52 protein-coding genes and 2 tRNA genes (2 of these 54 cut by a window edge) are annotated in these 57,671 nt (G+C 30.4%); 39 read left to right on the forward strand and 15 right to left on the reverse strand.

The window, feature by feature from the left end:
* A protein-coding gene (gene pruA / locus Q0049_RS13505; protein WP_298120741.1) for an L-glutamate gamma-semialdehyde dehydrogenase crosses the window boundary here: on the forward strand, positions 1-153 show its end. It extends 1,476 nt beyond the left edge of the window; 153 of the gene's 1,629 nt are visible here — the last part of the coding sequence; its start codon lies off the left edge, out of view; it ends in the stop codon at positions 151-153.
* A 51-nt stretch (positions 154-204) separates the two neighbouring features.
* Here pruA and rsmG read toward each other — a convergent pair whose 3' ends face one another.
* On the reverse strand, positions 205-825 hold the full coding sequence (rsmG, locus tag Q0049_RS13510; protein ID WP_298120744.1) for a 16S rRNA (guanine(527)-N(7))-methyltransferase RsmG: 621 nt from the start codon (positions 823-825) through the stop codon (positions 205-207).
* 110 nt (positions 826-935) lie between these two features.
* Between rsmG and Q0049_RS13515 the strand changes: the two genes are divergently transcribed.
* Together Q0049_RS13515 and Q0049_RS13520 are read left to right on the forward strand one after the other, a co-directional pair.
* The gene (locus Q0049_RS13515) at positions 936-2,033 is read left to right on the forward strand and encodes an acyl-CoA desaturase (protein ID WP_298120926.1); all 1,098 of its coding nucleotides are present in this window, start codon (positions 936-938) and stop codon (positions 2,031-2,033) included.
* Between the two features lie 118 nt (positions 2,034-2,151).
* On the forward strand, positions 2,152-3,342 hold the full coding sequence (locus tag Q0049_RS13520; RefSeq protein WP_298120746.1) for a pyridoxal phosphate-dependent aminotransferase: 1,191 nt from the start codon (positions 2,152-2,154) through the stop codon (positions 3,340-3,342).
* A 53-nt stretch (positions 3,343-3,395) separates the two neighbouring features.
* Here Q0049_RS13520 and Q0049_RS13525 read toward each other — a convergent pair whose 3' ends face one another.
* Both Q0049_RS13525 and Q0049_RS13530 read right to left on the reverse strand, forming a co-directional pair.
* Complete coding sequence (locus Q0049_RS13525) at positions 3,396-3,953, reverse strand: sugar O-acetyltransferase (RefSeq protein WP_298120749.1); 558 nt, start codon at positions 3,951-3,953, stop codon at positions 3,396-3,398.
* A gap of 86 nt (positions 3,954-4,039) precedes the next feature.
* Positions 4,040-6,220 (reverse strand): LamG-like jellyroll fold domain-containing protein, encoded by a 2,181-nt coding sequence (locus Q0049_RS13530; protein WP_298120752.1) that lies wholly within the window; start codon positions 6,218-6,220, stop codon positions 4,040-4,042.
* Positions 6,221-6,361: 141 nt separating this feature from the next.
* Between Q0049_RS13530 and Q0049_RS13535 the strand changes: the two genes are divergently transcribed.
* The 21 genes from Q0049_RS13535 to Q0049_RS13635 all read left to right on the forward strand — a co-directional run bounded on the left by Q0049_RS13535 (position 6,362) and on the right by Q0049_RS13635 (position 27,156).
* On the forward strand, positions 6,362-8,344 hold the full coding sequence (locus Q0049_RS13535) for a sensor histidine kinase (RefSeq protein ID WP_298120754.1): 1,983 nt from the start codon (positions 6,362-6,364) through the stop codon (positions 8,342-8,344).
* Position 8,345: 1 nt separating this feature from the next.
* Positions 8,346-8,966, forward strand: a complete 621-nt coding sequence (locus Q0049_RS13540) for a response regulator transcription factor (protein ID WP_298120757.1) — start codon at positions 8,346-8,348, stop codon at positions 8,964-8,966.
* 16 nt (positions 8,967-8,982) lie between these two features.
* Positions 8,983-9,558 (forward strand): Crp/Fnr family transcriptional regulator, encoded by a 576-nt coding sequence (locus Q0049_RS13545; RefSeq protein ID WP_298120760.1) that lies wholly within the window; start codon positions 8,983-8,985, stop codon positions 9,556-9,558.
* A gap of 268 nt (positions 9,559-9,826) precedes the next feature.
* Positions 9,827-11,008 carry a leucine-rich repeat domain-containing protein gene (locus Q0049_RS13550; protein ID WP_298120763.1) on the forward strand — a complete coding sequence of 394 codons (1,182 nt, stop codon included), beginning with the start codon at positions 9,827-9,829 and terminating at the stop codon, positions 11,006-11,008.
* Between the two features lie 770 nt (positions 11,009-11,778).
* On the forward strand, positions 11,779-12,783 hold the full coding sequence (locus tag Q0049_RS13555) for a hypothetical protein (protein ID WP_298120766.1): 1,005 nt from the start codon (positions 11,779-11,781) through the stop codon (positions 12,781-12,783).
* A 136-nt stretch (positions 12,784-12,919) separates the two neighbouring features.
* Positions 12,920-14,482: a type I restriction-modification system subunit M gene (locus Q0049_RS13560; RefSeq protein ID WP_298120769.1), complete on the forward strand. Its 1,563-nt coding sequence runs from the start codon at positions 12,920-12,922 to the stop codon at positions 14,480-14,482.
* A 1-nt stretch (position 14,483) separates the two neighbouring features.
* Positions 14,484-15,626, forward strand: coding sequence for a restriction endonuclease subunit S (locus Q0049_RS13565; RefSeq protein WP_298120772.1), 1,143 nt, complete (start codon positions 14,484-14,486; stop codon positions 15,624-15,626).
* Between the two features lie 11 nt (positions 15,627-15,637).
* The gene (locus tag Q0049_RS13570; RefSeq protein ID WP_298120775.1) at positions 15,638-16,882 is read left to right on the forward strand and encodes a pentapeptide repeat-containing protein; all 1,245 of its coding nucleotides are present in this window, start codon (positions 15,638-15,640) and stop codon (positions 16,880-16,882) included.
* A 150-nt stretch (positions 16,883-17,032) separates the two neighbouring features.
* Positions 17,033-17,839 carry a trypsin-like serine protease gene (locus Q0049_RS13575; RefSeq protein ID WP_298120777.1) on the forward strand — a complete coding sequence of 269 codons (807 nt, stop codon included), beginning with the start codon at positions 17,033-17,035 and terminating at the stop codon, positions 17,837-17,839.
* A 15-nt stretch (positions 17,840-17,854) separates the two neighbouring features.
* Positions 17,855-19,369 (forward strand): hypothetical protein, encoded by a 1,515-nt coding sequence (locus tag Q0049_RS13580; RefSeq protein ID WP_298120779.1) that lies wholly within the window; start codon positions 17,855-17,857, stop codon positions 19,367-19,369.
* A gap of 5 nt (positions 19,370-19,374) precedes the next feature.
* Positions 19,375-22,203 carry a type I restriction endonuclease subunit R gene (locus Q0049_RS13585; protein ID WP_298120782.1) on the forward strand — a complete coding sequence of 943 codons (2,829 nt, stop codon included), beginning with the start codon at positions 19,375-19,377 and terminating at the stop codon, positions 22,201-22,203.
* Positions 22,204-22,285: 82 nt separating this feature from the next.
* Complete coding sequence (locus tag Q0049_RS13590) at positions 22,286-23,002, forward strand: pirin family protein (protein WP_298120785.1); 717 nt, start codon at positions 22,286-22,288, stop codon at positions 23,000-23,002.
* Between the two features lie 105 nt (positions 23,003-23,107).
* A complete protein-coding gene (locus Q0049_RS13595) occupies positions 23,108-23,389 on the forward strand; it encodes a GNAT family N-acetyltransferase (protein ID WP_298120788.1) in 282 nt (93 codons plus the stop codon).
* 2 nt (positions 23,390-23,391) lie between these two features.
* Positions 23,392-23,799: an OsmC family protein gene (locus tag Q0049_RS13600; protein WP_298120790.1), complete on the forward strand. Its 408-nt coding sequence runs from the start codon at positions 23,392-23,394 to the stop codon at positions 23,797-23,799.
* Between the two features lie 2 nt (positions 23,800-23,801).
* A complete protein-coding gene (locus tag Q0049_RS13605; RefSeq protein ID WP_298120793.1) occupies positions 23,802-24,038 on the forward strand; it encodes a (4Fe-4S)-binding protein in 237 nt (78 codons plus the stop codon).
* Positions 24,022-24,234: a hypothetical protein gene (locus tag Q0049_RS13610; protein WP_298120796.1), complete on the forward strand. Its 213-nt coding sequence runs from the start codon at positions 24,022-24,024 to the stop codon at positions 24,232-24,234. The genes Q0049_RS13605 and Q0049_RS13610 overlap by 17 nt, the downstream gene beginning before the upstream one ends.
* A 6-nt stretch (positions 24,235-24,240) precedes the next feature.
* Positions 24,241-24,768, forward strand: coding sequence for an NADPH-dependent FMN reductase (locus Q0049_RS13615; protein ID WP_298120799.1), 528 nt, complete (start codon positions 24,241-24,243; stop codon positions 24,766-24,768).
* A gap of 211 nt (positions 24,769-24,979) precedes the next feature.
* Complete coding sequence (gene fabD, locus Q0049_RS13620) at positions 24,980-25,852, forward strand: ACP S-malonyltransferase (RefSeq protein WP_298120803.1); 873 nt, start codon at positions 24,980-24,982, stop codon at positions 25,850-25,852.
* A gap of 6 nt (positions 25,853-25,858) precedes the next feature.
* The gene (locus Q0049_RS13625; RefSeq protein WP_298120805.1) at positions 25,859-26,539 is read left to right on the forward strand and encodes a peptidoglycan DD-metalloendopeptidase family protein; all 681 of its coding nucleotides are present in this window, start codon (positions 25,859-25,861) and stop codon (positions 26,537-26,539) included.
* A 2-nt stretch (positions 26,540-26,541) separates the two neighbouring features.
* On the forward strand, positions 26,542-26,796 hold the full coding sequence (locus tag Q0049_RS13630; protein WP_298120807.1) for a hypothetical protein: 255 nt from the start codon (positions 26,542-26,544) through the stop codon (positions 26,794-26,796).
* A gap of 72 nt (positions 26,797-26,868) precedes the next feature.
* On the forward strand, positions 26,869-27,156 hold the full coding sequence (locus tag Q0049_RS13635) for a hypothetical protein (RefSeq protein ID WP_298120810.1): 288 nt from the start codon (positions 26,869-26,871) through the stop codon (positions 27,154-27,156).
* A gap of 70 nt (positions 27,157-27,226) precedes the next feature.
* On the opposite strand, the gene Q0049_RS13640 is transcribed toward Q0049_RS13635, so the two are convergent.
* From Q0049_RS13640 to Q0049_RS13650, 3 genes are all read right to left on the reverse strand, one after another.
* Entirely contained in the window at positions 27,227-28,120 is an 894-nt protein-coding gene (locus Q0049_RS13640; RefSeq protein WP_298120813.1) for an EamA family transporter, read from the reverse strand.
* Between the two features lie 75 nt (positions 28,121-28,195).
* Positions 28,196-29,209: a UDP-glucose 4-epimerase GalE gene (galE, locus tag Q0049_RS13645; RefSeq protein WP_298120816.1), complete on the reverse strand. Its 1,014-nt coding sequence runs from the start codon at positions 29,207-29,209 to the stop codon at positions 28,196-28,198.
* Between the two features lie 76 nt (positions 29,210-29,285).
* Complete coding sequence (locus Q0049_RS13650) at positions 29,286-30,416, reverse strand: DegT/DnrJ/EryC1/StrS aminotransferase family protein (protein WP_298120819.1); 1,131 nt, start codon at positions 30,414-30,416, stop codon at positions 29,286-29,288.
* Between the two features lie 270 nt (positions 30,417-30,686).
* Here Q0049_RS13650 and Q0049_RS13655 point away from each other — a divergent pair, with 270 nt between their 5' ends.
* From Q0049_RS13655 to Q0049_RS13670, 4 genes are all read left to right on the forward strand, one after another.
* Complete coding sequence (locus Q0049_RS13655) at positions 30,687-31,919, forward strand: glycosyltransferase N-terminal domain-containing protein (protein WP_298120822.1); 1,233 nt, start codon at positions 30,687-30,689, stop codon at positions 31,917-31,919.
* A gap of 406 nt (positions 31,920-32,325) precedes the next feature.
* A complete protein-coding gene (locus Q0049_RS13660; protein WP_298120824.1) occupies positions 32,326-32,772 on the forward strand; it encodes an N-acetyltransferase in 447 nt (148 codons plus the stop codon).
* 3 nt (positions 32,773-32,775) lie between these two features.
* On the forward strand, positions 32,776-34,923 hold the full coding sequence (locus Q0049_RS13665) for a S46 family peptidase (RefSeq protein WP_298120826.1): 2,148 nt from the start codon (positions 32,776-32,778) through the stop codon (positions 34,921-34,923).
* Between the two features lie 155 nt (positions 34,924-35,078).
* Positions 35,079-35,318: a hypothetical protein gene (locus Q0049_RS13670; RefSeq protein WP_298120828.1), complete on the forward strand. Its 240-nt coding sequence runs from the start codon at positions 35,079-35,081 to the stop codon at positions 35,316-35,318.
* Positions 35,319-35,372: 54 nt separating this feature from the next.
* Here Q0049_RS13670 and Q0049_RS13675 read toward each other — a convergent pair whose 3' ends face one another.
* From Q0049_RS13675 to mutS, 4 genes are all read right to left on the reverse strand, one after another.
* Positions 35,373-35,741, reverse strand: a complete 369-nt coding sequence (locus Q0049_RS13675) for a DUF1508 domain-containing protein (protein ID WP_298120829.1) — start codon at positions 35,739-35,741, stop codon at positions 35,373-35,375.
* A gap of 87 nt (positions 35,742-35,828) precedes the next feature.
* Positions 35,829-35,912 (reverse strand) — tRNA-Leu (locus tag Q0049_RS13680).
* A gap of 37 nt (positions 35,913-35,949) precedes the next feature.
* Positions 35,950-36,022 (reverse strand) — tRNA-Gly (locus Q0049_RS13685).
* A gap of 132 nt (positions 36,023-36,154) precedes the next feature.
* A complete protein-coding gene (gene mutS / locus Q0049_RS13690) occupies positions 36,155-38,761 on the reverse strand; it encodes a DNA mismatch repair protein MutS (RefSeq protein WP_298120830.1) in 2,607 nt (868 codons plus the stop codon).
* Between the two features lie 153 nt (positions 38,762-38,914).
* On the opposite strand from mutS, the gene Q0049_RS13695 reads away from it, so the two are divergent.
* The 3 genes from Q0049_RS13695 to Q0049_RS13705 all read left to right on the forward strand — a co-directional run bounded on the left by Q0049_RS13695 (position 38,915) and on the right by Q0049_RS13705 (position 42,041).
* Entirely contained in the window at positions 38,915-39,382 is a 468-nt protein-coding gene (locus Q0049_RS13695) for a DUF1573 domain-containing protein (RefSeq protein ID WP_298120832.1), read from the forward strand.
* 77 nt (positions 39,383-39,459) lie between these two features.
* Complete coding sequence (locus tag Q0049_RS13700; protein ID WP_298120834.1) at positions 39,460-39,993, forward strand: RNA methyltransferase; 534 nt, start codon at positions 39,460-39,462, stop codon at positions 39,991-39,993.
* On the forward strand, positions 39,993-42,041 hold the full coding sequence (locus Q0049_RS13705) for a T9SS type B sorting domain-containing protein (RefSeq protein WP_298120836.1): 2,049 nt from the start codon (positions 39,993-39,995) through the stop codon (positions 42,039-42,041). The genes Q0049_RS13700 and Q0049_RS13705 overlap by 1 nt, the downstream gene beginning before the upstream one ends.
* On the opposite strand, the gene folK is transcribed toward Q0049_RS13705, so the two are convergent.
* On the reverse strand, positions 42,038-43,171 hold the full coding sequence (gene folK, locus Q0049_RS13710) for a 2-amino-4-hydroxy-6-hydroxymethyldihydropteridine diphosphokinase (protein WP_298120838.1): 1,134 nt from the start codon (positions 43,169-43,171) through the stop codon (positions 42,038-42,040). The genes Q0049_RS13705 and folK overlap by 4 nt on opposite strands.
* A gap of 140 nt (positions 43,172-43,311) precedes the next feature.
* Between folK and sppA the strand changes: the two genes are divergently transcribed.
* The 4 genes from sppA (at position 43,312) to Q0049_RS13730 (ending at position 49,498) form a co-directional block, all read left to right on the forward strand.
* Positions 43,312-45,078, forward strand: a complete 1,767-nt coding sequence (sppA, locus tag Q0049_RS13715; RefSeq protein ID WP_298120840.1) for a signal peptide peptidase SppA — start codon at positions 43,312-43,314, stop codon at positions 45,076-45,078.
* 23 nt (positions 45,079-45,101) lie between these two features.
* The gene (locus tag Q0049_RS13720) at positions 45,102-45,470 is read left to right on the forward strand and encodes a hypothetical protein (RefSeq protein WP_298120844.1); all 369 of its coding nucleotides are present in this window, start codon (positions 45,102-45,104) and stop codon (positions 45,468-45,470) included.
* A 190-nt stretch (positions 45,471-45,660) separates the two neighbouring features.
* Positions 45,661-48,312: an AsmA-like C-terminal region-containing protein gene (locus Q0049_RS13725; RefSeq protein WP_298120847.1), complete on the forward strand. Its 2,652-nt coding sequence runs from the start codon at positions 45,661-45,663 to the stop codon at positions 48,310-48,312.
* Between the two features lie 154 nt (positions 48,313-48,466).
* Positions 48,467-49,498 (forward strand): hypothetical protein, encoded by a 1,032-nt coding sequence (locus Q0049_RS13730; protein ID WP_298120848.1) that lies wholly within the window; start codon positions 48,467-48,469, stop codon positions 49,496-49,498.
* A 73-nt stretch (positions 49,499-49,571) separates the two neighbouring features.
* On the opposite strand, the gene Q0049_RS13735 is transcribed toward Q0049_RS13730, so the two are convergent.
* Positions 49,572-50,366: a DUF2797 domain-containing protein gene (locus Q0049_RS13735; protein WP_298120850.1), complete on the reverse strand. Its 795-nt coding sequence runs from the start codon at positions 50,364-50,366 to the stop codon at positions 49,572-49,574.
* 91 nt (positions 50,367-50,457) lie between these two features.
* Here Q0049_RS13735 and Q0049_RS13740 point away from each other — a divergent pair, with 91 nt between their 5' ends.
* From Q0049_RS13740 to Q0049_RS13755, 4 genes are all read left to right on the forward strand, one after another.
* Positions 50,458-50,871 (forward strand): hypothetical protein, encoded by a 414-nt coding sequence (locus tag Q0049_RS13740; protein WP_298120852.1) that lies wholly within the window; start codon positions 50,458-50,460, stop codon positions 50,869-50,871.
* An 87-nt stretch (positions 50,872-50,958) separates the two neighbouring features.
* Positions 50,959-52,488 carry a GH3 auxin-responsive promoter family protein gene (locus Q0049_RS13745; protein WP_298120854.1) on the forward strand — a complete coding sequence of 510 codons (1,530 nt, stop codon included), beginning with the start codon at positions 50,959-50,961 and terminating at the stop codon, positions 52,486-52,488.
* A gap of 11 nt (positions 52,489-52,499) precedes the next feature.
* The gene (locus Q0049_RS13750; RefSeq protein WP_298120856.1) at positions 52,500-52,640 is read left to right on the forward strand and encodes a hypothetical protein; all 141 of its coding nucleotides are present in this window, start codon (positions 52,500-52,502) and stop codon (positions 52,638-52,640) included.
* A gap of 85 nt (positions 52,641-52,725) precedes the next feature.
* Positions 52,726-54,915 carry an outer membrane beta-barrel family protein gene (locus Q0049_RS13755; RefSeq protein WP_298120859.1) on the forward strand — a complete coding sequence of 730 codons (2,190 nt, stop codon included), beginning with the start codon at positions 52,726-52,728 and terminating at the stop codon, positions 54,913-54,915.
* Positions 54,916-54,980: 65 nt separating this feature from the next.
* Here the strand turns inward: Q0049_RS13755 and clpX are convergent, their stop codons facing one another.
* The 3 genes from clpX to tig form a co-directional block, all read right to left on the reverse strand.
* Positions 54,981-56,213 (reverse strand): ATP-dependent Clp protease ATP-binding subunit ClpX, encoded by a 1,233-nt coding sequence (clpX, locus tag Q0049_RS13760; protein WP_298120862.1) that lies wholly within the window; start codon positions 56,211-56,213, stop codon positions 54,981-54,983.
* Between the two features lie 79 nt (positions 56,214-56,292).
* Positions 56,293-56,949: an ATP-dependent Clp endopeptidase proteolytic subunit ClpP gene (gene clpP / locus Q0049_RS13765; protein WP_298120865.1), complete on the reverse strand. Its 657-nt coding sequence runs from the start codon at positions 56,947-56,949 to the stop codon at positions 56,293-56,295.
* A 149-nt stretch (positions 56,950-57,098) separates the two neighbouring features.
* Positions 57,099-57,671, reverse strand: the end of a protein-coding gene (gene tig / locus Q0049_RS13770; protein ID WP_298120868.1) for a trigger factor. It continues 762 nt past the right edge of the window; the window shows 573 of its 1,335 coding nt (coding positions 763-1,335); its start codon lies beyond the right edge, outside the window; it ends in the stop codon at positions 57,099-57,101.

Genomic DNA, 57,671 nt, shown 5'->3' on the forward strand with positions numbered 1-57,671 from the left:
GTAGGAATGCAACCTTTTGGTGGTGCAAGAGCTTCTGGAACAAATGATAAAGCTGGTTCGGCTCAAAATTTATTACGTTGGGTTTCACCAAGAACTATAAAAGAAACTTTTGTAACTCCAGAAGATTATAGATATCCATTTTTAGGAGAATAATTTCAAATAAAAGTAAAACCTTAAAAGCTCATTCAGTAATGTATGAGCTTTTTATTTTAGTGGCAAATGAACTACTTTCTTGGTTTCAAAAAATTCATCAGAAAAATAATCGGATAAATTATACTCTTTAGCTTTAGGAAAATCTTTCAACTCTTCCGATAAATCGCCACCTTTTAAATATAAAATACCATTTTCTAAGTCGTGTTTCGATTTGGTTTTTAATTTTCCTTTAACCCAACTCACAAAATCAGGCATATTTGTAACAGCACGACTAACTATAAAATCAAAATCATGTGTTACAATTTCTGCTCTTTTTTGTTCTGCTTTAATATTTTTTAATCCTAAAGCTTTAATAACTTCATTAACTACTTTAATTTTTTTAGCGATAATATCAATGGCATAAAAATTACATTCGGGAAATAAAATAGCTAATGGAATAGCAGGAAAACCTCCACCAGTACCAACATCCATAATTTTAGAACCCGATTTGAACTCTAAAACTTTAGCAATTCCTAACGAATGTAAAACGTGTCGTGTGTACAATTCATCAATATCTTTTCTTGAAATTACATTGATTTTAGCATTCCAATCTTCATATAAAAATTGTAATTTTTCAAATTGTTGTATCTGATTATCAGTAAGATTTGGAAATTGTTTCAGAATTTCTTGCATAAATTGATTTTTCAACAAAAATAGTGTTTTTGGTTAATAATTATGATTTGTTTTTACTTCTAAAAAAAATATAATATTTACCTTTGAACAAATTATTAGAATTCCAAATTATGAATACCACAACTCCCATCTTTTCTAAAAACGATAATTTAAAATTTTTTAGAACACTTAATAAAAGAGTAAACGATTATTTTAAAGAAAACAATATTGATAAAACAGGAAATTGGAAATTACATTTAAAAACTATTGTAATGTTTACCATTTTCTTAACGCCTTATTTCTTTTTACTAGCTATGAAAATGCCTTTTTGGGCTTATCTTTTACTTAACGTAGTAATTGGAGTTGGAATGGCTGGAGTTGGAATGAACGTCATGCACGACGGAAATCACGGAGCATATTCTAACAAATCTTGGTTAAACAAATTAATGGGCGGAAGCATCTACATTCTTGCTGGTAATGTTTACAATTGGCAAGTGCAACATAATGTTTTACACCATACTTATACTAATATTCTTGGCCATGATGAAGACTTAGAAGCTGGTAGAATATTACGTTTTACAAAAGAAGCAAAATGGTATAGCCATCACAAATTTCAACATTATTATTCCTTCATTCTTTATGGATTGTTGACTTTTAATTGGGCTATTACAACAGATTTTCAACAAATGAGACGCTATTTAAAAAGAAACTTGTCTTATGGAGAATTTAAAAAACCTGTAATTCGTTGGACTACATTAGTGATAACGAAAGTGATTTATTTTTCAATGTGGATTGTAATTCCTATTCTTGTTGGGCACGTTAGTTGGTGGCAAGTTTTAATCGGATTTTTTATCATGCATTATACAGCAGGAGTTATTTTGAGTGTCGTATTTCAATTAGCTCACGTGGTTCATGAAACAGATAATCCAATTCCAAATGAAGAAGGTGAAATAGAAAATACTTGGGCAATTCACCAATTATATACTACTGCTAATTTTGCACCAAAAAATTGGTTAATAAACTATTACACTGGTGGATTAAACCATCAAATTGAGCATCACATTTTCCCAAATATCAGTCATATTCATTATAATAAAATTGCTGAATTTGTTAGAGAAACTGCAAAAGAATGTAATCTTCCTTACTATGAATTCAAAACAACAAGAGCTGCAATTTATTCGCACTTTACCCATTTGAGAGATTTAGGAAGACAACCACAATTATCGTAAAAAATTTGGAATGAAGATTTTTAAACCATTAAGGCATTATGTACATTAAGCTAAACTTAATTTTCTTAATCTCTTGATGGTTTAAATTTATATAAATGTTTTAATCAACAACACAACAATGAGTAATCCATTATCAGATAGAATTAATCAACTATCTACATCACAAACTCTTGCCATGGCAGCATTGGCTAGAGAATTAAAAGCACAAGGAAAAGACATTATCAGTTTAAGTTTGGGTGAACCCGATTTCAACACACCCAATTTTATAAAAGAAGCTGCTAAAAAAGCCATCGATGAAAACTACTCAACTTATTCGCCAGTTGATGGTTATATGGAACTGAAAGAAGCCATTTGTAGAAAATTTAAACGCGATAATAATTTAGAGTATAAACCTGCCAATATTGTCGTTTCTACAGGAGCAAAACAATCTTTATATAACATTGCTCAATGTATGATTAATGATGGTGATGAAGTAATTCTTCCTGCTCCATATTGGGTTTCTTACTTTGAAATTATCAAAATGGCTGGTGGAATTCCAGTTGAAGTTCCAACTTCGGTAGAAAGTGATTTCAAAATTACACCAGAACAATTAGAAAAAGCGATAACACCAAAAACCAAAATGATTTGGTACAGTTCGCCATGTAATCCAAGTGGTTCTGTTTATAGTCGTGAGGAATTGACAGCTTTATCAAAAGTAATCCTGAATCAACCAAACGATATTTATGTAGTTTCAGATGAAATCTACGAACACATTAATTTTTCTGGAACTTTTTGCAGCATAGCGACTATTGACGGAATGTTTGACAAAACTATTACCGTAAATGGTGTTGCTAAAGCATTTGCCATGACTGGATGGAGAATTGGATACATTGGTGCGCCAGAAGTTATTGCAAAAGCTTGTACTAAAATGCAAGGTCAAGTTACCTCTGGAGCAAATTCTATTGCGCAAAGAGCTACAATTACTGCTGTTGATGCTGATCCAAGCGTATTGAACGAAATGGTTACTGCATTTAAAAACCGTAGAGATTTAGTAGTTGGATTGGTAAAAGATATTCCAGGATTTAAACTAAATGTTCCTGAAGGTGCATTTTACGTTTTCCCTGATGTTTCTTACTATTTCGGAAAAACTTTACGTGGAAAATTAATCAATAACGCTGATGATTTTTCTATGTATTTGTTGGCAGAAGCTAATGTTGCCACTGTAACTGGTGATGCTTTTGGTAATCCAAATTGTATTCGCTTTTCGTACGCAACAAGTGAAGAGTTATTAGCTGAGGCAATGAAACGTATTAAAGAAGCATTGGTATAAAATCCAAATTACAAATAAATAACAAACCTCAAAATTCAAACTTTGAGGTTTTTTTATTGATTTAATTTTCTAATCACTTTAGCAGGATTTCCAACGGCTAGAGAATTGTCTGGAATATCTTTAGTTACTACAGAACCTGCACCAATTGTGCAACCATTTCCTATTTTTACACCTGGACAAATTACGGAGTTTCCTCCTATCCAACAATCGTCACCAATTGAAACAGGTTTTGAAAACTCAACCGTTCGTCTTTCAACGGCGTCGAGTGGATGCGTTGCTGTGTATATATGAACATTTGGGCCAAAGAAAACATTGTTACCAATTTCGATTTTCATCGTATCAAGAACCACACAATTCACATTAAAATACACATTTTCACCTGAATGAATGTTATAACCATAATCACAATGAAATGGTGGCTCGATGTATAATCTTTTGTGAGCATTGGGCATCAATTCACGTAGAATATTTCTTGAATTTCCATTCATTACATATTCAGTGACATTCAATCTATGAAGTAACTTTTTTGCTCGTAATCGCTCAGCCATTAAAATTTTATCGTTAGCAAAATAAATTTCGCCATCAAGCATTTTTTCTTTTTCGGTTTTCATATAATATTAATATCATCAAATATACTATTTTATATAAAACAAAAACCGCCTAAAAGACGGTCTTCGCTAACTAAAAAAAACTATACTTATCTTATTACTTTCATGGTTTTTATCGCTCCTTCTGAAATCACTTTTACTAAATAAGTTGCTTTAGAAAAATTGGATAAATCTATTTGAACTTCTAAATCATTCGTCTTTTTATTTATTATTGTCTGACCTAACATATTTAAAACAACTACTTCTGATATAGGTTTTGAAGAGGAAATAGTTACAATTCCAGAAGTTGGATTTGGATATAAATTCAAATTTGAATCATCAAATGAAGCTACATTCAGAAAAGGAGAACAATTAACTCCACTAGCAACTGATCCAATATTAGACCAATTAGAAATTGCTCCGTCTAAAGTAAAACCATTTAAACTTCCAAGATAATTATTACCACTACTGTCCATCAGTGATGTAACAGATGTATTAGTAGCATTCCCAATTCCTTGATTGAACTTATAATAAGCTAATAATCCCGTTTGAGTAGCTCCTAATTCACAATTCAAATTATTCATTATTTCTTCAGCAGATAATGCTCTTGTCCAAAGTCTTACTTCATCAATATTACCTACAAATTTTTCGTTTGACAAATTTTTACCTAATTGAATTGGGTTGTTTAATTGAGATTTAAAACTTGCTCCAGTAACTCCTGTTGTTGTATTTGCCAAAACGCCATTAATATAAATCTTTAAATCTGATCCATTCCAAACGCCAGCAACATGTTGCCATTGATTTAACACCACTGCATTTGATGCCGTTACGGCTTTAAAATTAGTTGTCCCACTATCATTTACCCAAAATTGATAAGCTGTTCCTTCTTTTCTCAACATAAATTGCATGTCAACTACTAACGTATTGTAATTTCCAATAATCACTCCTACATTGTTTCCAAAATCGTTATCCATTGCTGTTGGATATACCCATGATTCCACAGTGAAAGTATTTATTGGATCAATTGCACTATTTAAAGCCAAACTCAAATTCACTTTATCAGTTGAACCATTAAAATTTAATGATCCTCCATTAATAATTACATTTACCGGAACTCTTGTACTTTCACACCCATTATTCGTTTGCGAAACATAATAAGTTCCTGATGTTAAAATAGTTGTAGGATTCAATTCTTCTCCGCCAGAAGCTTGTGAAAACCATTTTAAATTTGAACCTGTAGCAACTAAACTTGCAACAGTTGCATTAGCTTCAAAAGTTTGATTTGATGCTGTTGGTGCTGAAGTACTATTTACCTCAACGCTAACTTCAATTCGGTTTGACTCACAAATTCCTGTTGTTTGTGAAACATAATAGTTGCCAGTTGTTAAATTTTGTGTAGCATCTAAAGGAGTTCCACCTGTGGCAACATTATACCAATTAATTATTCCTGAGCCAGTTGCTACTAGATTTGATACTTGAGCCGCATTACAAAAAATTTGTGTTGTATTTACAACTAATGAGTTGTATAAAGTTCCTACAACTCCATTTACTGAACTTCCTGGAGCAATAAAATTAGAAGTTGTACCATTTAATTGAAAATTTATTATTGCACCATCAAACCCATTAGCTGTAGCATCTAATAAATCAATTTCACTACCATTATCTTGATTTGCATTTCCTTGATTGCATTTATAATAAGCTAATAAACCCGTTTGTCCTGAGGCTAATTCTGTATCTTTATTGTATTGTATTTCACAAGCTGTTAGAACTCTATTCCAAATTCTTACTTCATCCATTCTTCCGTTGAACACATTTACGCCATCATCAAAAGAACCTAATCGAATTATATTGCCATTTGAAACTTGTGGTACGTTCGTATTAGTAGCAACCAAATTACCATTTTTGTACAATTTTAGTGTTGTAGTTGTTGCATCATAAGTTACAGCAACATGATACCAAGTATTTGCTAACAATGGTTCAGAATCTTGAACATCAAACCACGAGCCATTGTGACCTGCAGACAGTTTACTTGAATTAGTATTTGGAACCCAAAAAGCATGTTGACCATCAGAAATTCCTCCTGAAATTATATTATTTTGTAAACTTAAATTTTCAATATAAATCCAAGCTTCTTTAGTATATGAAGAAGGTAAAAAACTTCCGCACATAACATAATCGTTAGATCCATCAAAATGAAGTGCTTGTCCTTGCTGAGAATAGCCAAATTGAATTATAAAAAAATAACTTAAAAGTGTTGCTGTTTTTAATTTTGATAGTAATTGTTTTTTCATTTGAATACCTTTTTGATTTAGGTTACAAAGTTGTGGCAATCCTATGAATTTTTATGTAAGGGTTAACCCTCGAAATGAAGTAGTTTCTTTTATTCTTTAAAGAAATAAATACATTTGTAAAAAAAACAATTCACGTTTCTAATGAAAAAAAGCATAATACTGTTAGCTCTTATCCTATTATATAGTGCTTGTCAACATAAAAAAGAGAACTTTTATTTTGAAAAAGTTACTCCTCCTAAAGAAGATTCAACAAAAGTTTGGTTGAGACAAAATGATAACTATAAAGCGGATAAGGAATATTATTTAAAAGTATTTTTCAAATATTATAATACAAAATTAGCCAATAAAGAATATCTCAATGCGTCAAAAATATTAGATGTAATTACAACCAAATTTGTTTATTTTTATGATTTTGACCCAAGATTAACAAAAACTGTTGATGAATTTAATTTAAAATACAGAAACAAATTACCCGCTTTAAAAACTACTCATGTAGACAATTATTATGCAAATTTAGAATTTGACAAAGACAACGTAAAGAAAGCAAAAGATTACTTTTTAAAGATTACAGCATTAGAACCTGACGATTACAAGAGTTGTTATAAAATAGCGCGTGCCTACTATGATTTATCTTATGCTTATTTTATACTCGGAGACATTGAACTTAGCATTGAAGCCAATGAAAAATCCAGAATTTATTCTGAAAGAATTAGAGATAAAGAAAGTATTGTTTCTGTACATTTAAATTACATTAACATTTACAAATCAATTGGTTCTTTTGAAAAAGCTATTAATAGTGCTAATGAAGCTATAAAAGTATTCAAAGAAGAAGGAAATACTTATGATTATTTCATGGCTAAATATAATAAATGCTCTGTTTATGGTTTTTTTAGCAAAACTCAGTTAAAGAACAATTACATTCATACCACTTATAATGAGTATTTAAAGAGCAAGTTTGACAGTGATGTGTTATTGCTTTGTCTATCAGATTATGAAATTGAAGCTTTATTAAATGAAAACAAAATAAAGGAAGCAAAAATTGTTTTAGATAGAATTAAACCCATTGCTGCAAGAAACACTTCACAGAATTGGCAAAATGATTATCAAGCAGCTTTAGCATTATTTGAAATAAAAAATGATGTGAAAAATTGTAATACAAGCTACATTGAAAAAGCGCTACCAAATCTTCTTGCTAACGAAAACTACGAACGTGCCAATCTATTTTATAATGTTTTACTCGAAAAATCATTACAAAATAAAGAATTCGAAAAAGCTGTTTTATACACACAAGAAGCCTATAGAACCAAAGATAGCTTATCAAACATCCAAAACAAATTAGAAAATTTAGCCCTTGCTGCTAAATATGAAACAAAAGAAAAAGAACAAGAAATACAACTTCAGCATGAAATCATATCAAAGAAAAACACAACTATTTTTGCTTTAGCACTAGTTTTCATAGCCTCATTATTAAGTGTTTTTATTTACTATTTAAAACAAAAACAAATGAAATTATTTAAAGAAAAAGAACAATCGCAACAATTTACTAAAAATTTATTAGACAAAACAGAAGAAGAACGCAAACGAATTGCTTCTGATTTGCATGATAGCGTTAGTCATGAATTACTTACTTTAAAAAACTCATTTGAAGCCAATCATTTACAGTTAAATGAAAAAGTAGATACGATTATCAATGACATTCGAGCTATTAGTAGAAATTTACATCCCGTTATGTTTGAAAAAATTGGATTAGTAAATAGTTTAGAACAATTTATCGAGCGCATTGAAAACACTCATCAGTTCATGATTTCTTCTGAATTTAATTATCAAAATAATTTAACTTCTGAAAAAGAGTTACAAGTTTACCGTATTGTTCAAGAAGCTGTAACAAACATCATAAAATATGCTGATGCCATTGCTGCAAAAATAACAATCACAGAAACATCTGAAAAAATTACTGTTGAAATTATTGATAACGGTATTGGTTTTAATGTTGAAGAAACCTTGCAATCAAAAGATGCCTTTGGCTTACACAACATTATAGAACGAAGCAAGGCAATTGGTGGTATTGCTACTATATCGTCTTCTGAAAAAGGAACAAAAATCGTAATCGAAATTAAAAAATAACATGAAAATTTTAATAGCCGACGATCATCCTTTAACCTTACAAGGTACCGTTTCTTATGTTGAAAAAATGGGACATAAAGTGGTTTGCTCTTGCTCTAATGGCAAAGCAGCATTAAATTACATTCAACTCCACACACCAGATTTAGCCATTTTAGATTTAAATATGCCTGGAATTGACGGTATAGAAGTAGCCCAAAAAATATTTGAAAATAAAAGTCAAACTAAAATTGTTTTGCTTACTATGCACAATGAAATGAGTATTTTGAATAAGGCAAAAGAATATAATATTTATGGCTATATTTTAAAAGACAAAGCTTTTCCCGATTTAGAAAATTGTTTGAAAGAAATTGAAAATGGGAAAAAATATTTTTCTACAGCTATGCATAACGATTTTAAATTACATACAAACAACTCAAATGATTTACTATCCGTCTTAACCTTATCTGAAAGAAAAATTATTGAGTTAATTGCTACTCAAAAAACAAGTAAACAAATTGCCGAATTGTTATTTCTATCTGAAAAAACTGTTGAAGGTCATCGAACAAAAATCATTGAAAAATTAGGAATTCCGAAAGAAAAAAATGCATTGTTAATTTGGGCAATTCAAAATATTAAAAAATAAATCCTATTTTTGAAGTATGTCAAAATTACTTCAAAACATTTCCATACATGTTTCTTTAACTCCTGAAGAAGAAATTTTATTGTTATCAAAAATAGAAACCAAACAATTTAAAGCCAAAACCATTTTATTGAGTTCAGGTGAAATTGCTAACAGTACCTACTTTGTAAATTCTGGTATCTTGAGAAGTTTCAATATTAATGATAACATTATCGAACACGTTTTGCATTTTGCTTGCGAAGGTTGGTGGATTGGTGATATGTACAGTTACATTTCCGAAAAACCTGGTAATCTTTTTATTGAAGTATTGGAAGATGCTGAAGTAGTCGTAATTTCAAAAGAAAATCATCAAGAACTTTATAAAGAAATTCCAAAACTTGAACGCTTTTTCAGAATTCTAGCCGAAAATTCTCTTGTAGCACATCAAGAACGTTTGATGGATAATTTGAGTTTATCTGCTGAAGAACGATTTGAAAAAATGTGCAAAAAATACCCAACTTTAATTCAGAAAGTAGCTCAAAAACACTTGGCGTCTTATATTGGTGTTACACCTGAATTTTTTAGTAAGATGAAAAGTAAGTTATTGAGAAAATGATTTTCAACTTGTTTGGCGTATTACTTCACACCTTCTAATATCCTGTAAATCAAATTTATACTTTGTTATATTCTCATTTTAAGATTCCTGATTTGAAATTATAGAAAATCAACTTTCCACATACTCAAAAATCATCATTTAGTCGACTTTTTTTATTCTTTCATCTATTTTTTTGAAAAAATTGAAAAATTTAAGAATGTTCTGATTCTGATTCTTTTTATATTTATATACGAAAATACCCGAACTCACTAACTTAAAATTTAATGTCATGAAAAAAAGATTCAAAAAGAATCAATTTGGCATTTACAAATTGTTTCAATTCAAATTATTTGTTTTATGTATGATGGCTTTTTTGTCATTTCAAAGTGCAAAAGCTCAATACACAATGATCTCTGATTCTAATTTTGAAGGTTTCCTTATTGCTAATGGCTCCGATAATATTATTGATGGTCAAGTGCTTACAAGCAATATCAGCGGAATCACTTCTCTAATCATTAACGCAAGTGGTATTAACAGTCTTGAAGGCATTCAAGATTTTACAAGTTTGACTTATCTGAAAATAGTAAATAATAATTTAATAAGCTTGAATGTCAATAGTTTAACAAATTTAACTTACTTAGATTGCTCCTATAATCAAATACAAAATTTGTCCATTAACGGTTTATCCAATCTTTCCTATGTTAACTGTTCATCCAATCAATTAACAAGTTTACAACTAACAAACCTCAATTCTATCAATGAGCTTTATTGTTCGACAAATCTTTTAACAACGCTTAATCTTACTGGTTTAACAAGTCTTACAGTTTTGAATTGTGATTCTAACAGTTTAACTGATTTAAATGTTGTTGGTTTGAATAACTTAGCGAGTTTATTCTGTAGTAATAACAATATAATTAGCCTAAATATTAGCTCCTTGACAAGTCTCTACGTTTTAGCATGCAGTTACAATCCATTGACCAATTTAAACATTGACGGTTTAACTAATTTACACGATTTATATTTTACAAATTGTAACTTGAGTGTCTTGGATATCCGAAATACTCCTGCTATTTCTAATATTTATAGTTTTGGCAACCCAAACTTAACTTGCATTTTAGTAAATGATGTTTTTATAGCACAAACCACAATTGGAATTGTAAAAGATTCTTTCACTAACTTTTCTACAGATTGTGCGCTCTTGAGTGTACCTATTCAAAATTATACTAATTTTCAATTACTTGCTTATCCAAATCCATTTGAGGAAAATTTCAAGTTACTTTTAAATTCCTCTTCTACTGAAAAGGTTGAATTAGATATTTATGATATCATGGGAAAATTGATAGAAAAAAGAATATTGGATACAAATGCTTTGAATATTGTAGAAATAGGATCAAATTATGCATCAGGATTCTATAATCTTAAAGTATCGCAAGGAGAAAATACCAAAACATTACGTTTACTAAAAAAATAAAACCCTAGTTCAAAAAAGCCTTTTCAAGTTTTTGAAAGGGCTTTTTTTTTGCAATTATTCTATATTTATAAAAATGCTCAAAACTATTGTATTATAAAATTGTAAGAATCACTTGTATTTTATAATTTTTAAATCATTAGCACACAAAAGAATTTGATTACTACAAGGTAATAAATCCAGTATATAAGTAATAGCACTTTTATTAAATAAAATCATCTTTTTTCACTAATATATTTATTTCATCGATAAAATAGATTGTTTCAGCGATTTTTTTTGGCTCAATAAAAATTTTAATACGATTTAAAATGATAAATAGCCGGTTTTATTGACGTACAAGAGCATTTAAGACATAAAAAATGCAGTTCATCGAGTTTTAACCTATTTCGTAGAAAAAAAATTGACAAGAAAAAAATCTTTTGCATATTTGTAATGGGGTTTTGCATTTTGTGATTTATCGGTTAACATTTATATAAATGTTTAATTTTAAAACCCTTAAACCGATGAAATCAAATAAAAAAAGAGGTAATAAAAAAGCAACTAAACCTCAAATCTCTACATTTGAAATTATATCTTACATCATTGATATAATAACCTTTATTATTCTTATTGCATCAATTTTTGGCTGGATAAAAATTCCTAATTAATTACATGTCAATTTCATAGATAAAACACAAATAGTATTTATACTTTAAAAAAGGGTTGTTTTCCCTTTCCATTTTGGTCTAAATACTTCTATATTCGATATAATTTTAATTTATTAAATTTAAAATATGAAAGAAAAAAAATTCAAGAAAGAAGCTATTGAAAAAATAAAAGGATTAGATCTAAAAATAGACTCTTCCATTCAAGATATTTGTAATACTTCTAATGCAACTTCTTCCAACACTAGAAGTGTCATGTACTCTATCATGATAATAATTATACTTGCATGGATAGCTATTTTTAATACGCACAAAGATAATTGGACGGAACAAAGAATAAAAGATTCAACCGAAAAAATTATAAATCTTGAGAAAGAAATGATTAAATGCAAAAAGCATAATAAAAATTCACCCAAAAGAGATACACTAAATACCAAAGTATCTCTTGAATTAGAAAAGAAAAAATGTGAAAAATTAATTGAAAATAAAATCAGTAATATCCAAACAATGAATATTCCTTTATTTGGTTATTCATTCGATATTAATAACTTAGGCTCAATTTTGGGGATTGCCTTTATTTTTTTACTTGGAATTCTAAGGTTCACAATTAAAAGAGAAATTTCAAATTTGATTATTTCTATGAATGCTATAACCGATAGATATACAAATGAAGGAAACACAATCGATTTTAAGTATTATCTCGATAATGTCAATGAATCTGAAAGAATAGAAGCTATATCCTCCATTAACTATATTAGAAGAAAATACCATTATAATCATTTATCGATGAATGAAATTTTCAATTTACCACCTCTTAAAATTGCAGGTGTCGAACTGGAAAATTCAAAAAATGAAGAACGATTTGCAAAATGGATTTTTTGGTTTCCTGCTGTTAGTTATTTTTTGATAGTAGTTAATGATGGCATCACACTTTTCGAAGGATTTGAGGTAAGTGAAACACATACTTTCATTACTTATGGGATAACTTTATTTAGTATGTTTTGCATTTTTATTTTATGTAGAATTTGTCACAGACAAAAGAAAAGATTAATGACCATTTTTAAAGAATTTAAAGAAAACAATTATATGTTAAGAAAAGAATATGTAGAAGAATTAGAAGAATTAAATGAATAGTAATAGAAAGTTAAAATTCAATTTTTGATTCTTAAATCAATTTTATGTTTTACTTAAAATTAAACTTGTTAAAATGTAATAGTTTTGTTAGGTTTGAATAGACAATAAAACGCCAATAAATAAATCAAACAACATAATGTCAGAAGAACAAAAGAAACTACTAGAACAACAACTTTGGAATATTGCCAACGAATTACGTGGCAAAATGGATGCCGATGAGTTTCGGGATTATATTTTAGGGTTTATCTTCTATAAATACTTATCTGAAAAACAATCTATTTTTGCCAATAACCTTTTAGAAACCGAAACCATCAAAGATTATCTAAAAGTGACCGATGTTGATGATTTACAAGCCATAAAAGAAGAATCGTTACTAAAATTAGGCTACTTCCTGAAACCTAATGAATTATTCAGTTCTATTGCAAAAAAAGGAAATGCCAATACCGAAAACGAAAGCAATTTCATCTTAGAAGATTTGCAGAGTATTTTAGTAAGTATTGAACAAAGTACAATGGGAACCGAAAGTGAAGACGATTTCAATAAATTGTTTGAAGACTTAGACCTAAGCAGTACCAAATTAGGAAGAACTACCGAAGCCCGAAATAGTCTTATTGCTAAAGTATTGTTTCATTTAGATAAAATTGATTTTGCACTACAAGATACTGATGCCGATGTTTTAGGCGATGCTTACGAATATTTAATTGCTCAGTTTGCAAGTGGCGCAGGCAAAAAAGCTGGTGAATTTTACACACCTCAACAAGTGTCTAAAATCTTGGCAAAGATTGTAACAACTGGAAAAAAACGACTTAAAAACGTGTACGATCCAACATGCGGTTCAGGATCGTTGTTGTTGCGTGTAAAACGGGAAGTTGAAGTAGATGAGTTTTTTGGGCAAGAGCTAAACCGCACCACATACAACTTAGCACGAATGAACATGATTTTGCACGATGTACATTATCGTAACTTTGACATTAAACAAGAAGATACCTTAGAAAACCCACAACATATTGACCAACGTTTTGAGGCTATTGTGGCAAATCCGCCTTTTTCTGCTAACTGGAAAGGCAAAGAAAACCCATTGAATGAGAACGATGAACGCTTTAGTCAATATGGCAAATTAGCACCAAGCAGTAAAGCCGATTTTGCTTTTGTGCAACACATGTTGTATCAATTAGCCGATAACGGAACCATGGCGTGCGTGTTACCTCACGGTGTTTTGTTTAGAGGTTCAGCAGAAGCTACCATTAGAGAATATTTAATAAAAGAATTGAATTGCTTGGATGCCGTTATTGGATTGCCTGCAAATATTTTTTATGGAACAGGAATACCAACTTGTATTTTGGTATTGAGCAAGTGCCGAAAAAACGACGACAATGTTTTGTTTATTGATGCCTCGCAAGGTTTTGATAAAGACGGTAACAAAAACAAACTCACTGATGAACACGTAGAAACTATTGTAAAAACCTACACAGAGCGTACCAATAAGGATAAGTACAGCAAAGTAGTACCATTAGCCGATATAGAAAAAAACGACTACAACCTCAACATACCACGTTATGTAGATACATTTGAAGAAGTAGCAAGTATAGATATTGATGCCATTGCTACAGAATTGCATGATTTAGATTTAGCGATTGCCAACACTAACGCTACTATTGCCGATTTTTGCAAACAATTAAACATTAAAACGCCTTTTTAAGATGGAAACACTACAACCAAAATTGCGGTTTCCTGAGTTTAATGGGGAATATAAAATAATTTCTTTGAAAGAGATTACAACAAAAATAGGTGATGGTTTACATTCAACACCAAAATATGATGAAAATGGAGACTACTATTTTATTAATGGAAATAATTTAGTTGATGGTACTATAAAGTTTTTTGAAACTACTAAAAAAGTTGGTGAAATTGAATTTAAAAAAAACAAAAAACCATTATCAAATAAAACAATATTATTATCAATTAATGGTACTATTGGTAGTTTAGCAAATTATAATAATGAAAATATTATTTTAGGCAAAAGTGCTTGTTATATTAATGTAAATAACGAAAACGATAAAAGTTATGTTTATTACATATTACAATCAAATAAAGTAATCAACCATTTTAATTCGGAACTTACTGGAACAACAATTAAAAATTTATCATTAGGAACAATTAATAAACTTAACATTGAAATACCATCATTACAAGAACAAACCAAAATCGCCAATTTCCTTTCAGCAGTTGACACCAAACTCAACCAATTAACCAAAAAGAAAAATCTTTTGGAACAGTATAAAAGAGGAATAATGCAAAAAATCTTTACTCAGGAAATTCGATTTAAAGATGATAACGGAAATGATTTTGCGGATTGGGAAGAGAAATTAATAGGGCAAATTCTAAATATTGGAAGCGGGAAGGATTATAAACATTTACAGTCTGGAGATATTCCAGTTTATGGAACAGGAGGTTTAATGTGCTATGTTGATAATTATTTATATGATGGAGAAACAGTTTGCATTGGAAGAAAAGGAACGATAGACAAACCAATGTATTTTAATGAAAAAATTTGGACAGTTGATACATTATTTTACACTTATAATTTTATTAATGCGATTCCAAAATTTGTATATTATACATTTCAAACCATTAATTGGAGGTTATATAGTGAAGCCTCAGGAGTTCCAAGTCTGTCAAAAAATACAATAGAAAAGATTGAAATATGTATTCCACAAATCGAAGAACAAACCAAAATCGCAAATTTTCTTTCGGCGATTGATGAGAAAATAAATCATATTGGTAAGCAATTAGAGCAGACTAATCAGTATAAAAAAGGGTTGTTGCAGCAGCTGTTTGTTTAAAATCAAAAGTTATGGAAGTAATAATTAACAATGAAAGAGAATTTTCGGATTATCTGGTAAAAGATTATAATTCTGATTTGGATTACAAAGTTTATACAAAAATTAGCGTTGGAAATAATAATGACAAAATAATTTTTAATTATAAAATAAGCTTCCCATTAAGTGCATTTTTTTTTAGAAATATATCAAAAAAATATATTACTCTAAATGATGCTTTCAATTTTGAATTTAAGAAATGTTCTTTCAATGAAGAAGTGAAAATTTCAGAGATTGAAGCTAATATAACCTTTGATAATTGTGATTTTAATGATAATTTGGTTTTACATAGTTTCAAAGGAATTCAAACTTATGTAGACTGTACTTTTATTGAAGGCAAACAAATTAATGCTGAAGACTCCGTTTTTGATGGAAAAATGCGTTTTCGAACTTGTCATTTTAAAGGAAACGTAAATTTCAGAAATACAACTTTCAGTAATTTAGCAGACTTTTGGAGGTGTGTTTTTTACAATAAAACTATATTCTACAAAACTGACTTTATGAATATTGTAGTTTTATCAGCCGTAACTTTTAAAGAAGATGTTTTGTTTACTTATTCATTAATTGACAAACTCTTACTTTTAAGAGGTGCAAAAGTTGAAAAAGGTTTTGATTTGTCTTTGGCAATAATTACGGGTAAATTAGGATTGTTTGATTTTATTTTGAATGACTATGAAACTATTATTACTAAAACAGAGAAAGACTATGAAACAGCAGTTTCTGAAACAGCTTTTATACCGCTAAAAAATAAAAGAGAGACTTTTAGAATACTAAAAAGTAATTTAGAATCTCAAATGAATCTTGCCGAATCTTTAAAGTTTAAAGCTATTGAAAAAGATGCTCTTTTAGAAGAATTGAAACTTGAAAACGGTTTTTCTAATTTTTTTGAAAGAGCTAATTTATTCTTAAATCGGGTATCAAACAATCATGGAACATCTTACATAAGTGCTTTTGTTTTTATTATTGTAGTTGGTTGGTTTTTCTTTTATTGTTCTTTATTAACAACTGATAAGTATATTTTTAATTGGCATATTTCTCAATGGGAATTTAGTGAAGGATTCAAATTGTTTATTGAGTTTTTAAACCCAATTCATAAATTTGATTATATAGAAAATACAACATTATCTAGTGCGTGGTTTTATGTATTTGATTTTTTAGGAAAAACATTTGTTGGATACGGAATATATCAATTTATACAAGCCTTTAGAAAATATAAATAATGAACTTACAAACACAATTGTAAAAAGGATTGTCGCTACAACTGTTTTTGTAAAAATAGAGTTTTACCCTAGTTTGCATAGGGTTAAACCTAATAATAAATAGTAAATAAAATATAGTTTTGATAGTGTTTAATTTTAAAATTTTAAGGTATGAAAACAAGTAAACAATTTTTATTAGGGTTTATTATAATTTTATTTTTTCTATTTTCAAATAGAAATTATTCTCAATGCACTAATGTAACTGAAGGTAGAAATGTATTAATTAATGCAGCATCAATGAACGCTCCATTGAGTTACATTGCACATATTTTTCCAAAAAGAGGCAAAACGTATTCAGGCACCGCTTTTTTTATTCACCCACAAGTAATGCTTACAGCTGGACATAATGTTAGAAAAAGAAAAGGATTTATTTTTACAAGAGTAAAAGAAATTGACTTAAACATTGGCGCCACAGATTGTACTACTCAATTGACCAAAGATTTTGTTGTTACTAAACAAAACGATAATATCATTAGTGGTAATGACGAGAAAAAATATACTGTTCAAGACGATTGGGGTTTTATTATTTTAAACAACAACACAGCTAATCAAGTGGTTGGCGGAGTATTTGCATTTGAAGTGTATAACCCAAATAAAGATTATGGTATTATTTATAAATGTGGTTATCCATCAGAAAATCCAAAATGCGTACCGAGATATGACCAAACAATTAATTATAATTATGATGCAAATTGTAATTGTTTACGCTATGATTTTGAAACTGAACATGGCGACAGTGGCGCTCCAATTTGGTATCTAAATAATGGTGTTCCAACAGTCATTGCAATCCATACCAATGGTGATAGCAAACCCGATAAAAATGGTAAATATGATTGTGCAAAAGGAACATTAATTACAAAAGAAGTTTATCAGCAACTACAAGCTTTTTGTAGCAATAAAGGCATAACTATACCGTAAATCAAATAGAAAATCATGAAAAAAACAATTATTATTTTGACGATTTTAGCTGGAATATTTTCTGTTTCTGCTCAACAAAATGAAGTAAAGTATCAAGGTAAAACATTAAAAATTATACCAAAAGATAAAGACGAATTAAAGAATACCGCTTTAATTTATAAATATCATATTGATTCATTAAGTATTTATGCTAGGCGTTTTTTTAGTGGGGAAATTTTTGTGAGAAACAAAGCGCAAACTTTTTTGGATGCCATAGTTAATCCTGTTCCAGATTTTAATTCAATTTACAATTTAAGAAACAGTTTGGAATCACAAAAGCTTTTTAATAATAAGATGTTGAATATTTTGTTTGCAGATGAAGTAGCAACTTATTTTAATGGTGGAAGCGATTTGTCATTAGAAAAATATTATACCACATTAGATGCAGACGATTCATCATTATCCTTTGGAGTTAATTTTGACATTAGAGGCGAATCTAAACTAAATCGAATGAAATGGTTGTTCAGTGTAGGTTTTAAAGCTAAAGCTGGCGATAAATTTGCAACAGTTGTAAAAAATGGTAAATTAGACAACACAGATCTTGGAATAACAGGAAAAGTAACATTAATTGGAAAAGGAATAATAAATTTTAGCGATAAACTAAATTGTGAGAAAAAAGTTTCGGTTAATAGAAAAGAAATTATAAAAAAATACCGCAAAAATTTATTAGAGGAATATGATACTAAAATAAAAAAATACGTTAGCAATGATATTGACGATGAATTAAAAAAAATAAAAACTATATATGACGCTCCAAATAACAACGAAGGAAAACTAAAAGAAAAGCAAGAAGAATTTATAAAAGAGAAATACCATTCTTATTATGAAGAAATTGCCAATGCAGAAATAAAATTTGTTAAAGAAAATAAGTTATATAAATATTTATGGGATCATTGGGGAAATATTGATTTTTTTGCGCCAATTGGTCAAAAAAAGTACACTATTTCACCATCTGAAAATACCACAACTAAACCAAGGTCAACAGAGTTTTATCCTTTAAAAATTACAGGAACGTATACTAATTTAGTTAAATGGTCAGCTGGACAGTCTTTATATTTAACTGCGCAATTGAGTGCCTTTAATAATAATAACATTTTAGTTGATGAAACAGAAACGATGCCTTTTCAAACCATTACACAACAATCTATATCTGGAACAGGAACGCCTACTGATCCTTATATAATCAATCAGGCTGTAACAGAAAGCACAGATGTGTATGTTTTGCCAAATGGTTTTGATAGGTTTATAACAGGTGTTGCGCGTTTTGAAACCGTTTTTTTTGCAAGACCGTGGATTGGTATAAGTCCAGCAATTGAGAAAAATTTTGGACAATATTATTCTAAAACCAATTGGAAATTGGGTATACCGTTCAGTTTAAAAGACAAAGACGGAAAATCATCCATCAATTTTGAAGTGCAATGGAAAGAAGTTAATGATAATCATTTAGTTGGTATTAGTGCCAGTTTCTTATTTGGTAAATTCCTTAAATAACCCTTATGACCAAACAACCTGAGTATTTGCTAGAAGAAAATTTAGTCCAACAACTAAGCGATTTGGGCTATAAAAAAGTAGTGATAAAAGACGAACGCGATCTTATTCAAAACCTGCAAGAGCAATTGGAAAAACACAACAATTGCACGTATTCTTTCAATGAGTTCAAGCAAATACTCAACGATTTATCTAAAGGTAATATCTATGAAAAAGCCAAACAACTCAGGGACAAAATAGACTACATCAAAGATGATGGCACAACAGGTTATGTAGAGTTGATCAACCAGATACATTGGTGTAAAAATCAATACCAAGTAGCTCATCAAATCACCATGATGGGTAACTATGAGAATCGTTACGATGTTACCTTATTAATTAACGGTTTGCCATTAGTACAAATTGAATTAAAACGTAGAGGTTTAGAACTCAAAGAAGCGTTTAACCAAACCAATCGTTACGAAAGACATTCTTACAGCTCAGGAAATGGGTTGTTTCAATATATTCAATTGTTTGTTATCAGCAATGGCGTAAACACTAAATACTATGCTAATAATCCAGTAAAAGCAAGGTCGTTCAAACAAACCTTTTATTGGGCAGATGTTGAAAATAAAATCATTACCCAATTGAGCGAATTTACTAATTTGTTTTTAGAGCCATGTCATTTATCTAAAATGATAACCAAGTATGTGGTATTAAATACTTCTAATACTTTGATGGCATTGCGTCCTTATCAATATTACGCAACTGAGGCAATAGTAGAACGAGTAAAAACTACCAATAAAAACGGATATATTTGGCACACAACAGGTTCGGGGAAAACCTTAACATCGTTCAAAACCAGCCAGATATTAACAAATTTGGAAGGCGTTTACAAAGTGGTTTTTGTGGTAGATAGAAAAGATTTGGATTACCAAACCATTAAAGAGTTTAACAGCTTTTGCGATGGCAGTATTGATGCCACTAATGACACCAGTACTTTAGTGCGCCAATTTACCGATGATACCAAATTGATTGTAACCACGATTCAAAAACTAAATACCGCTATTTATAAACAAAAGTATTTGAACAAAATGGACAATTTGAAAGATAAGAAAATTGTTTTCATTTTTGACGAGTGTCACCGAAGCCAATTTGGAGATACACACAACCGAATTAAAAGTTATTTCAACAATGCTCAGATGTTTGGTTTTACAGGAACACCTATTTTTAAAGATAATTCTGTTATTAATGCTCACGGAAAACGAACTACCAAAGATTTATTTGAAGAATGTTTGCACAAATATGTTATTACTGATGCTATTAGAGATCGTAATGTTTTAAAATTCTCTATTGAATACATTAGTACTTTTAAAAGTAAAGATGGTATCAAAGACATCAAAGTAGATGATATTGATAAAGTTGAGGTTATGGAAGCACCACAACGATTAAATAATATCACCGATTACATTATTGAAAACCACAATCGCAAAACCCACGATAAAAAATTTACAGCAATTTTTTGCGTTCCAAATGTGAAAACCTTAATTAAATATTACGAACTATTTAAGGTCAAACAAACCAATACAGATGACACTTTGAAAGTAGCAACAATCTATTCGTATCAGGCAAATCAATTGGATGAGGACGCTAAAGGGTTTATTCCTGATGAAGATTTTGAAGATTTTGTTGCTGAACCAAGAGAAGAATACAACTCTCAACATACAAGAGACAAACTCGAGGAATTTATTGCGGATTACAACGGTATGTTTAAAACAAATTATTCCACCAATGAGTTCTATGCCTATTACAAAGACATTGGCAAACGAGTAAAAAATAAACAAGTTGATGTTTTACTAGTGGTAAATATGTTTTTGACAGGTTTTGATAGCAAATTGTTAAATACGATTTATGTAGATAAAACACTTAAATATCACGGATTAATACAAGCATATTCTCGAACCAACAGAATATTAGACGAGGTAAAATCTCAAGGTAATGTAGTTTGTTTCAGAAATTTAAAAGAAGCTACAGACGAAGCAATTACGTTATTCTCAAACAAAGAAGCGATTGAAGAAATTATTGTTCAACCGTATGAAGATTATGTAGCTAACTTTGAGAAAGCTTATAAAAAATTAATTGCTTTAGTACCAACGGTAGACAGCGTTAACGAGTTACCCTCAGAAAATGAAGAACTCGAATTTGTAAAAACCTTTAGAGAATTAATACGAATCAAAAATGTATTAGGCACTTTTACCGAATTTAGTTTTGAATCTTTACCAATTGAAGAACAAGATTTTGAGGATTACAAAGCGAAATATTTAGATATTAGGGATAGAGTAAAAAACACCAAAGAAGTAGTTTCAATTCTGAATGATATTGATTTTGAAATAGAGTTAATCCGCAGAGACGAAATTAATGTTGCTTATATATTGGGATTATTGGCAAAATTGCAAGAATCGAAAAGCAAAGACCAAGAGCAACAGCGAAAAGTCATTACCGACATGATGGCATCGCAAACCCAGTTAAGAAGTAAAAAAGAATTGATTGAAAAATTTATGCTTGAAAACTTGCCATTAATAACTGATGTTGATGCCGTGCAAGAATCATTTGATACTTTTTGGGATATAGAAAAACAAAAAGCTATCGAAACATTAAGCCATCAAGAAAATTTAGACAATACTAAATTACAAGATATTATAGGTAAATATCTTTTTACACAAAAACAACCATTACGTGATGAGGTAATTGGATTGATGAATAAAAGACCAAGCTTAAAAGAAAGAGCCACAGCATCGGAAAGAATACTAAACAAAATTGTTGCTTTTGTAGAAACGTTTATTGATGGTATGGGTTAAAAATTTCTTAATCTACATTAAGTGCTTCTCGAATCTTATCGTTGTAAATTTGTATCATAATAATTACTAAATTTATAACGATATGAAAAATATAGTTTTACACAAAGCAGATTCAAGAGGTCACGCTAATCACGGTTGGTTGAATGCTTACCATAGTTTTAGTTTTGCAAGTTGGTACAATCCAGATAGAGTTCAGTTTGGAATGTTGCGCGTTTTAAACGACGACACCGTTGCTGCTGGAATGGGTTTTGGGACACATCCACACGATAATATGGAAATTATAACTATTCCATTAGAAGGCGATTTAGCACATAAAGACAGCATGGGAAATGCTGCAACAATCAAAACTGGTGATGTGCAAGTTATGAGTGCTGGAACCGGAATTCAACACAGTGAGTTCAATCCAAATGCAGACCAACACACTAAATTATTTCAAATTTGGTTGTTTCCAAAATTCAGAAATGTAGAACCTCGCTACCAACAAATTACTTTGGATGTTACAAAACAAAAGAATAGTTTTGCACAAATCCTTTCACCAAACGCAGACGATGATGGCGTTTGGATTTATCAAGATGCTTGGTTTTATTTGAGTGATTTTGACAAAGATTTTTCTAAAAAATTATCCCTTAAAAAAGAAGGAAACGGATTTTACATCATGAATATCGAAGGCGAAATTGAAGTAAATGGTTCAACATTAGAAAAAAGAGACGCTATTGGAATTTGGGAAACTTCTGAAATTGAAATTAAAGCAAATACAGAATCCAAATTTTTAATAATGGAAATCCCAATGGAACAATAAATACCCGATTTCAACATTCAAAATTCGTTTTTGAATATTCGAAGTCAAAAATATTGAATATTCAATTTTGAGTAACGAATGTTGAAGTTTTTAAACTTATAAATTATGAATGAAGTACAATTAAAAATCAATGATAAAAACGGTGTTTTTTATATTGATGTAGATGGAAAACACGAAGCAATGATGACTTTCGTTTTTGCTGGCGAAGACAAAATTATTATTGATCACACCGAAGTAAACCCAGGAAATAACGGAAAAGGATTTGGCAAAAAAATGGTAACAAAAGCAGTGGAATTTGCTAGAGAAAAAGGAATTAAAATCATTCCGCTTTGTCCATTTGCCAAAAGTGTATTTGATAAAACACCAGAGTTTAGAGACGTTTTGTAATTATGGCTAATCTTTTAGAACAAGATATAACAGGAAAAATTGGTACCCAAAAATATTTGTGTACCATTTCTTGGCGTAATGGCAAATTAGTAATGGATGAACCCAAAAGTATTGGCGGAAAAGATTTAGGTCCTGATCCTTATTCTACTCTTTTAGCTTCTCTAGCTGGATGCACTCTGTCAACTTTACGAATGTACATTGATAGAAAAGGATGGGATATTCCTGAAATTAATATTTCATTAAATTTTTCGCAAAAGCAAAATGACGAACTAGAAACTACAATTTCAAGAGCTATTTCATTTTCTAACGAAATTACTACGGAACAAAAAGAACGTTTACTATTAATTGCAGAAAAATGTCCAATTTCAAAACTATTAAAAAACAAAATAACCATTAACACCCAACTTTAATTATGGATGCAAACGACTTAACCAAAGAATATACCAATGGAGAAGTTACCATTGTATGGAAAAATAGCTTGTGCAAACATGCTGCCGAATGTGTAAAAAACAATCCTGATGTTTTCAAACCAAGAGAAAAACCATGGATTCATGCAGAAAATTCAACAACAGAAAAAATTATTGAAACTATAAAGAAATGTCCTTCTGGTGCATTAACTTATTATTTAAACAATGAAACAACCGCCTAAATGGAAATTTGCTGTAATGGTTTGGATAGCAATTTATCCAACAATTACATTAGTATCTTTATTAATAGGAGATTATATCAAGAATTTACCCTTACCTTTAAAAACATTAATCATGACTGGAATGTTAGTTCCATTAATGGTTTTTGTGTTACTTCCTTTTTTGAGAAAAATATTAGGTAATTGGTTAAACAAATAAAAAAACATGAAAAAAATTATCGCTTTTGGAGCTTCATCTAGCAAGACTTCAATCAACAAACAATTAGCAACTTTTGCTGCTAATCAATTTCAAAATGCATCTGTAGAAATTTTAGATTTAAATAATTTTGAAATGCCTATTTTTTCAACAGATAGAGAAACCGAATCAGGAATTCCACAATTAGCTCAAGATTTCTATACTAAGCTTGGAACAGCAGATTTAATCGTGATTTCATTTGCTGAACATAATGGCGCTTATTCTGCTGCTTTCAAAAATATTTTTGATTGGACTTCGAGAATAAACGCTAAAACATTTCAAGAAAAACCAGTTCTTTTACTTTCAACTTCTCCTGGACCACGTGGTGGAAGTTCTGTTTTAGAAATTGCTAAAAATCGCTTTCCATTTCAAGGTGCAGTTGTTAAAGGAAGTTTTTCTTTGCCAAGTTTCAACGATAACTTTAATACTGAAAAAGGAATAACAAATGAAGATTTAAAAAATCAGTTATTGGAAATCGTTAATTCAATTGAGTTGTAAGAAATTTTGTTTAGAATCCGAAAAAAACTATTTAGCCCTGATTGCAAGGAAAGCTTGTGAGGCACGAACAACTTGAAGAAAAAGCAGGAAAATGATCCCGAAGTTTCGGGACTAAAAATACCCAAACTATTCGCTTCTAAAAATTTATTATTTTTGCATTAGTTTAAAGTAATTTTTAAACTCACAAACATTAAACTTTTAAACCAAAAACATGAAAGCATACGTATTTCCAGGTCAAGGTGCACAATTTACAGGAATGGGCAAAGAATTATATGAAAATTCTACATTGGCAAAAGAATTATTCGAAAGAGCAAACGAAATATTAGGTTTTAGAATCACAGATATTATGTTCGAAGGAACTGCTGAAGAATTGAAAGAAACAAAAGTTACGCAACCTGCAGTTTTTTTACATTCGGTAATTTTAGCTAAAACATTAGAAAACTTTAAACCAGAAATGGTTGCTGGTCATTCATTAGGTGAATTCTCTGCCTTAGTTGCCAATGGTGCTTTATCGTTTGAAGACGGACTAAAACTAGTTTCACAAAGAGCACTTGCTATGCAAAAAGCTTGCGAAATTACTCCATCAACAATGGCAGCCGTTTTAAATTTAGAAGATAAAATTGTAGAAGATATTTGTGCATCGATTGATGGTGTTGTCGTAGCTGCAAATTACAACTGTCCAGGACAATTAGTTATTTCGGGTGAATATAAAGCAGTTGAATTAGCTTGCGAAAAAATGAAAGAAGCTGGAGCAAAACGTGCATTAATTTTACCTGTTGGAGGAGCTTTTCACTCACCAATGATGGAACCAGCAAGAGAAGAATTAGCAGCAGCAATTGAATCAACCACTTTTTCAACTCCAATTTGTCCAGTATATCAAAATGTAACAGCTAGTGCAGTTTCTGATGCGGACGAGATTAAGAAAAACTTAATAATCCAATTAACTGCGCCTGTAAAATGGACGCAATCTGTTCAACAAATGATAAAAGATGGTGCAACTAGTTTTACTGAAGTTGGTCCAGGAAAAGTTTTAGTTGGATTGGTAAATAAAATTGATAGAGAAGTGGAGACTATTTCGGCTTAAAATCTTATGATACAAAATTTAAAAGAATTATTATTAAATATCAATGGAGCAAAAGTCATTGAACCTAGCATTGACTACAGTGAATATATGCCATTAGATTTATCAGTATTTAATAAAAATTTAAAAAACTATAAATTAGAAAATGCATCAGATTATGAACTTTTTATTCAATCTCAACTTGATGAAAAGAAAGCTAAAATAGCTTTTGGTGGTTATCTAGAGAAAAGAAATTTATATAAAAGAAGTTCTGTTTTTAGTAGCGAAAACTCTGAAGAACGAGACATTCACATTGGCTTAGATTTATGGATTAATAAGGAAGCTACAGTTCATGCTGTTTTAGATGGTGTGATTCATAGTTTTCAAAACAATACAGATTTAGGTGATTATGGTCCAACAATTATTCTTGAACATCAATATAAAGATTTCATTTTTTACTCCTTGTATGGTCATTTAAGTGAAGAAAGTTTACACAATAAAGAAGTAGGACAAAAAGTAGTAAAAGGTGAGCAAATTGCAAATCTAGGTTTACCACCAATAAATGGCGATTATGCGCCACATTTACATTTTCAAATCATTTTAGATATTGAAGACAAAACAGGTGATTATCCCGGAGTTAGTTCAGAAAACAATATAAACTTTTATAAAAATAATTGTCCTAACCCAAATGACTTATTAAAAATATATTAATCATGAAAAAAATAATTTTATCCTTAGTATTTGCATCATTACTAATTTCATGTAAAGAAGAAACTAAAGAAAAAGTAAAAGAAGCATCAAAGGCTGTTGGCGCTGATTTAAAGCAAGCTGCAGATTCTGCGAAAGTAAAAGCTAAAAAAGTTTTGGATTCCTCTAAAGTAGGAGAAAAAGCAAAAGTTTTAATTGCAAAAGGCGCAGAAAAAGTTGAAGAAGGTGCAAAAAAAATAAAAGAATCTGCGAAGAAATAAAATTTGGCATCTAAATTGTAAAGTATTAATGGAAATTGAAAACAATTATTAATTCAAAAACAATTTAACCCAATGAAAAAAGTATTTTTAAGTTTAGCTTTAGTTGCATCATTATTAGTAATTTCATGCAAAGAAACTACTCAAGACAAAGTAGAAGTCGCTACAGAAGCTGTAGGTACAGAAGTTGAAACTGCCGCTGAAAAAACTGCAGATGCAATTGATTCAACTGCTACTGAAACTGGAGAAGCTGTAAAAGAGGTTGCTGCTGATGTGAAAGAAGGAGCAAAAGAAGCTGCTGCAGTTGCTGCTGAAAAAGTAGAAAAAGGCGCTAAAGCTGTAAAAGAAGAAGTTAAAAAATAATTTTTTATTTCTTAAAAAAATTAAACCCAACCTTATCAGGTTGGGTTTTTATATTTAAAATAAATCAACTTTATCGCTTCTTATAATTGATTATAAAAACACCTAAAATAATCAATGCAGTTGCTATAATGAAGTCAATTGTAATAATTTCGTCAAGTATAAGCCATCCTAAAAAAACTGCTATTACAATATTTATATAATTCAAAATTGAAACCTGAAGAACAGTAACTCTTTTTAATGCATAATAATAACAGAAAAAAGCTAAAACTGATCCAAAAATAGCTAGATATAAAACTGCAGAAACACTTCTTAAACTCCAAGTACTAATATCTGTATCTGAAGAAAAAATGAATGCTAAAGCAAATTGAATAATAGAAGAAATTGAGAATTGATAAAATAAATTCAGTGCGATATTGCTAGATTTATGCGTATGTTTTTTAGAATAAACTGTTCCTGCTGACCAACTTAAAATGGCAATACTTAAAAACAACATTCCTGTTTTGTAGTTTGGATCTAATATATCCTCTAATCCATTTCTAAAAATAAAAACTACTCCAAGAAAACCCAATAAAACTCCGATAAATCCTTTTAATCTGGGCTTTTCAATTCCAAAAAGAATTCCTCCAATAAAAATAATCACTGGAGAAAGTGCGCTCATTATTGAAGTTAAACCGCTAGGTAATGTTTGCTCTGCAATAGTTGTAAAACCGTTAGCAATGACAATCATTAATAAAGAAGGAATCAATTGGAACTTTAAATTGCTCCAACCAATCCATGACAATTGTTTTTTATAAAGTAAAATTCCTAAAACAAGCAACGCGGCAATTCCTTGACGAATAGAAGTTATAAACCATGGTGGAATACTTTCAACAGCAACACGAATACCTAAATAGGTCGTTCCCCAAACTAAACCGACAATTACTAAGGAAAAAATTAATTTTAAATCGGGTTTTGGGTTGGTCATTTTAATTATAACTATTTATGAAATTCCTTCGGAATGACAAACTATAAGTGAATGATTAGTCACAAATACTGAAAACTAACCTCTAATCTTCTGTTCCCATTTCCAAGCACTTGCCAAACTATCTTCTAAAGTTGATTGTGCTTTCCATCCTAAAATATTGTTTGCTTTATCGGTATTGGCATAAGCAGAAATTACATCACCTTCTCTTCTGCTCACAATTTGATAGTTTAATTTTTGTTCCGAAACTTTTTCAAAGGCTTGAATCACTTCTAAAACCGAACTTCCTGTTCCTGTTCCTAGATTGAAAGTCTCAACTTTTTCTACATTTTGTTTATTCAACAAACGTTGCATCGCTATAACATGCGCTTTTGCCAAATCAACTACATGGATATAATCACGAATCGCAGTTCCATCAGGAGTTGGATAATCATTTCCATAAACAGAAAGTTTCTCACGCATTCCAATGGCTGTTTGCGTAATAAATGGCACTAAATTTTGAGGAACACCAAGTGGCAATTCACCTATTTCAGATGTTGGATGCGCGCCAATTGGATTAAAATATCGTAGTAAAATTGAATTAATATTGGTAACTTTAGCAACGTCATTTATGATTTCTTCACCTATTTGTTTCGTGTTTCCATAAGGAGACATCGCTGGTTGCACAGAAGCATCTTCAGTAATCGGCATTTTTTCGGCTTGACCGTAAACAGTACAAGAAGAACTAAAAATAAAATTCGGGTTAGATAACTCTTTTAGTTCTTGAAGTACATAAACCAAAGCGTTGATATTATTTTCGTAGTACAATAAAGGATTTTCAACACTTTCTCCAACCGCTTTTGAAGCAGCAAAATGAATTACTCCTTCAACGTCATTATGCTTCTTAAAGAACTCTTGAACCGACGCTTTATCACGCAAATCCATTTTCTCGAAAATTGGTTTTTTACCTGTAATTCTCTCAATTCCATCCAAAACACTTTCTGATGAATTTGATAAATTATCAATGGCTACCACTTCAAAACCCTCGTTTTGCAATTCAACAACGGTATGTGAACCTATAAAACCTAAACCTCCTGTTACTACTATTTTCATTTTTTTGAGATAATAGAGAAAAGAATCAAGAGAAAAGACAATAATCTCTTGCCTCTTTTCTCTTGTTTCTATTTTCTTATTTTAAATATTCTAAAACTGTATCCGTTATAAATTTAATTTGCTCGTCATCCAATTCGGTGTGCATTGGTAATGCAATAACTTCTTTGCATAATTGATTGGTTACCGGAAAATCTTCTTCTTTGTAACGTGAATCTGCGTACGCTTTTTGACTATGTAACGGAATTGGATAGTAAATTGCGCAAGGAATTCCTTTCTCTTGCAAATGCGCTAATAATCCATCACGTTTTCCATTCATAATTCTGATAACGTATTGATGAAAAACATGGCAATCGCAGGTTTCACAAATAAATGGTGCCCAAATATTAGAATTCACACTCAAAGCAACAGAATATTTTCTAGCTGCATCTTGACGTGCTTTATTGTAAGTATCTAAATGTGGCAATTTCGCTTTCAGAACTCCAGCCTGAATACTATCTAAACGTGAATTCACTCCTACTACATCATGATGGTAACGTTCGTACATTCCATGATTTACAATTCCGCGTAACGTGTGAGCCAGTTGATCATCGTTAGTAAAAATCGCTCCACCATCACCATAACAACCTAAATTTTTAGATGGAAAAAATGACGTTGCACCAACATGTCCTATGGTTCCAACTTTCTTTTTAGAACCATCATTCGATTTATAATCAGCACCAATTGCCTGTGCATTATCTTCAATTACATACAAATTATGTTCATTAGCAATTTCCATAATCGCATCCATATTAGCAGCGCGACCAAATAAATGTACAGGAACAATCGCCTTAGTTCTTGGCGTTATTGCTTTGCGAATTCCGTCAAGCGAAATGTTCATATTATTCATATCAACATCTACTAAAACCGGGGTTAATTGTAGTAGTGCAATCACTTCTACAGTTGCAGCAAATGTAAAATCGGCTGTGATTACCTCATCGCCAGGTTTCAAATCTAATCCCATCATGGCAATTTGCAACGCATCTGTTCCGTTAGCACAAGGAATCACGTGTTTAACACCTAAATAATCCTCTAAATCTTTCTGAAATTGATGAACCAAAGGTCCATTTATATAAGTATTCGTCTCTAAAACTTCCTGAATAGAAGCGTTAACTTCGTCTTTTATTTTTTCGTATTGACCTTTCAAGTCAACCATTTGTAATTTCTTCATCCTAAAAAATTTGAAATACAAAAGTATAACATTTCTAGTTATTTGGAGCGAATGGTTCGGGAATTTTTATCCCGAAACTTCGGGACCATTTTCCTGCTCTCGTCAGTCGTCTCGTTCGAAAAAACGAGACTCCAACAATGACGAGATCAGGGCTAATTAGCATTTGTCTTTTGTAAAATCAGATTTTCAAAACAACGCAATTGTAAAATCTGTAAATATCCATTCAATCTGTAGCAAAAAATCTTATTTTTACCCAACTAAAATTAGATAATGCTTTTTCTATACAATTTAATCCTACTTCTCGCTTCACAAGTTGTAAAACTATTGGCGCTTTTCAATCCAAAAATGAAACTTTTTGTCAATGGTCGAAAAGAAGTTTTTTCAAAAATTAGAGAAAAAATAAAACTTTCAGACAAAACAATTTGGTTTCACGCAGCATCATTAGGCGAATACGAACAAGGTTTACCCGTTATTGAAAAAATAAAAATTCAATATCCAAATCATAAAATAGTAGTTACGTTCTTCTCTCCATCAGGTTATGAAGTTCGAAAAAATAATACTGTTGTTGATGTTACAGTTTATCTTCCATTAGACACAAAAAACAATGCAAAAATGTTTTTAAAACTTGTTCATCCAGAATTAGTTTTCTTCATTAAATATGAATTTTGGCCTAATTATCTGAATGAATTAAAGAAATTACAAATAAAAACCTATCTAATTTCGGGCATTTTTAGAGAAAAACAAGCCTTTTTCAAATGGTATGGTGGTTTTTACAGAAATGCTCTTAAAACATTCGACTACTTTTTTGTGCAAAACGAAAGTTCCAAAAATCTGATTCAAAGTATTGGTTTCAATAACGTAAAAATTTCTGGCGATACCCGATTTGATCGAGTAGTTTCGATTTTAGAAAGAGATAATTCGTTAGATTATATTGAACAATTCAAAGACGACAAAACCACAATTGTAATAGGAAGTTCGTGGCCAAAAGACGAAAATTTATTGGTGAATTACATAAATAATGCATCGGATAATGTTAAATTCATAATCGCACCACACAATATCAAATCGGAACAAATTGCAAATCTAAAATTACAAATTACAAAATCAACCGTTCTTTTTTCAGAAAAAAACAACGTTAATTTATCAAATTTCAACGTTTTCATCATCGATACTATCGGAATTTTGACCAAAATATATTCCTACGCAGATATCGCCTATGTTGGTGGCGGATTTGGAAATCCTGGTGTTCATAACATTTTGGAACCAGCAACTTTTGGTGTTCCGATAATTATTGGACCCAATTATTCTCATTTTGCCGAAGCCACTGCACTGGTTCATCAAGAAGGTTGTATTTCTATTTCAAATGAAATCGAATTGAACGAAGCCTTTGATAATTTAATTTCTAATGAAGATGTTCGCCATGAAAAAGGACATATTTGTGCCACTTTTGTACAAATGAACAAAGGAGCAACGGATGTTATTTTGAAACATTTTTATTTTTAAATTTTGTTAGAGATATTATATTATATTCATTTCAAGAGTGTGCGTTACTCAAACCATGATTTGTTTAGAACAAATGCTCTTTTCGTAATATTACTAGCACATGCTTTCTTAATGCCTTTTTTTTATGTACTTTATAAGCTAAATTATTATGATTTTCTAGATTGGTTTAAATATTTTGATAATTCTCCAATTATTAGAATGATTGTAATTCCCTTAATCATATTATCAGTTTTTTGTTATTTTAGATATTTTAGAAAAGACAAAAGGTTGTACATTTTAGACAAATATGAAGGAAGGTATAAAGTATTAATTAAATATTCATTTATCATCTTTATCTTATTATTACTAATACCTCCATTGTTAACTGTTTTTTTGATAAATATTTTTTTATATTTTTATTTTTAATTTGACAACTTTCCAACAATTAGAAACTTCCCAAATAGAAACCATCACATCAATGATGCAAGATTTCTATGCTATTGACAATTATCCTATTGAAATTGATGTTTCAAAACAATTATTTCAAGAATTTATTTCCAATGAACATCTTGGAAAAGCTTGGTTGATTTATTCAGAGAATGAATTAGTTGGATATGTAATTCTTACTTTTGTTTTTAGTTTTGAATATCAAGGAAAAATTGCCTTTATAGACGAGCTTTACCTCAAAGAATCCGCCAGAGGAAAAGGAATTGGAGCCAAAACACTACAATTCATAAAAGAACAAATCCCTAAATTATCGTTAAAATTGCTCTATCTTGAAGTAGAACATCACAATGAAAACGCACAAAAATTGTATCTTGCAAACGATTTTGAAGTTCACAATCGCAAATTATTAAAATACAAACTACACTAACATATGAAATATTTTAAATTACTACTCTTATTATTTGTCATTCAAACGCAAGCGCAACAAGGCGGAATGTGGATTCCATCGATGTTAAAAGGAATGAACGAAGGCGAAATGAAAACTTTAGGAATGAAAATTTCTGCGGAACAAATTTATTCCATAAATAAATCGAGTTTGAAAGATGCTGTTCCTCATTTTGATGGCGGTTGTACTGCCGAAGTAATTTCAGACAAAGGATTGATTTTGACCAATCACCACTGTGGTTTTGACAATATTCAAAGTCACTCAACAGTAGAACATGACTATTTAACCAATGGTTTTTGGGCTTACAAAATGGAAGAGGAATTACCAAATAAAGATTTGGAAGTTACATTTGTAGTAAAAATTGAAGATGTAACTTCGAAAGTAGTAGAAGGTATTGCAAGTTTAACTTCGGAAGCCGAAAAACAAAAGAAAATTCAACAAAACATTTCGGAATTAGTTAAAAATTCTCCTAAAGAAACTTGGCAAGAAAATCGTGTAAAAACATTTTATGACGGAAATCAATACCTATTATTTGTAGTAGAAAGCTATAAGGATGTGCGATTGGTTGGTGCACCGCCAAGTTCAATTGGTAAATTTGGTTCGGATACTGATAATTGGGTTTGGCCAAGACACACAGGAGATTTTTCTTTATTCAGAATTTATGCTGATAAAAACAATCGTCCAGCAGCATATTCTGTTGATAATGTTCCCTACAAACCAAAACATTTCTTCCCAATTTCGATTTCAGGTTTAAAAGAAAACGATTTTACCATGGTAATGGGTTATCCAGGAAGAACTACAGAATATTTACCTTCAGTTGCTGTGAATCAAATTGTTGAAACTTTAAATCCTGCAAAAGTAGAAATTCGTGACGCAGCTTTGAAAGTTCAAGATCGTTTTATGAGAAAAGATCAAGCTATCAAAATTCAATATGCAGCAAAATATGCTTCAGTTGCAAATTATTGGAAAAAATGGATGGGAGAAACTAAAGGTTTGAAAAAAGCCAATGCAGTTGCTGCCAAACAAAAATTTGAAAAAGACTTTCAAGAAAAAGTGGTAAAAGCTGGTAAACAAGCTGAATATGGAAATTTACTTTCCGAATTTGAAAAAAATTATACTGAAATTAAAGATTATGCTTTAGCAAGAGATTATTTTTCTGAAGTTGCTTTAAGAAACACCGAACTACTTTCTGTTGGTTATAAATTGTATCAATTAGAACAACTTTTAAATTCAAAAGGTGAACAAGCTTTTAACGATAGAAAAACAAATTTATCTAACGGAATAGTTGATTTTTATAAAGATTATAATGCAGAGGTTGATAAAAACGTATTTGAACAACTAATCAATTTATACGCAACAAAATCACCGAAACAATTTTTACCAGAAAGTTTGAACAATATTAATGCATCACAATTAACAACTGATATTTTTACCAATTCAAAATTAACTTCTTTAGAAAAATTTATATCGTTACTAGAAGGTGATTCAAAATCAGTAATTGAAAAAATAAATGCAGATAAAGGATATCAATTAATTAAATCAATGGCAGATGCTTATTCAAGTAAAGTTTCTCCTAAATATGATGAAATAAATTTGAAAAATATTGCTTTGCAAAGAACATATATGAAAGCAATTTTAGAATTAAGCCCTAAATCGGCTCGAATTTTTCCTGATGCTAACAGTACTTTGCGAGTAACTTACGGAAAAATTAAAGGTTATAAACCTAACGACGCTGTTTATTACGAGCCATTTACAACATTAGATGGTGTTATGGAAAAATATGTTCCAGGTGATTATGAATTTGATGTTCCTCAAAAATTAATTGATTTGTACAACACTAAAGATTATGGTATTTATGGTGTAAATGGTAAAATGCCTGTTTGTTTTATAGCTACAAATCACACAACAGGAGGAAATTCTGGAAGTCCAGCATTAGATAAAAACGGAAATTTAATTGGCTTGAATTTTGATAGAGTTTGGGAAGGAACTATGAGTGATATTTACTATTCTCCAGACATTTGTAGAAACATTATGGTAGATTCAAGGTATATTTTATTCATTATTGATAAGTATGCAGGTGCAAAAAACATCATTAATGAATTGAAAATCATACAACCAATGAAGAAAAAATAAATAATTTATTTTTTCTAGTTTGGCACGGAATTTGTAAACAATAAAAACGGAATTCAAAGAGAAATTTTTAAAAAAAGTTAAATAAAAGTTTTTCCGATTAAAAAAATTTATATCTTTGCTCCGAATTAATAATTAACCTTTTATATTAAATTAAGATGAAAAAAGTATTTTTAAGTTTAGCTGTTGTTGCTGCATTAACTGTAGTATCTTGTAAAAATGCATCTGAGAACGCTGAAGCTGCTGCTGATTCTGCTGTAGTTGCTGTTGATTCTGCTGCTACTGAAGCTGTTGAAACTGTTGATTCTGCTGCTACTGCTGCTACTGATTCAGTTGCTGCTGCTGCTGAAGGAGCTGCTGAAAAAGTTGAAGCTGCTGCTGAAGAAGTGAAAAAATAATTAAAACCTAGTTTTTAATTTTAAGCTCTGCATTGCAGGGCTTTTTTTTTGATGTTAATTACCAAAAACATCTTCCGCAGATGGAAAAACAAAGTCTTGGTTAGTAAAATCTAGTATTTCAGACTTTGAAATGGTTCTTATAATTTCATCAATCCCTTTTTGAAGTAAAAAAGGTGTAGTATATTTTCTGCTAACAGCAATCTCTTTTTCATTCAAGATAATTTTGAAATACATCTTACCGTTTTTTGATTTGAATTTCATAAAGAAAATATTTTCAACATTTTTTTTCAAAAACTCAATATCATCTTCACATTCAAAACGCAGCTCAAAATCATTACTAATAAATATCGCCTTACCTTTTCTAGAAGTAAATTCATATTTATAATATCCATTTTGACGTTTACTGATTACGAATGTTCCCATACTAAGAAAAACTAAAATAAAATGTATTAAAATTCTATAAAAAACAAAAAACCGTAAACAATAATAATAAAGTTTACGGTTTTTTTGTACTCAAGGCGGGACTTGAACCCGCACGAACTAATGTTCACTGGATTTTAAGTCCAGCGTGTCTACCAATTCCACCACTCGAGCATTGCCATTTGAATAAATCAAACGTTATAAGTAGTTGAGCGAAAAACGGGGCTCGAACCCGCGACCTCGACCTTGGCAAGGTCGCGCTCTACCAACTGAGCTATTTTCGCATTATCAAATTTTGTAAGAACAACAATACTTGTTCCGTATTGCGGATGCAAATGTAACATTAAAATTCAATTATACAAACGTTTTTTATAAAAAAATACCAATAAAAACTTAACCTATTGAAAACCTATTTGTTACTTTTTTAACAACATTCGTTTTATTTCATTAAGCTTCATTAATGCTTCTACAGGAGTTAATGTATTGATGTCTAAACCTAGTATTTCCTCTTTAATTTCTTCCAATAACGGATCGTCTAAATTAAAAATACTCAATTGCATCTCATCTTTAGCTGATTGAATTCCATGTAAAGCATCACTCGAATGATTTTTTTCAAGTTTCTTTAAAAGTTTTTGGGCTTTTTGAATTACAGTTTGTGGCATTCCAGCCATTTTTGCAACATGAATTCCAAAACTGTGAGCGCTTCCTCCTTTAACTAATTTTCTTATAAAAAGTACATTATCCTTTAGTTCCTTAACTGAAACATTATAATTTTGTATTCGCGGAAGCTTTTCAGTCATTTCATTCAATTCATGATAATGTGTTGCAAAAAGCGTTTTTGGTCGAGCAGGATTTTCATGTAAAAACTCGGCAATTGCCCATGCAATAGAAATACCGTCATAAGTACTTGTTCCACGACCAATTTCATCTAAAAGCACCAAACTTCTGTCGGAAATATTATTCAAAATAGACGCGGTTTCATTCATTTCTACCATAAAAGTAGATTCGCCCATCGAAATGTTATCGCTTGCTCCTACTCTTGTAAATATTTTATCTACAACTCCCATTCTTACAGCTTCTGCCGGCACAAAACATCCCATTTGAGCAAGTAACACAATTAATGCTGTTTGTCTCAAAATAGCCGATTTCCCTGACATATTTGGACCGGTAATCATAATTAGTTGCTGGGTTTCTCTGTCTAAATAAACATCATTGGCAATATAAGGAACACCAACAGGAAGTTGTTTTTCAATAACAGGATGACGACCGTTTGTAATTTCTAATTCGAAAGTATCGTCAATAATTGGACAAACATAATTATTCTCGATTGCTAACTGCGTAAAAGAAGTTAAGCAATCTAACTGAGCAACTAAGTTAGCATTCAATTGAACTGGTTTAATATATGTTGCAATCCAATTGACTAATTGCTCAAAAAGTTGGCTTTCTATTTGATGTATCTTTTCTTCAGCACCAAGAATTTTAGTTTCATATTCTTTTAATTCCTCTGTAATGTATCGTTCCGCATTTACTAAAGTTTGCTTTCTAATCCATTCTGTTGGAACTTTATCTTTATGCGTATTTCTTACTTCAATATAATATCCAAAAACATTATTGAACGATATTTTTAAAGAGGAAATACCTGTAGCTTCAGATTCTCTTTTTTCTATTCCTTCTAAAAATTCTTTTCCTGAAAAAGCAATACTTCTTAGTTCATCTAATTCGGCATGAACTCCTGTTGCAATAGCATTCCCTTTAGAAATAGCAACTGGCGCATCTTGATTTAAAGTTGTTTTTATCTTTTCACGAAGTAAATCGCAGCTATGAAAACTATCACCAATAATACGAACAGCTTCTTGTTTGCTTTCTAAAGCCAATGTTTTTATTGGAATTATTGCATCTAAAGATGCTGCCAAATAAATTACTTCTCTTGGAGAGACTTTTCCTGTGGCAATTTTAGAAATCAGTCGTTCTAAATCGGAAATCTGCTTTATTTGATATTGTATTTTTTGGAGTATTTCTTGATTTTCTTTCAAATAAGTAACCACTTCATGGCGACTTCTTATTTTATTAGCATCTTTCAAAGGCAATGCTAACCAACGTTTCAACAATCGTCCACCCATTGGCGAAAGCGTTTTGTCAATAACATCTAATAGTGTAACAGCATTGGGATTATAACTATGATACAACTCTAAATTTCTGATAGTAAATCGATCCATCCAAACATAAGCGTCTTCCGCAATTCTTTGAATGCTAGTAATATGCTGAACTCTATTGTGTTGTGTTTCTGATAAATAATATAAAATCGCACCTGAAGCAATAATTCCTTCTTGCAATTCCTCAACTCCAAAACCTTTTAAGGAATTAGTTTGAAAATGATTTACTAATGTTTCGAAAGCATAATCCTCTTGATACACCCAATCTTCAAGGTAGAATGTATTAAAATCTTCTCCAAAACTTTCTTTAAATTGATTTCGATTATTCTTTTGAATTAAAATTTCACTTGGACTAAAATTTTGAAGTAACTTATCGATATATTCCTCATTTCCTTGAGCTGTTAAAAATTCTCCAGTTGAAACATCTAAAAAGGAAACTCCCAATTGTTTTTTTCCAAAATAAACCGAGGCTAGAAAGTTATTTGATTTAGATTGCAAAACCTCATCATTCATTGCAACACCAGGAGTTACTAACTCTGTAACACCACGTTTAACAATAGTTTTAGTCATTTTTGGATCTTCAAGTTGGTCACAAATTGCAACTCGAAGTCCTGCTTTAACTAATTTTGGCAAATAGGTATTAATAGAATGATGCGGAAAACCTGCCAAAGCAGTTTCAGTTTCAGAACCTGCACCACGCTTTGTAAGTGTAATACCAAGAATTTTTGAAGCACGAATAGCATCTTCCCCAAAAGTTTCATAAAAATCTCCAACTCTAAACAATAAGCAAGCATCAGGATATTTTCTTTTTATCTCGTTATATTGCTTCATTAACGGCGTTTCTTTCGGGCTTTTATCTTTAGATGACAATGAAAATTTGATTTAAAATTAGCTTACGAATTTAATTATTTAATATTAATTTTTATCATTAACATTTCATTTAATAAAAATTTAAGCTTCATTGTGATTGTGGTACATTTTTTTATATAAATTTGTCTTGTTAAATTATTAATTTTTATAAAAATGAAAAAAATATTACTAGTTGCTGTATTGGTTGTTTTTGGAATAACAACATCAAATGCACAAACAAAAACTAAAGCAAAATCTAAAAAAGCAGTTGCTGCTAAAGTGGTAACTCCAAAAGTTGAAGGTGCTGGAATGGTTTTCGAAAGCGAAACTATTGATTATGGTACTATTCAACACAATGCTGATGGAAAAAGAGAGTTTGTATTCACAAATAATGGAAACAAACCACTTATCATCACTAGTGCTACAGGTTCATGTGGATGTACAGTTCCAACTTACCCGAAAGAACCAATTGCTCCAGGTGCAAAAGCTGTAATTGGAGTTAAATATGCTACTGATAGAGTTGGTGCATTCCAAAAAACAGTTACTTTAAAATCTAATGCTGTTCAAGGAGATACTAAAACATTAACTATTAAAGGAAATGTTTTACCAGACGCACCTGCATCTGAGCCAACAAAAAGTTAAATTTTAAAAAATATATTTTTAAAAGCTTCTGTATTTTTCGGAAGCTTTTTTTTTGGATATATTTGTAAAAAAAAGAAATGCGAAAATTAGAAAATAGTGAACTTGACCGAAAGTCTATTGAAGATTTTAAGCAAGCTGAAAAAACTCCCATTATTATTATTCTTGATGACATAAGAAGTTTACATAATATTGGTTCAGTATTTAGAACCTCTGACGCATTTTTGATTGAAAAAATATACCTCTGCGGAATAACAGCAACACCTCCAAACAAAGAAATTCATAAAACCGCACTCGGAGCAACCGAAACAGTAACTTGGGAACACCATAAAAATGTTATTGAAGTTATTGAAAATTTAAAAAAAGAAGGGACTTCTGTTTATGCTATAGAACAAGTTGAAAATGCTATTTTCTTAAATGATTTTAAAGCTGAAAAAAATAAAAAATACGCTTTAGTGTTTGGGAATGAAGTGTTTGGTGTTTCACAAGAAGCAATTAAAATTTGTCACGGAACCATTGAAATTCCACAATTAGGAACAAAACATTCACTTAACATTTCTGTAAGTACGGGAATCGTAGTTTGGGATTTATTTCAAAAAATCAAAAATTTATAATGTATAAAAAGTATATTTCTTCTAGAATTTTTATCTTATTTTTCTTTGTTCATGGAATCATTTTAGCTCAAACAACAAATGTAGCTCCAATTTTAAATGCAACAGGAAATCAAGTTTATTGTCCAGAAATTCCTATGAAGATAGTAACTAATATGTCGATCATCGATCCTGATGACAGTGGTATTGATGCAATTTATATTCAAATTTCTTCTGGTTATGTAAACGGGCAAGATGTTTTATCACTTTCTGGCATACATCCAACAATATCAAGCTCTTGGGATGCTTTAACTGGAAAATTAACTCTATCTGGTGTAGCTTCTGTTCAACCAACTTATGTTGCATTGATTGCAGCAATTGAAGATGTTGAGTTTTATAATAGTTCAACCAATCCTTCTGGCACAAGAACTTTTTCAATCACTGTTGGACAAGCCAATTATTTACCTTCAAACCAACATTATTACCAATACATACCCAATATTGGTGTTACATGGTCAAATGCAAAAATTTTAGCCGATAGCAGCTTTTATTATGGTTTACAAGGATATTTAGCTACCATTACCGCCGCAGATGAAGCTCAACTTTCTGGTGAACAAGCAGCTGGAGCAGGTTGGATTGGAGGAAGTGATTCTGAAACAGAAGGTGTTTGGAAATGGATGACTGGACCTGAAACTGGAAACAATTTTACTTTTACACTTTGGAACACAGGCGAACCAAACAGCGCAGGAGACGAAGATTATACTCATGTCACTGCTCCAGGTGTTGGAATTCCTGGCTCATGGAATGATATATCAAATACAGGAGCATCAAGTGGTCTGTATCAACCAAAAGGTTATATTGTCGAATATGGTGGAACTCCAGGTGATCCTGTTTTACAAATTTCAACGAGCACCACAATAACAATGCCTTCGATTACTTCAACAACTTCTTCTATAATTTGTGGAAATGGAAGTGTCACGCTACAAGCAACTTCTTCAACTGGAACCGTAAATTGGTTTTCTGATGCTGTTGGTGGTGTTTTAATTTCAACTGGAACAAGTTTTACAACTCCAGCACTTTCCTCAACGACAACTTATTATGTAAACGCTTCTCCAAGTGGTTGTTTAACTGGAAATCGAACCGCTGTAGTAGCAACCATAAATGAAATTCCTGTAATCTCGGCGACAATTCCATTACCTATTTGTAGTGAAAATACGGCTACGCTTTCTGCTTCAACTACTGTTGGAACAATAAGTTGGTATGCATCAATGACAAGTTCTTCTGTTTTAGCAACAGGAACTTCATTTTCAACATCTACGTTAAATAATACAACAACTTTCTATGCTGAAGCTAATAATAATGGCTGTCTTTCAGATAGAATTTCAGTTACTGTGATTGTAAATCCGCTTCCAAATGTTAGTGATGAAAGTTTTGAAATTTGCGAAAATGACTCATTAATTCTGAATGCTGGAATTACTGGAATGAGTTACTTATGGTCAACTGGAGCAACAACTCAAAGCATTTTACATACTGGTTTAAACAACTATTCAGTGATAATTACAAATTCAAATAATTGTTCAAAAACTAAAAATTTTACAATTAATCAATTTCTTGCACCTGAAATTTTAGAAATTCAAACCAACAATTTAACTGCCACAATAATTACAACACAACTTGGAGATTTTGAATATTCTATTGATGGAATTAATTATCAAGATTCTAATGTTTTTACTCTTGAAGAAGGCGGACTTTATAAAGCATACGTTAGAGAAGTGCATGATTGTGGATTAGATTCTGAAAATTTTATTATTATATCAGTTCCACAATTTTTTAGTCCAAATGGTGATGGTATAAATGACACTTGGTATGTTAAAGGATTAATTCATTTTCCAAAATCTGAATTGAAAATTTTTGATAGATTTGGAAAATTAATTACCATTCTAAACAGAAATAACACAAGTTGGGATGGTTTTTACAATGGAAAACAATTAATTTCTGATGATTATTGGTTTGTTTTTAAAACTGATGAAAATTCAACTGAAACTAAAGGTCATTTTTCAATGATTCGTTAATTCAATTTCTTCTTAATTTCATCAAGAATAAAAATATAATCTTCTTGGTTTTTTACAAAATCTCTGTCCGAAACATCTACTATAAGTACGTTTAAATCTTTCTGAGTTTTGATGTAATCGAGATATCCATTATTAATTTTTTCTAAGTAATCTGCTGGAATTTCTTGTTCGTAACTTCTTCCTCTTCTTTTGATATTTGCCAATAATCGCTCGGTGTTTTGATACAAATAAACATACAAATCGGGCTTTGGCATTTCTTTATAAATGATATCAAAAAGCGTTTTGTACAAACGATATTCATCTTCTGCCAACGTTACTTTAGCAAAAATTAAAGATTTAAAAATATGATAATCAGCAATTATAAAATCTTTAAACAAATCAAATTGTGCTAAATCATCGGATATTTGTTGGTATCTATCTGCTAAAAAAGACATTTCTAACGGAAAAGCATATCGGTTTTGATCTTTATAAAATTTAGGCAAAAACGGATTATCTGCAAATCGTTCTAAAACTGTTTTAGCATTAAAATCTTCTGCTAATTTAGAAACCAAAGTTGTTTTCCCTGCGCCAATATTTCCTTCTATAGCAATATAGTTAAAATCGTCAAAATTAATTTTATGCAAAGGTGCATTCAGTTTTGAAATCTTAACACAATTACCTTCATCTTCACAATCTTTTAAAATATGTGAAATTGATCTTTGAGAAATGGGATGTGTCCAATCGGGAAGAATTTCCTTCATCGGTAACAAAACAAAAAGTCGGTCTTGTAGATGTTTGTGCGGAATTTGTAATGCTTCAGATTCAATAATTTCATCATCAAAAGAAATCATATCAACATCAATAACTCTTGGTTGATATTCAGAACTTTCTGTTCGAACTCTACCCAACCTTTTTTCAACTTTCAAAATGTTTTTCAAAAGCTTTTGCGAATTTTTATGCGTATGAATTAAAACTGCACAATTGTAAAAAGAATCACTAGAAAAACCCCAAGAATCAGATTCAAATAAAGAAGAAACCTTTACTACAGTTCCAACTTCTTGGTGCAATAAATCAATGCAACGCTCAATGTTTTCAAGACGATTACCTTGATTACTGCCTAGGGAAAGTATAACTTGATGCTGGTGATTCATATTTGGCAAAATAACTAAAAGAATTTTAGAATTGAAGTATATTTGTGCCTTGTGTTGATAACTATTTTTATTTTACAATTAATCAAATGGTTTGTAACAAATTATATTTTTCAACTACTAATTAATAAAAAATTAAAACTATGAGATTTTTAGGAAATGTATTAGCCACAATTGTTGGACTATTTATTTTTTGCATGATTTTCTTCTTCGGAATTATCTTAATTGGAGCCATTGCTGGCAGCGGAGATTCTGAAACTGTTACAGTTCAAAGCAATTCAGTAATCGAATTGGATTTATCAAAAGTCAATTACGATTATGCAGGTAAAACTAATTATGACGACATGCCTTTTTTGAATGATAAAGACAAACACAATGGATTATTTGATATAATTAATGCTATCGAATATGCCAAAACTGATTCCGATATTAAAGGAATTTCGATTGTAAACAATTTTTCAAATCTTGGAATTGCTCAAACCAAAGCGTTGCGTGATGCCTTAGAAGATTTTAAAAAATCAGGTAAATTTATCTATTCTTATGCCGATGTTTATTCGCAAAAAGATTATTATTTGAATTCGGTTGCCAATGCTATTTATTTAAATCCAATTGGAGAATTAGAATTCAAAGGTTTATCAGCCGAATTGATGTTCTTTAAAGATTTACAAGAAAAATCGGGTGTAAAAATGGAAGTCATTCGCCACGGAAAATATAAAAGTGCGGTTGAACCATTTTTGGAAAATAAAATGAGTGATGCCAATAGAGAACAAACTACTCAACTATTAACTTCCGTATGGAATTCTGTAGTTACTGATGTAGCTTCAAGCAGAAAATTATCAGTTGAACGATTAAATCAAGTTGCCGATGGACTTTTAGCAAGAACACCACAAATGGCAAAAGCCGAAAAATTAATCGACGTAATTGCTTATGAAGATGTTTATCATAACGATATTAAAAAAGCTTTAAAAGTGGCATCTGATGAAGATTATGAAAGTGTTTCTATTGAAGATTATGCTGAAAAAGTGGCTTCAACATCAACAGATTATTCTAACAAAGATAAAATTGCAATTATTTATGCACAAGGTGAAATTGGTAGCGGTGAAGGCGATGTAAACTTGATTGGTGAAGGTGCAATGCGTCGTTCCTTGCAAGAAGCTCGAAATGATAAAAATGTAAAATCAGTAGTGTTAAGAATCGATTCGCCAGGCGGAAGTGCTTTAACATCGGAATTGATTTGGAGAGAAATTGAATTGACTAAAAAAGTAAAACCAGTTGTGGTTTCAATGGGAAACTATGCCGCTTCTGGTGGATATTACATTGCTTGTAATGCTAACAAAATTTTTGCTGAAGCCAATACAATTACAGGTTCGATTGGAGTTTTTGGAGTTTTACCAAACTTTACCGTTGCAGCAGATAGAATTGGTTTAGATATTGAACAAGTAAAAACTCATACTAACGCAGCAGGTTACAGCCCATTTATGCCATTAGATGAAAACTATCGTGGTTTTGCCCAAGAAGGAGTTGAACACATTTATTCTACTTTTGTAAACAGAGTTTCTGCAGGAAGAAAATTAACTTTCGATCAAGTTGATGCTATTGGTCAAGGTAGAGTTTGGAGTGGTCAAGATGCTTTAAAAATTGGTTTAGTTGACAAAATTGGCGGAATGGATGAAGCTATAAAAGAAGCAGCTAAACTTGGAAAAACAACAAAATATAGAATTCAAAATTTCCCTGAATTTGAAAAAAGTTTTGAAGATGTTTTAGCACAATTTGGATTTGCACAATCGCGTCAAGCTATTATAAAAGAAGAAATTGGAGAGCAAAATTATAAAGTGCTTCAACAAATAAAACAAATGACCAACCAAAAAGGCGTTCAAGCAAGAATGGCTTATGAGTTGAAAATTAATTAATCAAAATAAATGATTTCATAAATTTGATAGTAAAAATAAAAGATATTATCGGTGGAATTTTTATAGTAATTTTTATAAGCTACTTTACTTTTTTATTTTATGATTCAACAAAAAGAATATATGAAGATGAAGTTCAAGACACAATAATTGACAAAAAAAGTAATAGTAAACTTGGTCATGAATTTTTATTGTCAAGAGAAAAAATTTATACAAGTTTCTTTTCAGATGATTCCGATCAGATAAAAATTGGAGATTCAATTTTTAAAAATTCCAATTCTACTGAATATAAAATATATAGAAAAGATTCAGATTCAAATACAAGAATTTATTGTAAGAGTATTTTTATAAAAAAAGATTTATTATTCTATGATTTTATTGTCAAAGAAGATTAAAAATTTATATCCGTTCAAAAAATATTTGAGCGGATTTTTTTATTTGTAAAAGTGTTTCTACATCAAGCAAATTATGAAACATTTTATGAAAATTTTACAAACTAAAACAATCCTAAAACACTAAATTTGTTTCATATAGTAATAAGGCAAGGTATTTGCTTTATAATAGTCGAATAAATAGTAAATCATCATGGTAAAGAAAATTTTAAAAATCGTTGGAATTGTATTGTTGTTATTAATTGTCTCAGCATTTGCAATTCCGTATCTATTTGAAGACCAAATCAAAGCTAAAATTCTAAAATCTATTAACGAAAGCGTTGATGCTAAAGTGGCTTTTACTGATGCTGATTTAAGTTTATTCAAAAGTTTTCCAAATGCGAATGTGGCTATGGAAAATTTATCCATTGTAAACAAAGCACCATTTGAAGGCGATACTTTAGTTTCATTCAAAGAACTAAATTTAAAAATGTCGGTGATGGAACTTTTTAATGGCGATAACGAACCTTTAAATATCGATGCTATTTCCTCCAAAAACGGATTAATTAATATCATTTTCAATAAAGATGGCGTTGGAAATTTCGATATTGCTTTAAAAAATCAAGACCAAAAAACGGATGATGGAAAAAGTAAACCACTTTCTTTAAAAATTAAAGAATATGATGTTGAAAATTTCAAATTCAAATATTTTGATGAATCGTCAAAAATTTCGATGGTTCTTGACAGCATCAATCACTCTGGAACTGGCGATTTTTCGAATGATGTTTTAGATTTAGATACCAAAACAACTGCTAAAGTTTCGTTGAACATGGACAAAGTAAATTATATGAATAATATAAATGTTTCTTTAGATGCTATTCTCGGAATTGACTTAAAAAACAGCAAATATACTTTCAAAGAAAACAAAGCAAAAATCAACGAATTGCCTCTTGAATTCAACGGATTCATTCAAATGGTTGACGCTGGACAGAACTATGATTTGACTTTCAAAACTCCAACTTCATCATTTAAAAACTTCTTAGGATTAATTCCTTCAGCTTATACAAGTAGTTTGGATAATGTAAAAACTTCTGGTGATTTTACAGTAGCTGGTTTTGCGAAAGGAATGCTAACTGACACAACTGTTCCTAAATTTAATATTGCAATTGCTTCTAATAATGCTTCATTTCAATATCCTAATTTACCAAAATCGGTTAAAAATATTATTATCGACACAAAAATCATCAATGAAACTGGTGTAATGAATGATACTTATGTGAATTTAGACAAATTATCATTCTCAATTGATCAAGATGTTTTTAACGCTAAGGCAAACATAAAAAACGTGGCAACAAATGCATTGGTTGACGCCGCATTGAAAGGAACAATTAATTTAGGAAATCTATCAAAAGCCTATCCTATTAAATTAGAAAAACCACTTTCTGGAATTTTGAAAGCTGATGTAACTACAAAATTTGATATGGCATCGGTTGAAAAAAGTCAATACCAAAACATCAATAATGCTGGAAATATCAACTTAACTGGATTCAAATATGTGGATGAAAACGGTAAATCGATGAACATCAACAGTGCGATTGTTCAATTCAATCCGAGTCGTGTCAATCTTCAAGAATTTAAAGCTACGACAGGAAAAAGCGACATGAACGTGACTGGAGTTTTAGAAAATTTCTACGGATTCATTTTTAGAAATCAGAATTTACAAGGAAATTTCAATTTGAGTTCTAATCAACTTGCGGTTTCCGATTTTATGACCACTGCTGAACCAACCGCTAAAACAGAAACGAAAGCCAAAACAGAAGCCATGAAAATACCTGCTTTTTTGGATTGTTCTCTTACGGCAAAAGCTAATACCGTTTTATATGATAATTTAACTTTGAAAGATGTTTCGGGAAAATTGATTGTAAAAGACCAAGCTGTGACTTTACAAAATATTAAAACCAATATTTTTGGCGGTTCTATTGGTCTGAACGGAATGGTTTCTACCAAAGCAAAAACGCCTACTTTCAACATGAATCTTGGTTTGAATCAAGTGAATATTGCCGACAGTTTTACGCAATTAGATATGTTGAAAAAAATCGCACCAATTGCAGGAATCATTAACGGAAAACTAAATTCAACTATCAAGTTATCTGGAAATTTAGATGCAAATGAAATGACACCTGATTTGAAAACATTATCTGGAGATTTATTAGGTCAATTGTTGTCAACTACTGTAAATTCTAGCAATTCAACCCTTTTAAGTGCTTTAGATTCTAATTTGAATTTTATCGATTTAAAGAAATTAAATTTAAATGACTTGAAAGCGGCTGTCACTTTCAAAGATGGAAAAGTAAACGTAAAACCATTTGATATAAAATACCAAGACATTAAAGTAACTGTTGGCGGAACACATGGTTTTGACCAATTGATGAATTACAATTTAAAGTTTGATGTTCCAGCCAAATATCTTGGAACTGATGTCAATAATTTAATAGCAAAATTAACTCCTGCAAATGCTGCTAAACTTGAAAATATTCCTGTAAATGCAATTCTTGGAGGTTCGTTTACTACACCAAAAATCACTACTGATATCAAAGCAGCAACAACAACTTTAGTAAATAATTTAGTAAAACAACAAAAAGAACAATTGATTGGAAAAGGTAAAAATGAATTGGAAAATCTAATAAACAAGAATAAAAAACCAGGCGATACAACCAAAACTAAAATTCCAACTACAAAAGATGAAATTAAGGAAAAAGCCAAAGATGAAATAAAAAAACAAACCGAAACTAAAACTAAAGATTTACTGAATGGTTTGTTTAAGAAAAAAGAAAAACCTGCAAGTACAACATCTAAAACTCCATAAATTAAGATGCCTTTCGATTTGAAGGGCATTTTTATTTTAAAATTCGAGTAGTTATTTTATAGCTTTTTTCTTTCAATATTTTTATTATATTTGTTCCGTTTGGTGAATAAAATTCATCTTTTTATAACTTTCTTATAATTTAAAAAAAATAAAAATGGGATTACTATCTAACCTAAAATCAATTTTATCCTCTTTAGGAAGTAAAAATTTCGATCCAAATGACATTGAATTTCTAAAAAAAATAATAGCAAATAATTCGATTGACGGAAAATTACTAAATTGGAGTGACGATTCCTATGACAATTGGGATGGTATTACTTGGACTGAAAGCGACCCATTGCAAGTAGAACAAATTGATCTTGAAATTAAAGAAGATGAAGTGCCTTTTTTACATGGTAAAATAGATTTGTCTGGATTTTCTTCTTTGAGGATGTTCGACTGTGTGAACCAAAATATCAATGCGGTAAACTCCAATGGATCACTAAATTTAAAAAAATTAAATTTAGAAAATAATAACATAGAAGCGGTTAATTTGAATGGGACACATAATTTGAAGGAACTTTATTTAGGCAATAATAATCTATCTCAAATAGACCTTACACAGTGCGAAAATTTAGAAGTATTCGGTGCAGATAATAATAATCTTCAAACTATTGATTGTAGCAGAAACAACAATTTGGTTGAGTTGAGCTGCAAAAATAACAATCTAAAATCATTGGACGTAACAAATAATCCCGAACTATTGTATCTATACTGTACAGATAATGAATTATCACAAATTGATTTGTCTAAATCAAAAAAACTTGTTCATTTATGGATTTGTAACAACAAATTTAAAAATGTTGATTTGTCGCTACTTTCAAATTTAGAAGACTTTCATTGTAACAATAATGAAATTGAAAATTTGGACATTTCAAATCTAAAAGAATTAAGACAGTTAAGATGCAATAACAACAAATTAGAACAACTAAATCTCACCAATTTTGAAAGCTTGGAAGATATTGAATGTGAGGACAATAAACTTAAAAAACTTAATATTGAAAACCTACCAAAACTATTCTATTTATTATGTAGTGGTAATGATTTTACTGAAATAACTTTATCAAACGTTTCAGATAAATTAGAAGTTAACTTTAATAAAGTTGATTTTGATTTAGATTCAAAAGTGACCATTCATAAACTCTAAAAACGGTTGTAAAAGGGTTAGTCGATTTGTGAGTTTGATTGTATAGAACTGAAATAAAGTTCAAAAACCAAACTCACAAATTTATTTTCACAACATAACCTTCAAAAGTTCGAACATTAAAAACAGTTCCGTCTTCAAATATTAAATATTGCCCTTTTATTCCGGTTAATTTTCCTGTGAAGTTGGGTGATTTATCTAAATTTAAACTAGTTACTTTTTTAGGATATTCCAAAACTGGAAAATGCATATCATACAAATCTTCTTTTTCTGGATGATAGAATTCCTGTACTTCTTTTGGAATTAGGTATTTCAAATTGGCACGCTCTTTTATTAAATCGGCAACAGGAACTTCATTTTTCAGCATTTTTTGCCAATTGGTTTTATCAGCAAAATGATTTTTTAAGGCAACTTCGGTAATTCCTGCTAAATAACGATTTGGAACCTCAACTATCGGAATGGCTTGTACTGCACCTTGATCAATCCATCGAGTTGGCACTTGCGTTTTTCTAGTTACACCAACTTTCACTTCACTAGATAAAGCTAAATACACAATATGTGGTTGCAATTGTACGCGTTTTTCATATTCTAAATCTCTATCTTCAATGTCTAAATGCGCTGTTGATAATTCGGGTTTCATAATCCAATCACCTGCAGATGCACTACTCATAAAGCAATCGTAACAAAATCCTTGACGGAAAATTTTCTTTTTCTTACCACATTCCAAACATTGATAGCCTAGAAAATTAATTTCTAACGATTTATTTAACAACTGATTCAAATGAAGAAAACTATTTTCAAATACCAAATAATACTGAATTGGATTAGAAAACTCGGTTTGCATTTTGGTGAGAACGCCTTCGTATTGCATGATTGATTTTAATTAAGAAGCGAAAATTACAATAAATTTACTATTTTAGCGTAAATATAGATGTTATGTTACTTTAAAACCAATTCTGATTATGAAAAATCTCTTTATTATAATAACTTTTATATTTCTAAATTCATTTACAATTAAATCGGAATCTAATGTACTTCCTGATGGCCATTATTCCGCTATTTTAGATGATGAATTCAAAAAAAAGGAATTGAATGATTTTGAGTTTTTGATTCAAAACGGTAAATTCACCATAAAAATAGATGATAAATTTGAAGCTCTAGAAATGGAATGGCTAGATGAAAATTCTTTCGTAGTAAAAGGTTATACTGAACCAAAATCACCAAATGAATTTGAAAAAAAATTATTAAAAGACAACAGACCAACATTCAATATTGTAAAAAATGTTGATAATGAATATTATTTTACTCTAGGACAAGAATCAGATAAAAGTCCAATTATTTCTGGGAAATTTATAAAATCATTAAATAGTAAATAGTCCTTTTAAATGGTAAAACAAACATAATACCATAGTGGTTAAATAATTTTAAATCAATTTTAAATTCATAATTCTTAATTCAAAATCATGCCTTTTCCTATAATTAATTCTATCGCATCTTGGGTTTTGAAGCAGCGCATTCATCAGATTGAGTTGTTTCTTAAATACCCTAATGAAGTTCAGGATGAGTTACTTATGAATTTGATTCGCAATTGTGAAGAAACAGTTATCGGAAAAAAATACGATTTTGAATCGATAAGAAATTACAAAACATTTACAGAAAGAGTTCCTGTTTCTACCTACGAAGAATTAGAGCCAATGATTGAACTCACTCGGAAAGGTGCACAAAACGTTTTTTGGAACACACCTATAAAATGGTTTGCAAAATCGAGCGGTACGACTAATGCAAAAAGTAAATTTATTCCAGTAAGTAATGAAGCTTTAGAAGATTGTCACTACAAAGGCAGTAAAGATTTGTTGTGTATGTATTTGAACAATAACGAAAATTCAGAGATGTTTCTGGGTAAAAGTTTGCGTCTTGGTGGTAGTTCACAGATATATGAAAACAACAATACTTCTTTTGGAGATTTATCAGCAATATTGATAGAGAATATGCCAATGTGGGCCGAATTCAGTAGTACGCCAAGCAATAAAGTTTCATTAATGAGCGAATGGGAATCTAAATTAACTGCCATTATTAACGAAACTAAAAAAGAAAACGTAACTAGTTTTGCTGGTGTTCCATCATGGATGTTAGTTTTATTGAATCGAATTTTGACAGAAACCAACAATTCTAATTTGATGGAATTGTGGCCAAGTTTGGAAGTATATTTCCATGGTGGCGTTAATTTTGAACCTTATCGTGAGCAATATCAAAAGATTATTCCGAATAGTGATTTTAAATTTTATGAAATTTATAATGCTTCCGAAGGATTTTTTGCTATTCAGGATTTGAATTATTCGAATGATTTATTGTTGATGTTGGATTATGGTATTTTTTACGAATTCATTCCGATGGATACTTTTGGAACACCTAACCAACGTATTGTTCGTTTAGCTGATGTTGAACTGTTTAAAAATTATGCTATTGTAATCACAACTAATTCAGGATTATGGCGTTATATGATTGGCGATACGGTAAGATTTACTTCTTTAAAACCTTACAGAATTAGAGTTTCTGGAAGAACGAAACATCATATTAATGTTTTTGGTGAAGAGTTGATGGTTGAAAATACCGATCAAGCTATTGCCAAAACGTGTTCGGAATTACATTGTGAAGTTATCGATTATACCGTTGCTCCTATTTTCATGAAAGGAAAAGAAAAAGGTGCGCACGAATGGATGATTGAATTTAAAAAACATCCTGAAGATATGGCTCAATTTCAAAAAGTATTGGACGAAACTTTGCAAACGGTTAATTCCGATTATGAAGCCAAACGCTACAATAACATGACATTAAACCAATTGAAAATAAATGTTGCTCGTGAAAATTTATTTTATGATTGGTTAAAAGAGCAAGATAAATTAGGTGGACAACACAAAATACCTAGATTGTCTAACGAACGTGATTATTTGGAACAGTTGATTGGGATGCAGACAGTTGTGAATTCAAAATGAAAAATTAACCCATGAAAAAAACCGCCATCCTATTTTTTCTTGTCTTGTCTATAATTTCTTGTGGACCAAAAAGAATGAAATGTTACGGAAAACGTTGTGTAGAAACTTCAGTTAAAAAAGAAGTAACTATTTCGACGAAAGTTAATTCTTAAAATTTAAAGTAAATATTTACATTATTGATGTAACATTTTTTGATGATTAAAGTCTTATTAGAAATCATCAATCAAATTAATCAAAATGAAATCATTACTTCTATCTGCAATGTTTCTTATAACTTCTGTTATGTCAGCTCAAGAAACAAAAACCGAAAACGATACGGTAAAAAAAGTAACTACTATTGAAGAAGTTACTGTTAAAATTCAAAAAAAATTCATCAAAGTTGAATCTGATAAAACTACGGTTGCCATCAAAGACAATCCGATGCTTGGAACTGGAAATGCTTACGATGCTGTAAAAAAACTTCCTGGAGTAATTGCCTCACCAACTGGCGGTTTATCATTAAATGGAAAAGGTGTAACTATTTATATTGATGGCGCGCCAAGTACTTTAAGCGGTAACGATTTAGAGAATTATTTATCATCACTTCCTGGAAGTGCTATTGAAAAAGCTGAATTAATTTATAATCCCGGAGCTTCTTTTGATGCCAATGCAAGTGGTTCTGTTATTAATATTGTTACAAGTTCAAAACGCTTGAAAGGTATAAATGCCTCATTCAACATGAATTACAATTTTAACAAATATCAAAAACCAAGTCCTCAAATTCTGTTAAACGGAAAAGAAAAGAATTTGAGTTGGCAAACCATGTTAGGTTACAATTATATTGACAGAGAAAATAAATCAAAAAATGGACAAACATTTACCTCTTTCGCTGTTGACAAATATATTGATCAAAACCGATTGACAGTTACAACCAACAGAAATTTATATTTTAGATTAGGAACTAATTATAGATTAAGTTCAAAATCAAATTTGTTATTTAATTATAATACAAACTTTTCAAACGACAGAGATGTATTTGACGCAAAAACAACTGGTTCAGATATTTCAGATTATTTGAACACTGGAACGACAAAAACTAAAGGGAATAATCACGAATTAAGTTTACAATATAAAACAAAGTTAGACACAATAGGCAGAACACTTGATATTGTGGCTTTTACAAATGTTTTTAATAGAAATCCAAATTCTAAAACAAATGCACTTGAAGGAACTACTCCAAGTTATAATAACTTTTCAAGTGATTTTGGGTTGTTAAATTATTATTTAAAATATGATTTTACTATTCCTTTTGAAAAGCTCAAATTTTCTTTGAATACAGGTGGAAAATTCAATACAATTAAGGTAAATAATACTGGGAAATATAATTTAAATTCACCATCAACGGATATTATTGATTTTGATTATACTGAAACCAATTTAGCATTTTATGCAGAAGCAAGGAAGAAAATCAAAAAACTTAACCTAACAGCAGGCTTACGATATGAGAATTTTAATGTTGATAGAACCGGAATAGTTGACGATGTGAGTACTGACATTAATTTCAATAATTCAAATTTATTTCCAAATGTTAGTGCGTTATATGAATTGACAGATAATGTAAATGTTAGTGCATCTTATTCTAGAAAAATTGCTCAACCAAGTTATAGTGTTTTAGATCCAAATGGTTCGAATTTTGACCAATATAATTCTTCAACTGGAAATTTACTATTGAATCCTTCATTTTTTGATAATTATGAATTCAAAATTACAGCAATGGATTTCATCCAATTAGGAACAAATTATACCGTTTCGAAAGACCACAACTTATTTATTTTCAACGCTGAACCAGGTGAATTAGTTAGTACACAAACTTTTCAGCAGTTTGATAAATTTAAAACAATGAGTATTTATGCCAATTTTCCAATTCCTTTAGATTATTTCCTTAAAGGAAAAGAAGAATTCAAAAAAAGAATGGGAAATATTGACAAAATGAACTATGTCTTTTTAAACATCAATTATATTAAAAATTTAACTGAAGGATATGATTTTTCATTCAAATCAAATCCTGTTTGGAACTATGCTGCACAAGCGCAAATCATGATGCCTTGGGACGTTAAAAGTACAATGACTTATTTTATTTTACCAGCAAATGGTGTTTGGGAAATTTATAAAATTACAAAACCAATTCAACAATTTGATATTTCATTGAACAAAGATTTTATGAATAAAAAATTAAAAGTTGGAGTTCATGCTTTCGATTTATTTAATCAAAATGAAGTTAATGCTTTAGTTTCATCGACAAACTTGCAAACCAAATTTTATGAAAAAAACGATACAAGAACTTTTAGAATTTCATTGACCTATAACTTTGGAAACTTAAAACTTGAAAAAGAAAATACTGACATCCAAACAGAAAAAGTAAAAAGTGGCGGAGGATTAATGAAGTAATTTAGAGATTAGTTGTAAAATAAAACCCGATTTTGAAATTTCAGAATCGGGTTTTTGATTTATACTTATGAAGCAATTTCTAATCGTTTCAATAAATTTTTATTTAAAGTATGCTCAGCATATTCTTTGTCAATTTCTAAAGATTTATCATCTGAGCTTGGAAGTTCATACATCGCATCGGTTAAGATTGCTTCGCACAAAGAACGTAATCCACGTGCACCTAGCTTATATTCTAATGCCTTTTCAACAATATAGTCTAAAGCTTCATTTGTGATGGTGAATTTTACATCATCCATGGCAAATAACTTTTCATATTGTTTTATCAAAGCATTTTTTGGTTCGGTTAAAATAGAACGCAATGTTTCTTTATCTAAAGGATCCATGTGAGTTAACACAGGCAAACGACCAATAATTTCAGGAATCAAACCAAAATCTTTAATGTCTTTTGGGATAATATATTGCAACAAATTGTCTTTGTCAATATTATCAACATTTTTAGAAGTTGAATATCCAACAGCAGTTCTGTTTAAACGTTTAGAAATGATTCTTTCAATTCCGTCAAAAGCTCCACCAGCGATGAACAATATATTTTGAGTGTTTACCTCAACAAATTTTTGGTCAGGATGTTTTCTTCCTCCTTTTGGTGGAACATTTACAACCGTTCCTTCTAATAATTTCAACAATGCTTGTTGTACACCTTCACCAGACACATCACGAGTTATTGATGGATTATCGCTTTTACGAGCAACTTTATCAATTTCATCAATGAAAACGATTCCTCTTTCTGCTTTAGTAACATCATAATCTGCGGCTTGAAGTAAACGTGTTAAAATACTTTCTACATCTTCACCAACATAACCTGCTTCAGTTAAAACAGTAGCATCAACAATGGCTAAAGGAACGTCTAACATACGAGCAATCGTTTTTGCAACTAATGTTTTACCTGTTCCTGTTTGTCCTACCATAATGATGTTTGATTTTTCAATTTCAACATCTTCTGCTACTTGTTGCTGCATTAATCTTTTATAATGATTGTAAACTGCAACTGACATTACCTTTTTTGTTTGCTCTTGACCAATTACATATTCGTCAAGAAACGCTCTAATTTCTTTTGGCTTACGCAAAACTAAATCGTTAGCCACTTTTGCATTGGAACTGGTTTTTAATTCTTCTAAAATAATTCCATGTGCTTGTTCGATACAACGGTCACAAATGTGTGCGTCAATTCCGGCAATCAATAAATTGGTTTCCGGTTTTTTTCTTCCGCAGAAGGAACATTCTAATTTTTCTTTTGCCATTTTTTTGAGTTGGAAGATGGTAGTTAGAAGTTGGAAGATGAGAAAACTCCCAACATCCAACTACTAACTTCGATCTTTATTATCTTCTTAAAACTTCATCAATCATTCCGTATTCTTTTGCTTCGTCAGCAATCATCCAATAATCACGCTCAGAGTCTTTGTGAACTTTTTCGAAAGTTTGTCCTGAATGGTTTGAAATTATTTCATACAATTCGTTTTTTAATTTCAACATTTCTTTCAAGTTGATTTCCATATCAGTTGCAACACCTTGTGCTCCTCCTGATGGTTGGTGAATCATTACTCTTGAGTGTGGTAAAGCTGAACGTTTTCCCGCAGCTCCAGCACAAAGCAAAACAGCACCCATTGAAGCTGCCATTCCTGTACAAATTGTTGCTACATCAGGTTTAATGTATTGCATAGTATCATAAATTCCTAAACCTGCATAAACACTTCCACCTGGAGAATTGATATAAATTTGAATGTCTTTAGAAGCATCAACTGATTCTAAAAACAACAATTGAGCTTGAATAATATTTGCCATATAATCGTCAACACCTGTTCCCATAAAAATAATTCTATCCATCATTAGTCGGGAGAAAACATCTAATTGAGAGATATTTAATTGGCGTTCTTCAATAATATATGGTGTTAAACTTGCTACCATTTTATCGTAGTACAAGCTATTTACTCCATGATGCTTAGTAGCGAATTTTTTAAATTCTTTTCCGTAGTTCATTTTATTACTGTTAATATGTTATTTAATGTAAGTTTTAAACCTATTGCAAATGTCGTACCTTTTATTTTAAGTGACAAACTGTCTGAAAATATAAAAGCGCCAAAATCTAATGACTTTGACGCTCAAATATACTAAATTATCTTTTACAATTAGTGGTTTAATTCACCATACATTGCTTTGATGAACTCTTCGTAGTTAACCTCTTTAGTTTTTGCTTTTACTTTTTCTTTATATAGGTTAAGCATTTTTTCACTCATTACTTGTTCAGAAAGGCGTTTTACTTCCTCTTGATTACCCATAACTCGCGCCACAATTCCTTGAACATCTTCGTCAGTAGGATTCATTTGACCAAATTGCGCCATCTGTTTTTTGATTAAACCTGAAGTAAAATCTTTTAATTCTTCAAAAGTAATTTGAAGATTATTATCTGCCATTACTTTTCCTTCGATTAATTGGTAACGCAAACCATTTTCAGATTTTGCATATTCTTCTTCAGCTTGTTCAGCTGATAAAGGATTTTCACCCGCTGTTTGAATCCATTTTTTCAAAAACGCCGCAGGCAAATCAAATTTTGTATTAGCAATTAATGATTCTGTAACGTCGTTTAAAAATTTTTGATTGGCTTGTTGTTCAAATTGTTGTTCAGCATCTTCTTTGATTTTAGCTTTCAACTCTTCTAATGAATTTACAACTCCAGGTCCAAATAATTTATCAAATAATTC

This window comes from Flavobacterium sp. (assembly GCF_027484205.1).
Lineage (GTDB): Bacteria > Bacteroidota > Bacteroidia > Flavobacteriales > Flavobacteriaceae > Flavobacterium.

What these genes read in the sequence shown, in the direction of transcription:
- Q0049_RS13605 (WP_298120793.1), top strand. Translation starts at nt 23,802, where the DNA reads ATGGATGCAAACGACTTAACCAAAGAATATACCAATGGAGAAGTTACC.
- sppA (WP_298120840.1), top strand. Translation starts at nt 43,312, where the DNA reads ATGAGATTTTTAGGAAATGTATTAGCCACAATTGTTGGACTATTTATT.
- Q0049_RS13525 (WP_298120749.1), bottom strand. Translation starts at nt 3,953, where the DNA reads ATGAAAACCGAAAAAGAAAAAATGCTTGATGGCGAAATTTATTTTGCT.
- Q0049_RS13520 (WP_298120746.1), top strand. Translation starts at nt 2,152, where the DNA reads ATGAGTAATCCATTATCAGATAGAATTAATCAACTATCTACATCACAA.
- Q0049_RS13575 (WP_298120777.1), top strand. Translation starts at nt 17,033, where the DNA reads ATGAAAACAAGTAAACAATTTTTATTAGGGTTTATTATAATTTTATTT.
- Q0049_RS13735 (WP_298120850.1), bottom strand. Translation starts at nt 50,366, where the DNA reads ATGCAATACGAAGGCGTTCTCACCAAAATGCAAACCGAGTTTTCTAAT.
- Q0049_RS13515 (WP_298120926.1), top strand. Translation starts at nt 936, where the DNA reads ATGAATACCACAACTCCCATCTTTTCTAAAAACGATAATTTAAAATTT.
- rsmG (WP_298120744.1), bottom strand. Translation starts at nt 825, where the DNA reads ATGCAAGAAATTCTGAAACAATTTCCAAATCTTACTGATAATCAGATA.
- galE (WP_298120816.1), bottom strand. Translation starts at nt 29,209, where the DNA reads ATGAAAATAGTAGTAACAGGAGGTTTAGGTTTTATAGGTTCACATACC.
- Q0049_RS13560 (WP_298120769.1), top strand. Translation starts at nt 12,920, where the DNA reads ATGTCAGAAGAACAAAAGAAACTACTAGAACAACAACTTTGGAATATT.
- Q0049_RS13755 (WP_298120859.1), top strand. Translation starts at nt 52,726, where the DNA reads ATGAAATCATTACTTCTATCTGCAATGTTTCTTATAACTTCTGTTATG.
- Q0049_RS13600 (WP_298120790.1), top strand. Translation starts at nt 23,392, where the DNA reads ATGGCTAATCTTTTAGAACAAGATATAACAGGAAAAATTGGTACCCAA.
- Q0049_RS13745 (WP_298120854.1), top strand. Translation starts at nt 50,959, where the DNA reads ATGCCTTTTCCTATAATTAATTCTATCGCATCTTGGGTTTTGAAGCAG.
- Q0049_RS13615 (WP_298120799.1), top strand. Translation starts at nt 24,241, where the DNA reads ATGAAAAAAATTATCGCTTTTGGAGCTTCATCTAGCAAGACTTCAATC.
- fabD (WP_298120803.1), top strand. Translation starts at nt 24,980, where the DNA reads ATGAAAGCATACGTATTTCCAGGTCAAGGTGCACAATTTACAGGAATG.
- Q0049_RS13610 (WP_298120796.1), top strand. Translation starts at nt 24,022, where the DNA reads ATGAAACAACCGCCTAAATGGAAATTTGCTGTAATGGTTTGGATAGCA.
- Q0049_RS13650 (WP_298120819.1), bottom strand. Translation starts at nt 30,416, where the DNA reads ATGAAGAAATTACAAATGGTTGACTTGAAAGGTCAATACGAAAAAATA.
- Q0049_RS13705 (WP_298120836.1), top strand. Translation starts at nt 39,993, where the DNA reads ATGTATAAAAAGTATATTTCTTCTAGAATTTTTATCTTATTTTTCTTT.
- Q0049_RS13665 (WP_298120826.1), top strand. Translation starts at nt 32,776, where the DNA reads ATGAAATATTTTAAATTACTACTCTTATTATTTGTCATTCAAACGCAA.
- Q0049_RS13675 (WP_298120829.1), bottom strand. Translation starts at nt 35,741, where the DNA reads ATGGGAACATTCGTAATCAGTAAACGTCAAAATGGATATTATAAATAT.
- Q0049_RS13750 (WP_298120856.1), top strand. Translation starts at nt 52,500, where the DNA reads ATGAAAAAAACCGCCATCCTATTTTTTCTTGTCTTGTCTATAATTTCT.
- Q0049_RS13545 (WP_298120760.1), top strand. Translation starts at nt 8,983, where the DNA reads ATGTCAAAATTACTTCAAAACATTTCCATACATGTTTCTTTAACTCCT.
- Q0049_RS13580 (WP_298120779.1), top strand. Translation starts at nt 17,855, where the DNA reads ATGAAAAAAACAATTATTATTTTGACGATTTTAGCTGGAATATTTTCT.
- Q0049_RS13655 (WP_298120822.1), top strand. Translation starts at nt 30,687, where the DNA reads ATGCTTTTTCTATACAATTTAATCCTACTTCTCGCTTCACAAGTTGTA.
- folK (WP_298120838.1), bottom strand. Translation starts at nt 43,171, where the DNA reads ATGAATCACCAGCATCAAGTTATACTTTCCCTAGGCAGTAATCAAGGT.
- Q0049_RS13595 (WP_298120788.1), top strand. Translation starts at nt 23,108, where the DNA reads ATGAATGAAGTACAATTAAAAATCAATGATAAAAACGGTGTTTTTTAT.
- Q0049_RS13635 (WP_298120810.1), top strand. Translation starts at nt 26,869, where the DNA reads ATGAAAAAAGTATTTTTAAGTTTAGCTTTAGTTGCATCATTATTAGTA.
- Q0049_RS13695 (WP_298120832.1), top strand. Translation starts at nt 38,915, where the DNA reads ATGAAAAAAATATTACTAGTTGCTGTATTGGTTGTTTTTGGAATAACA.
- Q0049_RS13625 (WP_298120805.1), top strand. Translation starts at nt 25,859, where the DNA reads ATGATACAAAATTTAAAAGAATTATTATTAAATATCAATGGAGCAAAA.
- clpP (WP_298120865.1), bottom strand. Translation starts at nt 56,949, where the DNA reads ATGAACTACGGAAAAGAATTTAAAAAATTCGCTACTAAGCATCATGGA.
- Q0049_RS13550 (WP_298120763.1), top strand. Translation starts at nt 9,827, where the DNA reads ATGAAAAAAAGATTCAAAAAGAATCAATTTGGCATTTACAAATTGTTT.
- Q0049_RS13590 (WP_298120785.1), top strand. Translation starts at nt 22,286, where the DNA reads ATGAAAAATATAGTTTTACACAAAGCAGATTCAAGAGGTCACGCTAAT.
- Q0049_RS13555 (WP_298120766.1), top strand. Translation starts at nt 11,779, where the DNA reads ATGAAAGAAAAAAAATTCAAGAAAGAAGCTATTGAAAAAATAAAAGGA.
- Q0049_RS13730 (WP_298120848.1), top strand. Translation starts at nt 48,467, where the DNA reads ATGGGATTACTATCTAACCTAAAATCAATTTTATCCTCTTTAGGAAGT.
- Q0049_RS13565 (WP_298120772.1), top strand. Translation starts at nt 14,484, where the DNA reads ATGGAAACACTACAACCAAAATTGCGGTTTCCTGAGTTTAATGGGGAA.
- Q0049_RS13640 (WP_298120813.1), bottom strand. Translation starts at nt 28,120, where the DNA reads ATGACCAACCCAAAACCCGATTTAAAATTAATTTTTTCCTTAGTAATT.
- Q0049_RS13740 (WP_298120852.1), top strand. Translation starts at nt 50,458, where the DNA reads ATGAAAAATCTCTTTATTATAATAACTTTTATATTTCTAAATTCATTT.
- Q0049_RS13725 (WP_298120847.1), top strand. Translation starts at nt 45,661, where the DNA reads ATGGTAAAGAAAATTTTAAAAATCGTTGGAATTGTATTGTTGTTATTA.
- Q0049_RS13530 (WP_298120752.1), bottom strand. Translation starts at nt 6,220, where the DNA reads ATGAAAAAACAATTACTATCAAAATTAAAAACAGCAACACTTTTAAGT.
- Q0049_RS13700 (WP_298120834.1), top strand. Translation starts at nt 39,460, where the DNA reads ATGCGAAAATTAGAAAATAGTGAACTTGACCGAAAGTCTATTGAAGAT.
- Q0049_RS13570 (WP_298120775.1), top strand. Translation starts at nt 15,638, where the DNA reads ATGGAAGTAATAATTAACAATGAAAGAGAATTTTCGGATTATCTGGTA.
- clpX (WP_298120862.1), bottom strand. Translation starts at nt 56,213, where the DNA reads ATGGCAAAAGAAAAATTAGAATGTTCCTTCTGCGGAAGAAAAAAACCG.
- Q0049_RS13535 (WP_298120754.1), top strand. Translation starts at nt 6,362, where the DNA reads ATGAAAAAAAGCATAATACTGTTAGCTCTTATCCTATTATATAGTGCT.
- Q0049_RS13670 (WP_298120828.1), top strand. Translation starts at nt 35,079, where the DNA reads ATGAAAAAAGTATTTTTAAGTTTAGCTGTTGTTGCTGCATTAACTGTA.
- Q0049_RS13585 (WP_298120782.1), top strand. Translation starts at nt 19,375, where the DNA reads ATGACCAAACAACCTGAGTATTTGCTAGAAGAAAATTTAGTCCAACAA.
- Q0049_RS13540 (WP_298120757.1), top strand. Translation starts at nt 8,346, where the DNA reads ATGAAAATTTTAATAGCCGACGATCATCCTTTAACCTTACAAGGTACC.
- Q0049_RS13630 (WP_298120807.1), top strand. Translation starts at nt 26,542, where the DNA reads ATGAAAAAAATAATTTTATCCTTAGTATTTGCATCATTACTAATTTCA.